Below are 57,671 nucleotides of genomic sequence, written 5' to 3' on the forward strand. Positions count from 1 at the left end.
ATTAACCAATGGCACGTTTGTGTTATCCGAGTCTTCTGCGATTGATGAATATGTCGAAGAGTTGTTCCCTGCGCCCACGTTCCCGGCCATTTACCCGGCTGACCCTGAAAACCGCGCCAAGGCCCGTGAAGTACAGGCATGGCTGCGCAGCGATCTGATGCCTATTCGCGAAGAGCGTTCAACGGAAGTGGTGTTTGCCGGTGCGAAACGTCCGGCGCTCAGTGCAAGCGGACAGCAGGCGGCTGAAAAATTGTATGCCGCCGCCGCGTTTTTACTGGGCGACAAAGAATATTTATTTGGCGAATGGTGTATTGCGGACGTGGATCTGGCGCTGATGCTTAATCGTCTGCATCTGAACGGCGATCCGCTGCCGGAGAAACTGGCCGCTTACGCAGAGGCGCAATGGCAGCGGCCATCGGTGAAGGAATGGCTGGCGCTTTCAGCTTAACGTTTTTGTCAGAAAGAACCGCGTATGCGTCGAGGGCGCATCGTCCGGCGCGCGGGAATCAGGGATGTAATCCTCCAGCGCCATTTGCATGCTATAGCCCATACGTTCGTAGAAAGGCCGCGCCTGGAAACTGAACGTATCAACCAGCGAGTAACGGCAACCCCGGGCTTTGGCTTCCTCTTCCGCTTCCCTGATGAGCTGCGTGCCGACATCTTTGCCGCGCAGCGTTTCATCGACCCACAGCATCTTTATGTACATCCAGTAGCCGACGGTTTCAGCCACGATACCGCCCAGTTTCTTGCCATTTTCATCTTCCACGAAAATGCCTAACTCGCGGAAGGTCGGTTTCGGGATAAAGTTTCTGTTGAAATCCCGCAGTGCCGTTTTGATCTCCTCGAGATCGCTTTCGGTCGGGGCATGGGTGAGACGAGTCTTCATGACATTTTTCCTTTTTCCGTTAACGTTTTGTCGTAGCGAGGCGAACTGCAAAAGCGATAAACACGGTGCCGGTGAGCCGGTCCAGCGTTCTGACCACTGCCGGACGGCGCAACCAGCGCGACAGCGGGCGGGTGGCTGAAATCATGGTGACCGACCATAACGTCCCGATCACCGCATGCATGGCGGCGAGGCCGAAAATGTACGGCCCGACCGGATAGCCGGTGGCGACGAACTGCGGCAGGAAAGAGACATAAAACACACCGACTTTCGGGTTAAGCACGTTGCCAAAAAGGCCTTTAACGAACGGCGAGTTCCCGATGCGTAAGGCGGTGCGGCGGCTTTGCGGCGCATCCATGTTCATTTCGTTGCGGGGTTTGAACAACATCTGCAGGCCGAGCCAGGCCAGATACGCGGCACCGATCCATTTCAAGACATTGAAGGCGATTTCAGAGGCGGCGAGCACGGCACCGAGGCCAAGTGCTACCATCGCGCCCCAGACCAGACAACCGGTGCTGATGCCAAAAGCGGTGGACAGCGCCTTTTTACTGCCCTGACTGGCGGCAGTGCGCAGCACCAGTGCGGTATCGAGACCGGGGGTGAGGGTTAAAATGCCAGCGGCAAGCGCGTAAGAAAGCAGGGATTCGGTAACGGTCATTGGCTTTTCCTGATGAGCGAAAAAACCAGAATAGTGAAGCGGACGGCAGAGATGCAATCGCGAATTTAAATGAAATTCGGCATAAAAATACTGGCAAATAAAAAAGCCTGTGGAAGTCGGGCTTCCACAGGCTTTTCAGAGGGTTTTCGCGCAGACGATTATTTGTAGATTTCAGCGTCAGCGTGCAGTTTGTTGTTCCCGGTCACGGAGATGATGCGGTAAGAAGAGGCACCGGCATCTTTCGCTTGTTGTGAAAGTTTCGCTTCCAGGCCACTGATGGAGGTGGAGTTGGCGGCGGAAATCACCCCAATTTTCTGCATGTCACTTGATGGCTGAGTAATCTGCTGAGCCGCGAAGCTGCCGAAAGAAATCAGGGAAAGGGTTGCAGCTACAGCAAAAATTTTGACGTTTTTCATGATGATTTATCCATTCAGGTTATGAGAGTGAAAGGTGGTTGCCTTTCGATGAATGTATAATAGGCGTGATACCCGGAGATGAAAAACGGATTGATTTGAGTATCTTGTTCAAAATATTTGGCCTACTTTTTACGCAATTTTACGTGCGAATGCGGGTAGCTGACGAAACCGCATTCGTGCTGACACAGCCTGAAACTGCCTTAGGTTTCTCTGCATTTCTTCCCTTCCTGCTGATTTTGGGCGGTTTTGTAGAAAGGGTGCTAGACTTTATCTGCAGTTCAAGAAGAGGGCGTTCGTGCAAAACACACGTTCTGCTCGCAGAGCCTGAAGCGTTCTGCTCTTGTTTGGCTAATTTGGCTGAACAATATTCACGGTAACGGAAATTTATTCGGAGGAGTCGAAAATGGGAATTTTATCCTGGATTATCTTTGGTCTGATTGCAGGTATTCTGGCGAAATGGATCATGCCGGGCAAAGATGGCGGCGGATTCATTCTGACCGTAGTCCTGGGTGTGGTAGGTGCCGTTGTGGGTGGTTATATCAGTACTTTCTTCGGTTTTGGTCGCGTAGACGGATTCAACTTCGGCAGCTTCGTTGTCGCCGTGATTGGTGCGATCGTCGTACTGTTTATCTACCGTAAAGTCAGAAGCTAAGGTGTCGACCTTAGGTTGAGATGTGAAAAGCCGCGCAAGTCGCGGCTTTTTTGTGTCTGTTAATCACTCTACCGGCGACGTCGGCAGTCGTACGATGTCCTGATTTTCATTGCCCATCCAGTAAACGCCTTCCTTCGCCCAGAACGGCCCTTCGATAAAGTCGAGCAGGTCGGAATACTCTTCGTAAAATTGTTTACCGTCGCGGTTGTAGACACGCATATAGCCGGAATAATGCCCGCCGTCGCCCGGCATGGTCATGCGCGGAATAAATTCGAAAGTTTTATACTCGCGCACCACATATTGTTTGTTCGGACTCCATTGCTCGGAGACGAGTTTCCCTTGTTTCCACCACTGATGGCCTGCGGCGATCACCGCCAACAGCACCGCCAGCATGATCCAGCGCTTGCGCTGACGCATCAGGGCTTCCTGACTTTTGATTTTGGGCATTAACGTAACTCTGTATTTTTACGCGGACGTCCGCCTTTTTTACCATTTTCCCGGCTGGCACTGGCTTTAACCGCGCTGCGCATGGCACCGTTAATTGAGGCAACAATTTTCTGTAAGTCGCTGGCATCAAATAGAATTTTTGCAAGTAATCCCGGCAGGTAAATATCCACATTACAGGCCGGAATACGCAGTGCTTTGCTGAAACCATCGACTGCTGCGGTGTTCAGTTGTTCCTGCGTCGCGTGCTGAAGTTCTTCAATCAAATCAATGTTAATAAGATACCCGACGCCGTTGCCGTGCATGATCATAAAGGCATGTTGTTCAGGACGGTATTCGACCGAAACAGGGCGGGAAGGGTCATTAGCCGTTTGCTCCCCGCGTTTTAACGCCGCATCAAATCGTGTCATTGGTGCCATGGATCTTCTCCCATTCAGCATTGAGCGTGACGATATTTGCTTCTAAGTAACGAAACAAAGCTTTGATCTCCGCGTCGTAAATGAACATGGCGCGGCAGGTGATCATGGCTGTAAACCATAATCAACCATCCTGAAAAGCGGAGAATTGTGGGCATGAGTTTATCCATAAACCTAGCAGTTAGGTTTATGGTAGACCTGAAGGGATGAATTAGCGAGCGTTACTTTATCAGGGACTAAATCGCCACCAGCCCGCGCACGCCTTCCGCCTCCATTTCTGTCCCGCGCCCGCGTTTCACAATGCTGCCGCGCGACATCACCAGATAGCTGTCGGCCAGTTCGGCGGCGAAATCGTAGAATTGTTCGACCAGCAGGATCGCCATGTCTCCCCGGGCGGAGAGCTGTTTGATCACCGCACCGATTTCCTTTATCACCGACGGCTGAATGCCTTCGGTCGGTTCGTCGAGGATCAGGAGATTCGGTTTGCAGGCCAGCGCACGGCCAATCGCCAGTTGTTGCTGCTGGCCGCCGGACAAATCACCGCCGCGGCGATGCTTCATTTCCAGCAGGATCGGGAACAGATGATAGATTTCATCCGGCACCTGTTTAGCATTGCTGCCGGAAAAACGCGACAGCCCCATCAGCAGATTTTCTTCCACGGTCAGACGCGGAAAAATTTCGCGTCCCTGCGGGACATAGGCAATTCCCGCCTGTACACGCTGGTGCGGTTTGCGGGAATTGATCACCTGATCCTGCCAGCTGATGGTGCCGGATTTCGCCGGTATCAGCCCCATCAGGCATTTGAGCAGCGTGGTTTTTCCGACGCCATTACGCCCGAGCAGGCACGTCACTTCGCCGATTTTTGCCTCAAAAGACAAGCCGCGCAAAATGTGGCTGCCGCCGTAAAACTGATTCAGTTCATTTACCTGCAACATAATGCGGCTCCTCAGCGCCCTAAATACACGTCGATAACCTGCTCGTTGGCCTGCACTTCACGCAGCGAGCCTTCAGCCAGTACCTGACCCTGATGCAGTACGGTGACGTGGTCAGCGATGGTTTCCACAAACCCCATATCGTGCTCGACCACCATCAGCGAATGCCTGCCAGCCAGTTGTTTGAACAGCTCTGCGGTGTATTCGGTTTCGGCATCGGTCATGCCTGCCGCCGGTTCATCGAGCAGTAACAGATGCGGTTCCTGCACCAGCAACATACCGATTTCCAGAAACTGTTTCTGACCGTGCGAAAGCAGGCCCGCCGGTCGGTGGCGCTCAGCGGCGAGGCGCAGCGTGCCAAGCATTTCATCGATACGGTCACGCTGCTCGCTGTTCATTTTTGCGCGCAGACACGCCCATACCGATTTATTGGTTTTCTGCGCGATTTCCAGATTTTCGAATACCGTCAGCGCTTCAAATACCGTCGGTTTCTGGAATTTCCGCCCGATGCCTGACTGCGCAATCTGCACCGGATCCAGTTTCGTCAGATCGGTACGCTGGTCGTAAAAAACACGGCCACTTTGCGGTCGGGTTTTGCCGGTGATCACGTCCATCAGCGTGGTTTTCCCCGCGCCGTTCGGGCCTATCACGCAGCGTAGTTCGCCGACACCGATGTTCAGCGACAAATTGGTCAGCGCCTTAAAGCCGTCAAAGCTGACGTTGATGTTTTCCAGTTGCAAAATCGGGTCAGTTTGTTCGCGGTGCCGGTCCGCCCGCTGCGGCTGGGTAAACAGGTCTTCGGTCATGGTCATCAGGATTTCCTCTTGCGCAGCAGGCCAATCACACCTTGTGGCAGGAACAGCGTCACCAGAATAAACATGCCGCCGAGCACAAATTGCCAGTATTCGGGAATGGCGACGGTGAACCAGCTTTTCGCGCCGTTGACGATGCCTGCGCCAATAACCGGGCCGATCAGCGTGCCGCGTCCGCCGAGTGCCACCCAGATGGCGGCTTCGATAGAGTTGGTCGGCGACATTTCGCCCGGGTTGATAATGCCGACCTGCGGCACGTAGAGCGCACCCGCCAGACCGCACAGCATGGCGGAAATCGTCCAGACGAACAGCTTGAAACCTCTCGGATCGTAACCGCAGAAAATCAGCCGGTTCTCAGCGTCACGCACTGCCGTCAGCACGCGGCCATATTTACTTCTCGCCAGCGCAAAGCCCAGCGCCAGACTGGCGACCAGTACCAGAACCGTGGCTAAAAACAGTCCCACGCGGGTGCCAGTGGCGGTGACCGGAAAGCCGAGCAGGGTAGTAAAACCGGTGAAACCGTTATTGCCACCAAAACCGGTTTCATTGCGGAAAAACAGCAACATACCGGCGTACGTCAGCGCCTGCGTCATGATCGAAAAATAGACGCCTTTGATTTTAGAGCGGAAGGCGAAATAGCCGAACACAAACGCCAGCGCGCCGGGCACCAGCACGATCAGGCACAGTGCCCAGGCAAAATGCTGCGTACCTGCCCAGAACCATGGCAGCTCGGTCCACGACAGAAACGACATAAAGTCCGGCAATCCGCTGCCTGCGGCCTGCCGCATTAAATACATGCCCATCGCATAACCGCCGAGGGCGAAAAACAGCCCGTGGCCGAGCGACAGCAAACCGGCATAACCCCAGACCAGATCGAGCGCGATCGCCACGATCGCATAACAGAGGATCTTGCCGATCAGTGTCAGCGTGTACGTGGAGATCGCCAGCGGATTACTGGCGGGCAACAGCGCCAGAAACGGCATCGCAATCAGGAAGATGAGCACCAGCGTGCCCACCGAAATCGCAATCTTCGGCGCTTTTTGTACGCCGGTAATCGTCAGAGGCTGGCTCATCAGTCAATCACCCTGCCTTTGAAGGCGAAGAGTCCCTGAGGACGTTTCTGAATAAACAGGATAATCAGCGCAAGGATCAGGATTTTCCCCAGTACTGCGCCGATTTCCGGCTCAAGAATTTTGTTCACGATGCCCAGACCAAAGGCCGCCACCACGGTGCCCGCCAGTTGTCCGACACCGCCAAGCACCACGACTAAGAAGGAGTCGATGATGTAGCCCTGACCGAGTTCCGGGCCGACGTTACTGAGCTGCGATAATGCCACGCCGCCTAAACCGGCAATGCCGGAACCAAGGCCGAACGCCAGCATATCGACGCGCCCGGTGGGCACCCCACAGCAGGCCGCCATGGCGCGGTTCTGGGTGACGGCGCGTACGTTCATGCCCAGCCGGGTTTTATTGAGCAGCAGCCAGGTCAGGCCGAGCACCAGCAACACGAAGATGATCACCGCGATGCGGTTGTACGGCAGCACCAGATTCGGCAGCAACTGAATACCGCCGGAGAGCCAGCCGGGATTCGCCACTTCGACGTTCTGTGCACCAAACAGCATACGTACGCCCTGAATAAGGATCAGGCTGATGCCCCAGGTCGCCAGCAGGGTTTCCAGCGGACGACCGTATAAATGGCGGATGACCGTGCGCTCCAGTGCCATGCCAATCCCCGCCGTAATGAAAAAGGCCACCGGCAGTGCCACCAGCGGATACAGCGCCAGCAGGCCAGGGGCATAATGCTGAAACAGCGACTGCACCATGTAAGTCGAGTAAGAGCCGAGCATTAACATCTCACCGTGTGCCATGTTAATTACACCCAGCAAACCGTATGTGATCGCCAGTCCGAGTGCGGCCAGCAGCAGAATCGAGCCGAGCGATAAGCCGGTAAACGCCTGACCCAGTAAATCGCCAATCATCAGGCGATGCTGCACCGCTTTCAGGCTGGCGAGCGCGGCATTACGCACCGTGGCATCAGGCTCGGTTTTCGGATCCGTCAGGCTTTGCAGGCGGCCCTGAGTATCCGGATCGCCCGACGTGCCGAGCAGTTCAACGGCTTTCAGGCGCACCTGCGGACTGGCATCAGCCAGTTGTAAATTTGCCAGCGCGATGGAAAGGGCGTCGTGAACGGTGCTGTCTTTTTCCTGTTCAAGACGACGGGTCAGCAGCGGCAACTGATCGGCCTGCGCTTCGCGCTGTAAGGCTTTGGCAGCCTGTAAACGGACCGCGCTGTCGGTGCTCACCAGACGGTGTGCGGAAAGCGCATTGGCAATCAGAATACGCAGGCGGTTGTTCAGCCAGACTTTTTTGGTGTCACCCTGCGGTTTAACGTCGCCTTCCAGCGGCGTCAGCTGATCGCCATTTTGCGCAAATGCATGTTTTGCTTCGTCGATGACGACGTTTTCCTGCTTCAGTGCCTCGAGCAGTGGCAGCCTTTCCGGCTGCGGGTCTGCCGCCCATTGCTGTAATAACGTGGCCTGCTGGCTGCGGCTGGCGGCAGCAAAGTCATTCGCCGCACCCGCCTCTGCCAGCAACGGAAGGCAACAAAGCAGGAAAAGCAGTGATCGGATGAGGATTCTCATAATGTTCTCGCCGCATAAAGTTGATGCTGGTTTGCTCCTCCCCCTGCGAAGGGGGAGGCGGGGAGGGGGTTTTGCAAACAACACAGTTGCCATTAATACCCCACCCCAGCCCTCCCCTTCGCAGGGGAGGGAGCCGACCGGTTTACTCTTCAACCCCTTCGCAAGAAGGAGCTAAAACAATCAGTTAGTCGTTTTTACCGGGGTATCTGGCTTTTTATCGTTACCCGCGATGTACGGGCTCCACGGCTGGGCGCGGATTGGTTTGTCGGTCTGCCAGACCACGTTGAACTGACCGTTGGATTCGATTTCGCCGATCATTACCGGTTTGTGCAGGTGATGATTGGTTTTATCCATGGTCAGCGTGAAGCCGGACGGCGCAGCGAAGGTCTGTCCGGCCATCGCGGCGCGGACTTTATCCACATCCGTCGTACCGGCTTTTTCCACCGCCTGCGCCCACATATGGATGCCGACATAGGTCGCCTCCATCGGGTCGTTGGTCACCGCGTTATCGGCGTTTGGCAGTTTGTGCGCCTTCGCGTAAGCCTTCCATTCAGCCACGAATTTCTTGTTGGTCGGGTTATCCACCGACTGGAAGTAGTTCCACGCTGCAAGGTCACCGACCAGCGGTTTGGTGTCGATACCGCGCAGTTCTTCTTCACCGACCGAGAACGCCACCACCGGCACATCCGTCGCTTTCACGCCCTGATTCGCCAGCTCTTTGTAGAACGGCACGTTGGAATCGCCGTTGATGGTGGAGATCACCGCAGTTTTGCCGCCAGCGGAGAATTTCTTAATGTTGGAGACGATGGTCTGATAATCGCTGTAACCGAACGGCGTATAGACTTCTTCGATGTCGCTGTCTTTCACGCCTTTGGAATGCAGGAAGGCGCGCAGAATTTTGTTGGTGGTACGCGGATAGACATAATCGGTGCCGAGCAGGAAGAAGCGTTTGGCCGCACCGCCGTCTTCACTCATCAGGTATTCCACTGCCGGGATTGCCTGTTGGTTAGGCGCGGCACCGGTGTAGAACACGTTTGGCGACATCTCTTCGCCTTCGTACTGCACCGGATAGAACAGCAGGCCGTTCAGTTCTTCAAACACCGGCAGCACAGATTTACGCGACACCGACGTCCAGCAACCAAACACCACCGCGACTTTATCCTGCGTCAGCAACTGGCGGGCTTTCTCCGCGAACAGCGGCCAGTTGGAGGCCGGATCGACCACCACCGGCTCGAGCTTTTTGCCGAGCACGCCACCTTTGGCGTTGATGTCGTCAATGGTCATCAGCGCGATGTCTTTCAGCGGAGTTTCTGAAATGGCCATGGTGCCGGAAAGCGAATGCATGATACCGACTTTGATGGTCTCGGCTGCCTGCGCGCTCCAGGCTAAGCCCATGCTGACTACGGTAGCGGAAAGAGCAAAGGCTTTAATAAAACGTCGACGTTGCATAGATGTACCCTCTGAAGAAAAGTTAAGAGAACGCTGGTATGTAGAAAGTCGAAAAAACATTTAAAAAAGTCATGACGGGTTGCCCTCGTCACTCTCCGCCCTGGCCCGGTGCAACATGTGCAGAGTAATTTTGCGTACCTCGGCCTTACTGACGGCAATATGATCGTGTAACTGGCGCTGTGCCTCCTCGGTTTGTTGTTGGATGATGGCGAGCAAAATGCTCGCGTGTTCTTTATAGGTGGCGTTAACCCGCTCACCTTTGGTGAAATCCAGCCGCCGGATGATGCGGATTTTCTCCGTCAGCTCGCGGTGGATTCGCGCCATTTCGGCATTACCCGCCGCGGCCACCAGCGTCATGTGAAACTCCTCGTCATAACGCGAGACCACCTGACCATCTTGCAGTTGCGGCTGATCGATCCAGAACGCTTTCAGTTCAGCCAGTTGTAAGGGCTGAGCGGCTGGCGGCAACGCACACAGACGTTTCACCGCTTCCAGTTCCAGCACGATACGCAGATCGTACAACTGCTCGAAAAAGTCGAAATCGAACGGGCGAACCTGCCAGCCACTGCGGAAAAACACTTCGACATAGCCTTCATGTTCCAGCCAGAACAGCGCCTGACGGACCGGTGTGCGGCTGACTTCCATGCGGTCAGCGATGTCGTTTTCGCTGAACCGGTCACCGGGCAGCAGGCGGAAGCTGAAAATGTCGTCTTTCAGCTGCTGATAAATGCGTTCCGCCAGCCCTTCCGGGCGGCTTTTACTGCGTGAAGATTTAGGTCCCGTGAGTTGCATGAAATATTCCCTGTTGTTCCCGATAGTTTTAAACGGCTGTGTCCAGCCACAACAACGCATCACCTGGCCCGACCGGACGGCCTTGCTGGCAACTGATTTTCAGCACGGTACCGGCGCACGGCGCGTTCACCGACAGTTCCATTTTCATGGCTTCGACGACGATCAGCGGCTGGCCTTCTTCGACCTGCTGGCCCGGCTGTACCAGGATTTTCCAGACGTTGCCGTTAAGGTCAGCGCTGACTAAATGGCCGTCCTGATCCGCGTCGTCTTCCACTAACTGCACGGCATTGGCTGCCGCTTCCACCGCGGCGCTTTCAGCCTCATGCCAGTGCGCCACTTCGCGGGTAAAAGCGTCGGTTTGCCGGGTGCGGAAATCAGCAATGTCGGCGGCGTTGTCGGCGAGAAATTGCGTATAGTGCGCAAAATCAAATTCCGTCTCTTCGATGCGGATTTGCGCCCGTCCTTCGCGGAAGGCTTCGCGCTGAATGTCCAGCTTGGCTTCGGTGACTTCATAGAACCGCACCTGATCGAAGAAGTGCAGCAGCCACGGCTCGCCGTTTTTGAACTGCTTGTTTTTCAGGAACTTGTTCCAGATCGGCAGCGTGCGCCCGACCAGCTGATAGCCGCCCGGCGAATCCATGCCATAAATGCACATGTACATGCCGCCGATACCGACCGTGCCTTCGGCGGTAAACGTGCGCGCCGGGTTGTATTTGGAGCTCAGCAGGCGATGGCGCGGATCGACCGGCACCGCGCACGGTGCGCCGAGATACACATCCCCCAGCCCGAGGATCAGATAGCTGGCGTCGAAAATGATGTTTTTCACGTCTTCACGGCTCGCCAGTCCGTTGGTGCGCTGGATGAAATCGACGTTATTCGGCAGCCACGGTGCTTCTGCGCGCACGGTTTGCTGATAGCGTTCGACCGCGCCGAGCGTGGCGGAGTCTTCAAACGCCATCGGCATGTGCACGATACGGGTCGGGATTTTGAGCTGGCTGACATCGGCCAGGCTGTTTTCCAGCGTCAGTAAATGCTGAAGCAGCGCCGTCTGATGCAGCACGCGGCTGTCGTAGCGGATTTGCAGCGAACGCACGCCCGGCGACAGTTCCTCAATGCCCTGCTGACCGGCGGCTTTGATGGCGTTCATCAGCAGATAAATGCGCATGCGTACCGCCAGATCCAGCACGTTGTCGCCGTACTCAATCAGCACGTAGCCGTCGCCCGCCTGACGGTATTCCACCGAAGGGCGTTCTGCCGTGGCCGGTAATGCCGCAAGAATGGTGGCGGATGCAGTGGTGTCCGGCAGCAGGGATGGCACCGGCAGCGCCATCGCGTTGACTGGCATCAGCGAATCAAGCGTGCCTTGTTGCGCCCGTTCCAGCGCCTGCGCCTGTTCAAAACTGATCGGATGGAAACGGATTTTATCGCCCGGTTTCACCTGTCCGACTTTCCACAGTTCGGCTTTGGCGATGGTTACCGGACAGACGAAACCGCCGAGGCTTGGCCCGTCGCGGGTCAGAATCACCGGGAAATCGCCGGTGAAATTAATCGCGCCGATGGCGTATTCGCAGTCATGCACATTCGACGGATGCAGACCGGCTTCGCCGCCGTCCTGCCGCGCCCATTGCGGTTTCGGACCGACCAGCCGCACGCCGAGACGGTTGGAGTTGTAGTGCACCTGCCATTCTGCGGCGAAGAACGTGTCGATGGCGTCTTTGGTGAAGAAATCCGGCGCACCGTGCGGCCCGTAAAGCACACCGATATTCCAGATGTCGCCGTAAGGCGGCACGATATTTTCCGCCGCCGCCTGCGGTAAACCGACCGGCGCGGGCGTGGTGCAGGCCGCGAGTTCCGGCTGTGAAACAGTCAGCATATCGGCGACGCGCAGCGTGCGGCCCGCATGGCCGCCAAACTGCCCGAGTGCAAAGGTCGACCGGCTGCCGAGATACACCGGCACGTCGAAACCGTTACGCACGGCGAGATAGGTGCGGCAACCCTGCGTGGCGCGGCCAAGTTTCAGTGTCTGACCGGCTTTCACATCCACCGGCTGCCAGTAAGAAACAGCTTCGTCATCAAGCGTTGCCGGGCAGCGTGCGCCGGTCAGTGCGATAACGGCGTCGCAATGAAAGCGCAGTGTGGGTCCCTGCAACGTGAATTCCAGACCGGCGGCATCCGGATGATTGCCGACAATGCGGTTGGCGAGACGGAAGGCAAAATCGTCCATCGGGCCGGACGGCGGTACGCCGATATCCCAGTAACCGAGGCGTCCCGGATAATCCTGTACGCTGCTGTAAGTGCCGGGTGCGATCACTTCGATGGCGTTGGGCGAGTAGTCAAAACTGTCGAGCATGCGCGTCCACATTTCGCCGTTGCGGAAAACCGGCGTGGCGACGACCTGACGCAGATAATCAATGTTGGTGGCGATACCGTGCAGGCGGGTGGCGGCCAGCGCGACGGACATTTTCGCCAGCGCGTCCTGCCGGTCGGTGCCATGCACAATCAGCTTGGCGATCATCGGGTCGTAAAACGCCGACACTTCACTGCCGGTAGAGACCCAGCCATCGACGCGGACGTCTTCGGGGAAAAACACTTCGGTCAGCACGCCCGGACTTGGCTGGAAATTCTTCAGTGGATCTTCTGCGTAAATACGCACTTCCATCGATGCGCCCTGCGGGGCTTTTTCCATTGTTGGCCAGTCCGTCGATTCACCGGCGGCGACGTTCAGCATGCATTCGATCAAGTCCAGACCGGTGACCATTTCGGTGACCGGATGCTCAACCTGCAAACGGGTGTTTACTTCGAGAAAATAAAATTCGTCGCGCGCGGCGTCATAGATAAATTCAACCGTACCGGCGCTGCGGTAGTTCACCGATTCACCGAGCTGCACGGCGGCGCGATGCAATGCTTCGCGGCTGGCCTGCGGCAGATCCGGCGCAGGGGTTTCTTCCACCACTTTCTGATTGCGGCGTTGCAACGAACAGTCACGCTCGCCGAGGGCCACCACGCGGCCTTTGCCGTCGCCAAAAATCTGCACTTCAACGTGGCGGGCGCGATCGACAAAGCGTTCCAGAAACACACCGGCATCACGGAAAAACTGCTCGCCGAGACGTTTCACGCTGTCCCATGCGGCACGCAATGCCTCTTCGTTATCACAGCGCGTCAGACCAATGCCTCCGCCGCCTGCGGTGCTTTTCAGCATGATGGGATAACCAATTTCGGCGGCAGCTTTCACCGCGTCATCAATGCTGTCGAGTAAACCGGTGCCCGGCGTCATCGGCACATTCGCGGCACCGGCTAATTCGCGGGCGCGGTGCTTGAGGCCAAACTCGCGGATTTGTCCGGCGGTCGGGCCGATAAACGCAATGCCCGCTGCTTCGCAGGCATCGGCGAACTCTGCGCTTTCGGATAAAAATCCGTACCCCGGATAAATTGCCTGCGCGCCGGTTTCTTTCGCGGCGGCCAGAATTTTGTCGATCATCAGGTAGCTTTCGCTGGCCTTTTCGCCGCCCAGCGCGATGGCGATATCCGCCTGTGTGACGTGCGGGGCATTGCGGTCGGCATCGGAATACACGGCGACGCTGGTGACGCCCAGACGTTTCAGCGTGCGGATCGCACGGCAGGCGATTTCGCCACGGTTAGCAATTAAAACGGTGGTAAACATGTGCGTTCCTCAGCTTTTTACCGGTGATGAATTCAGACTCTGGATGTAACTTCTCCAGCCGCCAAACGCGGTGATATCCGTGGCTCCGCCAGTCGCCCATGGCTCACAGATAAAGCCTTTCACGATGCGGCCATCGGCCAGTTCGAGAGAACCGATCCCCAGCGGTGCCGGGATTTCAGCGACGAATTCCCCAAAGCGCGCCAGCGGGATATCCCACAATTCGACGATAATTGCGCTGCCGCTCTCAGCCCGCATCAGCCCCGGCTTCGGCGGTTTAGTGTTGGCGAGGGCGAAGAGTTTGTAGGTGGCAGCAGTGGTGGTTTGTTCGACGCGTACCGCGTGGCGGCTGGTGAGCTGGAAATTCAGCGGCATGCCGGTCAGATGAGCGCCGACCACGGCAACGCGCACGCTGGCGGCACTGACCGGCGCGGATGTCATGAATTCTTCAGGTTTCATCGTAAGCCCGGTCGCGCCAAGCGGCAGGCTCAGGCTGCGCTGCCACTGACGGCCAAAACTGGCCAGTGCGTCGTCATGCCAGGCCGGAGCGATCAGCGTGATCCCGGCGGGCAGGCCGTCGGCGCGCAGGCTGCAAGGCAGCGCCAGCGCCGACAAATCCGCCAGATTAGTGAAGTTGGTGTAAATGCCGAACTGCGAGTTGTAGAGCACCGGTTCCCGAACCAGCTCTTCCTGGGTGCGGATGGTCGGCGACGTCGGCACCACCAGCGCGTCAAACCCTTCCAGTGCCAGATTAATTTTGCGTGCCAGCTCCGCCCGTAAATATTCGGCGCGCCAGGCATCGCAGGCGGTGTAGTTCAGGCCATTGGCGACAATCCCGCGTACGACCGGATCCATTGCTTCCGGGCTTTCTTCAAAAATTTCGCCGACCGCCACGGTGCGTTCCGCCACCCACGCGCCGTAATACAACTGCTCAGCCAGTTCGCGGAACGGCGTGAAATCAATCGTTTCCAGCGTGACGCCATGGTGGCGCAGGCGATCCAGCGCCTCACTGAAAGCGGCCTGTGCCAGATCGTCCCCAAAAAATTCCAGACGGTCAGGTATGGCGATTCGCGGTTGTGCGGAAAAAGCCACCGGCGCGGTATGCGGGTTTTTACGCGAATAGGCATCGGCGGCGTCATATCCGCCTGCGGCATGGGCCACGGTTTGGGCATCGGCGACGGTCAGGGCGAAAATCGAGACGGCATCGTTGAGGCGACAGGCCGGAACCACACCGGTATTCGACAGCCAGCCTTTGGTCGGTTTCAGCCCGACAACATTGTTAAAGCCCGCCGGAACGCGACCGGAACCGGCGGTGTCGGTGCCCAGCGAAAACGCCACCAGACCGCGTGCCAGAACGGAAGCCGAACCCGAGCTTGAGCCGCCACTGACGTAATCAGGATTAAACGTATTACGCACTGCGCCGTACGGCGAGCGGGTGCCGACCAGGCCGGTGGCGAACTGATCGAGATTAGTTTTACCGATCACCACCGCACCTTTGGCTTTCAGATTGGCGATGACGGTGGCATCCGCTTCTGCGGTATAAGCAAACGCAGGGCAGGCCGCCGTGGTCGGCCAACCAGCGATATCCATATTGTCTTTGACGGCAAACGGCACGCCAAACAGCGGCAGGGCGCTCAGGGAGCCTTCAGCCTGATCGCGCAGGGTTTCAAGACGGGTGATTTGTGCTTCAAGCTGTTCTGCCGTGGCGAGATAAATCCAGGCATTGTCTGTGTCACTCAGGCTCCCCAACACCAGGGAAAGCGTAGTGCGCAGGCTGTCGGGCGCACTGCGGTAATGCTGCTGCCATTCCCGCAGGGTAAAACCGCGAAAAGGTGATGCGACTGTTTCTGAAGCTGAAGCCATATTGTGAATCCCATCTGGTATACAAGATTGAATTCATCTAAGCAAAGCCTGTGCCACATCATTATTCATTGATTTTGCTGGGTTTATGTTTCGTTGTATGACCGGTCTGTATATTTGTTGCACCACGGACGGAATGCAACTGAACAAAAATGGGGCGAAAATTTGCGCTTTGTGCAGCCACCGTTCAAGGTAATTGCATTATTATTTTCGCAATAATGCTCAGGAAGGACATATCTTTAAGAGGCTGTCTTTCTGCAAAACTGTTTTTAGGAAACCCCTATTTAATGCAACTTCGTCATCTCTCTGAACGCCTGAAAAAGCTGTTACTGGCGCTGGTTCTGGTGATTATCACGCTTTTGGCTGTGCGTACTTATGACGCCTTACAAGGGCCGCCGCTTGAACCGTGGCACAAACTGGTGCCGGACGAACTGAGTACGGAGCAACTGGATAAAAGCGACTGGCCGGCGTATTTACGCGCGGAGCAGCAGGCGTTTGTTGAAGTGAAGCAGCAGGTGACGGACAAACTCGACAGAGAAGATCGTATTCCGCTTAACCGCTATTACGATCGCAGCCCGATTTATCCCGAGCATTTTGCACAGGACTGGAACCGCTCTTATGAGCTGATGCCCGACGGTAAGCCAGCCGGTGCAGTGGTGCTGTTACACGGTCTGACCGATTCCCCTTACAGCCTGCGGCATATTGCGCAGGATTATCGTCGCCGCGGATTTGTGGTTGTCGGTATCCGCCTGCCCGGTCACGGCACCGTGCCCGGCGGCCTGACGCGGGTGGACTGGGAACAGTGGCTGGCGGCAACGCGGCTGGCGGTACGTGAGGCGCGTCGCGCAGCCGGGACAGATGTACCGCTGCAACTGGTAGGTTTCTCCAACGGCGGGGCGCTGGCGATGAAATACACGCTGGATTCCCTTGATGACCCTGCGCTGGCGAAACCTTCGCGTGTGGTGCTGATTTCCCCGATGATTGGCGTGACCAGTTTTGCGCGCTTTGCCGGATATGCGGGCTGGCCGGCAATTTTCCCGGCCTTTGCCAAAACCGCCTGGCTGAACCTGATGCCGGAATTTAATCCGTTTAAATACAATTCTTTTCCGGTGAAAGCCGCCCGTCAGTCCTATCTGCTCACCCATGTTTTGCAGCAGCAGATCAGCAAGGATGCGCAATCCGGCAAGCTGGCGCAGTTGCCACCGCTGCTGGCGTTTCAGTCGGTTGTTGACTCCACCGTCAGTTCCCGTGCCGTGGTGACGGCGTTGTTTAATCAGCTTCCCGCCAATGGCAGCCAGCTGGTTCTGTTTGATATCAACCGCAGTGCCTATGTCGGCCCGCTGCTGCGTCCTTCCTCTGAAACAGCAGCAGAGCGCCTGTTGCCTGCGCCCCCGCGCGCTTATCAGACGACGGTTATCACCAATGCCTCGCCGGACGATGCCGCCGCTGTCGCGAAAACCACTGCGGCGGGGCAAAACAGCACGTCAGTTACGCCACTCGGCCTGAATTATCCGTCGGAATTCTATTCGCTGTCGCATGTTTCGCTGCCTTTTCCGACGGACGATTCGCTGTACGGGCGCAATCCGCAAGGTCCGGCGCAGTTTGGCATCCGGCTGGGAACACTGGCTGCCCGTGGAGAAAATGGCGCGCTGGTGGTGAGCATGGATCAACTGATGCGGGTTTCATCCAATCCGTTTTATCCGTATATGTTGCAGCGAATTGAAGGTTTCTGATTTCTGCTGATTAAATTCACGGAAATAGCTTGCGATAATATCGTGCACTATATATATTGGCGGCATGAACATGAAAACAGACAGCGACCCAACACAACACCGCATGCTGCATCTGGATCAACAGATGTGTTTCGCGCTTTACTCTGCGAATCTGGCACTGCATAAAGTTTACCGTAAGTTACTCGGGGAACTCGGGCTCACTTATCCGCAATATCTGGTGATGCTGGTGCTGTGGCAACGTGATGAAGTCACGGTGTCTGAAATCGGCGAAAAACTGTTTCTGGATTCGGCGACCTTAACGCCGCTGTTAAAGCGTCTTGAAGCGGCAGGTTTACTGGTGCGTCAGCGCGCCAAAGCAGATGAACGCCAGGTGATTATTTCCCTGACTGATGCGGGTAAGGCACTACGTGAAAAAGCACAGGACATTCCCGAAGCCATTGTGTGTGCGACGGAATGTGATATCGGCGAACTCGTGGCGCTGAAACAGCAGCTCGAAGTATTACGGGCTAAACTTCAGGATAAAGCGTAGCGCTGATTGTCTTAAGAGTGTTAACCAGACGAGTCCGAAGGTGCTTCTGCGGGTCGTCAGGTAAAGTTAATTAAGTAGTGTGCGATTAAATCGTTTGAAACTAATAAGTATTTATCACAGATAAGGAACGAAATATGTCTATTGAAAAAGTTGTGTATCGTGCTCATGCATCCGCTACCGGTGGCCGTGATGGCCGTGCGACTTCCGATGACGGCGTTCTTGACGTCAAACTGGGCGTACCAAAAGAGATGGGCGGCATGGGTGGCGGTACCAACCCTGAGCAACTGTTTGCCGCCGGTTATTCCGCGTGTTTCCTCGGCGCACTGAAAGCCGTGGCCGCGCAGGAAAAAATTAAGATCCCTGCTGACGCTAAAATCGAAGGTGCGGTAGGCATTGGTGCTATCCCGGGCGGCTATGGCATCGAAGTACAGCTGGATATTACCCTGCCGGGCTTTGAGCGCAGCGAAGCCGAAGCGCTGGTGGCAAAAGCGCATCAGGTTTGCCCGTACTCCAACGCGACCCGTGGCAATATCGACGTCACGCTGAACGTTAAATAATGTTCTGATACACAACGCCTTCACCAGGGGAATGTTGTGATGTATAAAAGCAAAAAATCTCAGGAGGCTTCGGCCTCCTTTTTGCATTACCAGCGCCTATCCACAGACCAACAGAAAATATTCGGAAAGAAAATACGACGTCGCTGCGCATGCGGAATAATCCAGAAAGCTGCATAAAACCGCATTCTCAGCATAATCTGTGAACCAGTCCGCCATAAACATGTCACAATGATTCCAAATCTTTCAAAATACGTTAGGAAAGTCACTTTTCATGAATAGAGTGAAGACTCTATCGCAGCAAAATATCTCTTTATTGTTAGCGATTTACATTGGCATTTTTCTGAATGTCTCTGTGTTCCAGCGCCGCTTTGCTGCATTGGTCAATCATTTCACGTCGGCTGAACTGGTTCAGGCCGTCACCGAAGTCTGTGCCATCGTCTTATTTACCTTCTTTGTTCTGCGCTTGCTCTCGCTGGGCGGGAGGCTGTTCTTCCGCATTATCGCCAGTTTGCTGGTGCTGATTTCCGTTGCCGCCAGTTATTATATGGTGATGTTCAATGTGGTGATCGGCTACGGCATCGTGGTGTCGGTGATGACCACCGACATCGATCTGAGCAAAGAGATCATTGGTTATCATCTGTTTATCTGGATGGCGCTGGTCAGCGCGGTACCGCTGTTCCTCATCTGGAAAAATAATCTGCGTCTGACGTTGATCGAACAAATGAAAACGCCGGGGCAGCGTGTGCTGCCTTTAGCGGTGCTGCTGGCGGCGGCATTGCTGGTGTGGTTGCCGCTGCGTTCTCTGGATCACGCGCAGAGTGTGAATGAGAAGAAAACTAACGTCGATTTGCCAAGCTACGGCGGTGTTGTCGCGCACTCCTATCTGCCGTCTAACTGGCTGGCTGCACTGGGTTTGTATGCCTATACGCAGGTGGATGAAAGTCAGGATGCCGGTAATTACTTTGATCCGGCGAAGAACTTCACTTACGTTGCACCTGCTGACATCGACGATACCTACGTGGTGTTTATCATCGGTGAAACCACCCGCTGGGATCACATGGGGATTTTGGGCTACGAGCGGGATACCACACCGCGCCTGTCCAAAGAGAAGAACCTGGTGGCGTTTCGCGGGACATCCTGCGATACGGCCACCAAGTTGTCACTGCGTTGTATGTTCGTGCGTGAAGGCGGTACGGCGGATAATCCGCAGCGTACGCTGAAAGAACAGAATATTTTTGCGGTGATGAAATCACTGGGCTTCACCTCAGAGCTGTTCGCGATGCAAAGCGAGCTGTGGTTCTACAATAATGCTGACACCAATAATTTCTCCTTCCGTGAAATTATCGCCTCGGAAAAACGCAACGATGGCAAACCTGTTGATGACATGTTGCTGGTCAATGAGTTACAGGAGTCGCTGAAGAATCATCCGAAAGGTAAGCATCTGGTGATCCTGCATACCAAAGGCTCGCACTATCTGTATTCCCAGCGTTATCCGCGCAGCTACGCCCGCTATACCCCGGAATGTAAGAGCAACACCTGCACCAAAGCGGAACTGATTAATGCCTTCGATAACAGCGTGTTGTACACCGACACCTTTATTGACAGCGTGATTGATCAGTTGCGTGATAAGAAAGCGCTGGTGTTTTACGCTTCCGATCACGGCGAATCTATCGATGAGAACTCGCATCTGCACGGTACGCCGCGCGAGATGGCACCACCGGAGCAGTTCCGCGTGCCGATGATGGTGTGGGCTTCTGACAGTTTCCTCGAACAACCGGACCACAAGCTGGCGTTTGAGCAGTTGCAGGCGCAGCAGCGGGTCGGTGCGAAGAAACGTCACGTTGAGTTATTCGACTCGATTTTAGGCTGTCTGGGTTATACGTCGCCGGACGGTGGTATTAATCCGGCGAATAACTGGTGTGCAAAACCGCAGACAGAACAGAAGCTGTAGGTTATTTTGGCGGCGTATCGGATAATTTATGGGCAGTCAGTTCGGATGTTATAAAAAGCCGTTGACGCTCTGAGGGGGTCGCAGTAAGATGCGCCCCATTCGGCGAGTAGCGCAGCTTGGTAGCGCAACTGGTTTGGGACCAGTGGGTCGGAGGTTCGAATCCTCTCTCGCCGACCACATTTGAAAAACCTGCTTTTTAAAGCAGGTTTTTTTTCGTCTGTAGTAAAAGAGGATGAGAACCTCCGAAGGAGGTTTGAGCCGAGCGAAGCGAGACCACGTTGCTTTAGCAACGGCCCGCAGGGCAAGCATCGAAGATGCGTGTCATCCTCTCTCGCCGACCACATTTGAAAAACCTGCTTTTTAAAGCAGGTTTTTTTTCGTCTGTAAAAAGCCCGCGGCCTTCTGGTTGCGGGCTTTTTGCTTTGTGGCGTGTATGAGGGAGACTAAGGGAATTCTTCCGCCGCTACCTTCCCTGACGCCTCGCAAAGTGCCTGCCAGTTGTCTGGCGGTTCACCGCTTTTCAACATCTTGCGAAACATCCGGTATGCGTCTGTTTTGCTTTCGTAGGCGCGTAATTCTTTATCATCATTCACCCAGGCGTAAATAATGATCCGGCTTTTCAGGTTGTAGCGGAAAAACAAACGGTACTGCTGGAAGAATTTTGCCCTGAACCAGTGTGAGAATTCCCCGCCTAACGTATCGCCCTGACCGAATTCAACACGCGCCGGATCCTGCGGGATAACGTCAAACATCAGCTTATTGATCGCAGCCAGCCGTTTGGTGGCGTTCTTACTTTTATAGCCCGCCGGATCTTTGCGGCGCAGTAAAACAACCTGATCAGTGAGTGCCTGTATTTGTTGCAGGATCAGAGGATGAGCGAGAAGGGTCCATCCGTTAATCTCCATGGCCTGATTGTGCATAATCCTTTACTCGTCATCGTCAGAAAGCGGGCTCTCAAGATCGATAGCCATCCCGGCGGTCAGTACATTGATTTTTTCATGCAGGGATAATGTTACCGGCTGCATATTTTCCGGGTTATTGAGCATATCTTTTGCCACAAAACCGAGAAAGGCACTGATAACAGGGTCTTCCGCTTCTTCGAGTTGCCTCGAAATAACCACCTGCCCGTCTGGCAAAATCTTGTACTGGATCCGATCATTTTCGGTGAGATTTAATGCCTTACGGATAGTGGCCGGAATGGTGGTCTGGAAGCGGCGGGTGACTTTGGATTCGGCTTCGAATTTTATTCCCCATAGTGCCGAGGCTGACATAATGAGACTCCATAATGATGCTTATTTGAGCAATTTTGTCAGCGTAATGCATTTGCATTGCCAATGCAAATGCATTGCTTTTTACTTCATCATCTTCAAATCGCCTTTGCGGTGATTTTTATGATCCTGATAGAAATTCTCATGCGAATCCAGGCTCAGAAGATACAGTTCAATTTTCTCTTCACGCCAGCAATAACCCAGCAAAGCCTGCTGCTTTTCCAGCGGAAATTTATGCACCCTCAGGTAACTGAGATCGCCTTTCTTAAGTTCCCCGAGCCGCGGGTCATCCTGTATGCGTTCAATTTCATCTTCGACGATAATTTGCTGTGATAAAGGCAATCGTCCAAAAGCTTTGGTAAAGCGATGAGATTCAAATGTATCAATCCTTTGACCGCTCAGTCCTTCTGACATAGCGCGTTACCTTGTTGTTATCTGTCTCGCTTTTGGCCAATAACGTTTCCACAATAAACCGGTACGTCAGATCAGGGTTATCCTCGGCGATCCTGCCGATTTTTGCCCAGTGTTCGATCTGCTTGGGAATGCTCCGGTGGGAGGCTTCCGCATGTATTTTTACATCATTCACAAAATCATCATCTAAGCGAATACTGGTTGCCATGGTTTACCTCTGGTCGTTTTCTATACCCGATAGCAGGGTGCGCCATAAAATTGCGTAATGCAACAAATTGTCGCGAACAACCATTCCGTTTTTTCTTCCCTGAGCCGCGAGAATAGGCGTTGTCACATACGTAAGAAAGGGGCATTTTCGCGGGATTTTCATTCCTGCGAGGCATCACGTAAAAATGTCCGGCACGCCATTTTTCTTGCACTCAACCCTGCGCACCGTCCCGCAAAGATTCACCCAACAACGGGCCTAAAAAACCTAAATCCTCCTGCTCCTCAAGCCGGTTGAGCTGACGAAAAAGGTCGCTGGCATTGCTCATCGTGGTGCAACAATCAGTGAATTTTCGCCGTCTGTCGGCGTCACTGAACGGCTCGCTGTTGCTGCCTTTCGCCAGTTTGCGGCCTGCCTGTAACGTGCGGCCATCGCGCAGGGTAAGTGTCACTTCATGTGCCAGGCGATCGCCCGGCGGTGTTTCTGCCTCCTGTTCCGGCGTATAGCAGCGCAGGGATATGCGCGCCAGACGTGCCGGTTCAGTGAGTTCTGCGACCCGCGCTGGCGTGAAATCAGCGACGCTCAGCGAGCCGTTGCGCAGCCAGGTATCGACGCAGTATTGCATAGAAAAGCGCGCCTGCATTTCATTGACCGGCAGCGGATACGCCAGATTGCGCAGATTGGCGATGCCAACCAGCGTATCAACGGTCAGCACGTCATCATCACTGAAATCATGCTGCGCACGCAGGTCGTCCAGGGCGTCGATAATCATGTGCGTCGAGCCGCAGCACGGGTGACGTTTGGGCATCACGCCGGTGGTTTCTATGACGTGAAAATGGGTGCCCAAAATAGCCGGAATATTCCAGCCCGGCGGCGTCAGGCCGCCAAACATTTCCAGAAAGCCCTGCGGCGCGTCCAGAATATCAATGCGTCCCTGCATGTGTTGTCGGGCAAAATTCGCCGCGTCAACTGCATTACGGGCAGCCCATCCTGCGTGCAGCGGTTTGATCGGCGTGCCGAACTGACCTTTGGTGCCGGAGGCAAAACTGACGGCATTGCTTAACGCTCTGGCGATACCTGCCTGATCTAATCCCATCAGCCAGGCGACACCTGCCGCACTGCCGATGCAGCCGACGGTCGAGGTGCCGTGCCAGCCTGCGGTGTAATGTGATGGCGAGACGCCGGAACCGACAAACGCCTGCGCCTGCAAACCGATCAGATAGGCTTTCACCAGTTGTTCACCACTGGCATGGATATCATCAGCGACCGCCAGTAATGCAGGTACCAGAACGGCGGAGGCATGGCTCATGCCTGGCGCAAAATTATCGTCGTAATCGATGGCGTGCGCAGCCGTACCGTTGACCATCGCGGCGATGGCCGCAGGTGCGCGTCCGCCACCGGCTAAACGGCAACGGGCTTGCGGGGTAAAATAGCTTTCACTGGCGGCACGCACGGCACGACTGGAGAAATCATCCTGTCCGGCGTACAGGCAGGCCAGCGTATCGGTGATCGCTTCCCGGGCTTTGCGGCGCGCGGTGGTGCTGAAATCAGGCTGGCTGCAACACCAGCGGGCAATGGCTTCAATCACATTCATGATGTTTCCTTCAACGGCTTCAGTGGCGGCTGGCAGCAAGAAATTGTTGGGTATACGGCTCGCGGGCCGCGCCGCTGCGGATTTCGGCGGCGGTCAGTTCTTCCAGCAGTTTTCCCTGATGCATGATGGCGACGCGGTCGCACAGGTGCGCGACCACCGCCAGATCATGCGTCACCATCAGGTAAGTCAGGTTGCGTTCGCGGCGCAGTTTTTTCAGCAGATTGAGGATTTCCGCCTGCACTGACACGTCCAGTGCGGATGTAGGTTCGTCGAGCAGCAGCACCTGCGGTTCAATGATCAGCGCCCGTGCCAGCGCCACGCGCTGACGCTGGCCGCCGGAAAGCTGATGCGGATAGCGGTAACGAAAGGCATCGCTCAGGCCAAGCGCATTCAGCACGTCGCTGATGCGTGCTTCCCGCCGGTCCATGCCGTGGATCACCAGCGGTTCCAGCAGCGTGTGGTAGACCATTTTGCGCGGATGCAGCGAGGCATACGGATCCTGAAACACCATCTGCACCTGCCGGTAATAGTCTTTATCGCGCACCGGATGTTGTTCGCGGTTCTGATACAAAATCGCGCCGCTGTAACGGGTGTTCTGGCCGGTCAGCGTGCGCAGAATGGTCGATTTTCCGCAGCCGGACTCGCCAATCAGCCCGTAACTTTCGCCTCTGGCGATGTGCATTGTGACGCTATCGACCACGGTTTTGCTGTGAGTGCCTTTGCCGAAAGCGATGCTCAGATCGACGGTTTCGAGCATCCGGTCAGCGGTCAGCGGCGGCTTGGGATTCATGAAAGTGGTCATCAGCAGGCTTCTCCGTAGCGGTATACCGGGCCGGTCAGCCACGCCGGGTCGCGTGCAGGAATAGCGAGCATGTCCACCGGATGCTGTAAATCCGGCTGACTGGCGAGCAGGGCGCGGGTGTAAGGATGTCTGGCGTTATGCAGTTGATCTGCCGAAATTTCTTCGAGAATACGTCCGGCGTACATCACCAGTGCGCGGTCGCAGAAACTCGACACCAGCCCGAGATCGTGGGTAATAAACAGCAGGCCGGTTTTGCGCCGTGCCAGCAACGCGTCCAGTACGCTCAGCACCTGCTGACGCACCGTGACGTCCAGCGCCGACGTGGGTTCGTCGGCGATAATCAGATCGGGTTCAGGGATCAGCATCATGGCGATCATGATGCGCTGCCCCATGCCGCCGGAAATCTCGTGCGGATACAGGTCAAACACCCGTTCCGGATCGCGGATATTCACCGCTTCCAGCATCGCCAGTGCTTTCACGCGGGCTTCTTTTTCACTGACATGAAAGTGAATGCGGTATGCCTCATTAATCTGATGACCGACGCGCATCAGCGGATTCAGCGAGAATTTCGGGTCCTGCATAATCATGGAAATCCGTTTGCCGCGGATTTTGCGCATCTGGCGCTCGCCGGTACTGAGCAGGTCGATATCGCCAAACTGCATGCGGTCGGCGCTGACGCTGGCACCCTGCGGCGTCAGTTTCAGCAGCGACCGGCCGGTGAGCGATTTACCGGAACCGGATTCGCCGACAATCGCCACTTTTTCACGGCCAACTGTGAAGGAGATACCGCGCACCGCGTGGTTTTCCTGCCGGTGGCCTTTGAACGTAATGTTCAGGTTTTGCACATCAAGCAATGTTTCAGTCATGGCGCAGATCCAGTACGTCGCGCAGGCCGTCACCGAACAGGTTGAACGCCAGGCTGGTGAAAAGAATCGACAGGCCGGGAATGGCGGCAATCGTCCAGTGAGTCATCATGAACTGGCGGCCGGAAGAGAGCATCGCGCCCCATTCCGGACTGGGTGCCTGTGCCCCGAGGCCGAGAAATCCGAGGCCGGAGGCGGTCAGGATAATCCCCGCCATATTCAGCGTCAGGCGCACCACCACCGAAGGCAGACACATCGGAATGATGTGGCGCAGGATGATGCGCATCTGCGACGCACCCTGCAAACGCACGGCGGCGACGTAATCCATTTTGCGGATAGACAAGGCTTCGGCGCGTGCCAGACGGGCAATCGGCGGCCAGGCGGAAAGTGAAATCGCGATAATCGCATTCTCGATACCCGGGCCGAGTGCGGCGACAAATCCCAGCGCCAGAATCAGACTCGGGAACGCCAGAAAGATATCGACGATGCGCATCAGAATGGTGTCCGTCCAGCCGCCAACGGTGCCCGCCAGCGTGCCGACCAGTAATCCGAGCGGACCGACAATCAGCGCCGTCAGGCCGGTGATGTAGAGCGTGATACGCGCGCCATAAATCAGGCGGCTGTAAATATCGCGCCCGAGTTCGTCGGTCCCCAGCCAGTATTCGCGGCTCACCGGCGCCAGACGCAGTTGCAGGTTTTGCGCGTAAATATCGTGTGTCGCCAGCCACGGCGCGAAAATCGCCACTGTGACGATAAACAGGATGACGATCAGCCCGAACAGCGCCGAAGTATTACGGCGAAAGCGCCGCCACTGATTCAGGCTTTGCTGCGCGCGCGCCTGCCACGGTGTGGCCGGAACCGGCGCGTCGAGCCATGCCCGCAGGGAAAACGCCGGGCGCGCCGTGAGATGAGGTTTAGCGGAGTCGGTCATGATTGCTCCTGACGGGTTCGCGGATCAAAGATGCGGTAAAGCAGGTCGCAGATAAGGTTCAGCGCCACAAAAATCACGCCGATCAGTAACGAGCAACCCACCACGGCGTTCATGTCGCCCGCCAGCATGGCGTTGGTGAGATAGCGGCCAAAACCCGGCCAGGCGAATACCGTTTCGGTCAGCACCGCGCCTTCGAGTAAAAAGGCGTAAGAAAGCGCGACGACCGTCACCACCTGCACTGCCACATTACGAAAGGCGTGGATCCACACACTGCGTGCCCATGACAACCCTTTCACCCGGGCGGTGATCACATATTCCTGTCCGAGTTGTTCAATCATAAAGCTGCGGGTCATGCGGCTGATGTACGACAGCCCGCTGAGGCCAAGAATCGATGCCGGTAAAATCAGGTGGCTGAAAACGTTGCGAAACGCCTCCCAGTTTCCGGTCAGTGCGGTGTCGATGAGATAAAATCCGGTGACTTTCTGCACGTCGAATTCATACATAAAGTCGATACGCCCCGGCCCGCCGATCCAGCCGAGTCCGGCGTAAAACAATACCAGCCCCATCAGACCCAGCCAGAAATTCGGCGCAGAATGGCCGAGCAGGCCGATAAAGCGGATGCAGTGATCAAACCAGGTATTGCGGTACATTGCCGATAACACGCCTGCCGGAATGCCCAGACAGGTGGCGATCAGTGCCGCCAGCGTCGCCAGTTCCAGCGTGGCCGGAAACACGCGGGCAATGTCGGTGGTGACCGGATTGCCGGTAGTCAGTGCGTTACCGAAATCCAGCATCGCGACGTTTTTCAGGTAGATCAGAAACTGTTCCCACAGCGGTTTGTCCAGCCCGAGCAGGTGATACATCTTCTGATAGGCTTCCTGACTGGCGTTATCGCCGAGCACTGATACCACCGGGTCAATCGGCAGCAAGCGCCCGATAAAAAAGGTCAGCGCCGCCAGCCCCAGTAACGTGCAGAACACGGAAAACAGCAATTTACTCAGCCGGGCGGCGCTTTCGCGCAGCCGCAGCCAGAGAGGTTCAGCATGCGCTATGCCTGCTGTGGTCGGATCGAGGTGCGACATCGGGCGCTCCTTGGTTTTTTATGGAAGGCTTATTTGGATGCCAGTGCGTAATAAACGCGGAAGCCGTTCCACGTCCAGTCTTTGACCTGTCTGGTCAGCCCGGCGGTGTTGTACATCTGGAACATGATCGCCATCGGGCCTTGCTGCATCTGCTCTTCCTGCAAGGTGTGATAGAGGGCAATACGTTTTTGCTCATCGGGTTCGAGCAGCGCTTCGGTGACTTTTTTATTCATCGCCGGATCGAAATACGAAGCACGCCAGCTCGGATACTGGGTTTTCTTGGCTTCTTTGCTGTTGTCCGGGTTGTAGACCAGACGCGAGGCGTTACCGTGCGCATCCGGCACCGAGGTCTGCCATGCCATCATGGCGCTCTGGAATTCACGCCCGCGCACGCGGCTGAATAACTGGGCATTGGCCATGCTTTCGATGGAGAGTTTTACGCCGATTTTCGAGGCATTTTCCTGCGTGCTCTGGGCGATAGGCGCCGAGTGCGGCAGGGTGCCGATGATCAGTTTGGCGGAGAATCCGTCGGGATAACCGGCTTCGGTCAGCAACTGTTTGGCTTTCGCCAGATCCAGTTTGAACGGCTGTCCGGCATCTTTATCCAGCGCACCAAAGGCGCCGAGCTGGGCGAAACTGGCGCGCGGTACACCGAGATACGGCATCACGGTGGAAGCCAGCCCCTGATAATCAATCAGATAACGCATCGCGAGGCGCACTTTCGGGTTTTTGAAAATCGGGTCTTCGCTGTTAAAGGTCCAGAAGAACAATTGCGGCTTGAGGACTTTCTCCACCTTCACCTGACCGCCTTTGTCCAGATCACGTAAATCGTCCGGCGCCAGGTCACGGGCGATATCCACATCACCCTGCGTCAGCAACAGGCGCTGCGTACCGGTTTCCGCAACGTGGCGGATCAGGATGCGTTGCAGTTTCGGTTTCTCGCCCCAGTAATCTTTATTCGCCTGCAACACCACGCCTTCACCGGCATTCCAGCGCATCAGCTGATAGGCACCGACGCAGGCAGTGTGCGTGGTCAGGTATTTGTTGCCCATGTCGTCGCCAACGGCATTTTTCTCCACCAGCGCCTGATCCAGCGTGGTCGACACGTTATTGGCGGCGATAGCCTGTAAGACCAGATTGGTCGGGTACGGCTGGTCGAATTTCATCACCAGCGTGTCGTCGTCGGGCGCGGTAATGCGTTCTTTGACGTTATCTTTGGTAAAGCCATATTCAGTCAGGGTGGCGGAATTGCCGAAACCGAGCAGCACCACGCGCTGCAACGACCAGGCGACGTCTTTCGCTGTGGCTTTATTGCCGGACGGGAACGTCATGCCGGTATTGAGATGGAAGGTGATTTGTTTGCGATCAGGCGAGATATCCCAGCTTTTTGCCAGGCGCGGAATAACGTGGGATTCGTCTTTCGGATCGAAATCCACCAGCGTGTCGCAGGTGTTTTTGATGATTTCATTAGTGACCACTTCGCCGATCTGCGCCGGGTCAAAGGTGCTGATTGCGTCAATATTCCATGCCATCACCAGCGAATCCGCAGGCGTCGCGGACTGTGCAGCCGTACTTCCCCATGTGAGACCAATCATTGTGGCGAGGATTTTTGTTCTGGTGTTGAGCATAAATCGGGTTCCTTTGATTAAAAAAAAACGAGCGTAAAATAGTGAATCTCTGTCAGCCCCTTTCGCAGAAAGAGAAGGCGTATTCGGTCAACTCCCTCCCCTGCGAAGGGGAGGGTTGGGGTGGGGTATTAATGGCGTCGCCGGAGTTGCCTGCTAAACCCCCTCCCGGCCTCCCCCTTCGCAGGGGGAGGAGCAGACCCACTCCCTGTCATCAGAGAGGGTGCTTCAAACTTTTATTCAGGACGTGGCTGAACCGGTGGTTTCACTTCCGGCGGGATCGGGCACACATAAGGGGTTTCAGCGGTCAGTTCCTGATGCGCCTGTTTGGCGGCTGTCATCAGTGCGCTGTCGGTCAGGGTGTCGATGGCGGTGGCGGCCATGATTTTGGCGACGTAAGCCAGCCCTTTATGTGCGGCAGGCATTTTCCCCTGCGCAGTGAGCTGCCACGAGTGACCCGGTGTCCCGATGGCGTAAGTCGGGACATGCGCCTGCACGGTCGGCATTTTCCAACTGATATCACCGACGTCCGTTGAACCCAGCATCAGTTCGCCGGAGGTTTCCAGCGGGACAATGAATTCGCATAACGGTGAGGCGTCCTGCGGTTTTTTGAGGCCGATGCGGCGGTAGGCGCTTTGCAAATCCTGCGGGCTGAGCGTGGCCTGAATTTCAGCGGCAAAGGCTTTGTCAGCCGCGTCGAATTCCAGCGGACCGAGCAGTTCGAAGTTACGCTGCATGGCTTCTTCCAGCGGGCGGTTGCCCAGCAGGTTGGCCACGGCGCTCATGATGCTGATATCGACGGTGGTTTCGGTCATCAGCGCCGCGCCCTGTGCGACTTTTTTCACGCGCTCGTTGAGTTCAAACATGGCATGTACGTCGCGTGAACGGATGGCATAACGCACGGCGGCACGCGCCTGCACCACGTTCGGCGCGATGCCGCCGGAATCGAGCATCGCATAGTGAATGCGGGAATCCTGCGGTACGTGTTCGCGCAGGTAGTTAACGCCGACGTTCATCAGTTCAACGGCGTCCAGCGCACTGCGTCCAAGATGCGGCGAGGCGGCGGCGTGCGAGGAGCGGCCATGGAAGACGAAATCCATGCGGGTATTGGCCAGCGATTCGGCGCGGGCAACTTCAGTAAAGGCATTCGGGTGCCAGGTGATGGCGATATCCACGCCGTCAAACGCCCCGGCGCGCGCCATAAAGGATTTGGCGGCGCCCCCTTCTTCCGCCGGACAGCCGTAATAGCGCACGCGCCCCGGCGTGCCGGTTTGTGCCAGCCAGTCTTTCAGCGCCGTAGCTGCCAGCATGGCGGCAGAACCCAGCAGATTGTGCCCGCAGCCATGCCCCTGACCGTTGCCCGGCAGCGGCTCAGGACGGGCAATCCCGGCCACCTGACTCAGCCCCGGCAGCGCATCGTATTCGCCGAGAATCGCAATGATCGGGCCGCCTTCACCGGCTTCGCCCATCACGGCCGTCGGAATGTCGGCGACATTTTCAGTGACGCGAAAACCCTGTTCTTTCAGCATCGCCGTGTGTTCGGCAACGGAACGGTATTCGGTATAGCAAATTTCCGGCATACCCCAGACGCGATCGCTCAGGGCGGTGAACAGGGCTTTTTTGGTGTCGACCAGGCTCCAGACGGTTTCTTTATTCTGCGCAGATGCGTTATTCAACGGAGACTCCTTGTGCCAGTGGCTACGGTTTTATGAGGTCAGTGTGTCGGAGGAACCTGTTCAGAATGTGTGCAGAAAAGGCAAAGATCCAATGAGTCTTTCAGCTGACCCATTCCAAAACCGCATAGATATTTTGAGATATGCGAAAACAGAATAGTCAGCGTGACTCTCTGAATAGAAAGGAGAAATTACAGGTCGCGGGGAGCTTCCCGCAGGCTGGCAGGCGTGGAGCAGAACATGTTTTGCCGCCTGAAAACGTCAGGCGACGGCGCGGGTCTGATGCAGCAGGCTGGCTTTATTCCACAGACGTTCGGCCTGCGGGGTACGGAATTTTTCCAGCCGGTAAAGACGGATGCTGGCCTGAATATCCCAGCTTCGTTCTCCGGCGCGGATAAGCGAGCCGTTCGCCAGTTCCTCGCAGATCAGGCTGGTGGGCAACCACGACACGCCGCAGCCGGAAATGGTCATCGCTTTCAGGCCGCTGCACATCGGATTTTCATACACCGGCTTCAGCGGCAGCGGGCGCGACGCAAACAGGGCACTCAGCGCGTGGGCAAAAAAGGACCGATTGCCGTAACTGAGATAAGGAAGCTGGACGCGGGTGCCGCCAAAGGGGCTCAGCGGGAACAGGGGCTTGCCGTCATCGTCTGGTGCACAAACGGCCAGCGCATTCTCTTTTCCCAGTTCAATATAGGGAAAGCGTTCGAGCTGTTTCATCAGCGGGACGGAATCATGGGCGTAGGTCAGCAGAAAATCCGTTTCGCCATCCAGCAGCAGGGAAATATTGCCGCTGAATGACGGCTGCTGATCGCACAAACGAATGTAGCCGTACTGATGCGACGGGTCGATCTGGTTGATCCAGTCGGGGAAAAAGGTCAGGGAGAGCGTATTGAGCGCGGCAAAATGCACGATGGCGTGCTTCTGCGCATGGCGCTCACGCAGGTCGCTGCGCAGTTGTGTCATGGAAAACACCAGATCTGCCGCAGTATGCAGGAAGTCCTGGCCTTCCGGCGTCAGGCGTATCGGGTAGGTTTTGCGGTCAAAAAGCGGCACGCCAAGCCATTCTTCCAGTTGCTTAATTCGTCGGCTCAGCGCGGACTGGGTGATGTTTCTTTCACTGGCGGCTCGCGTAAAGCTATAGCACTGAGACACACTGAGAAAATCTTCAAACCACTTCAGTTCCATCAGAAAACCTCTGGCGGGTAATAAGCCCGTAATAACAAGCAATAAATGCGCCAGAGTTTAAAAACTGCTTAACATATTGGTTTCAATCCATGTCTGCCCGCAACCCGGCTTATGCCGGAAAAACAGACAACATCAGTACGCTAAATCACCTGCACCACCAGCGTGCAATTGCGCTATTTTGGGGTATTTTGCGGGTGCTAGTGCAAACGCTTTCGCTGATGACTCGACGCCGTTTGCTGCACTTGTCAGCATTTTCCGCTGGTTTCCACCCCTATCTCAAAAATAACCGTTCATATATTCATCATTTAGCCAGAAATTTTTAGGGATTTAAAATGGGCGAAACCCCCAGGAATGTTCTTTTACAAAGGGGATTGTCTGGTTATTCACTGCGCAAACTGAACATTCATCCTGATTTGGTTAACAAAATGTTTTTTTATGTTTGTTTGTTGTAACTCACAGTCTGTGTAAATGCCTGATGGTTATATTGACGTCAAGGAAAGGAGTTGCCAAATTGATAGCCCCAAGGAAGACCAGTGATTATTTCCGGTAAGATTTTGTAAAGACAGCTTTACAGATCGAAGGAAAAAAATGGCAGTTCACCATGCTCTGGTTGGACTTATTGCAGCACACGAGCAAACACAGTCACCCGCAAATAAAAATAAAGGGTGACGTGAGCTGTATACACAACACACACATCCACATCACCATTAATCGATGGAGCAGAAGCGATGACAATCTCTTTAGGTAAGTCGGGGCTACTGAAATTCAGTATGGGCCTGATTGCGCTGACCGTTGCGGCCAGTGTCCAGGCAAAAACGTTAGTGTATTGCTCTGAAGGTTCACCTGAAGGCTTCAACCCTCAGTTGTTCACCTCTGGCACCACGTATGACGCAAGCTCCGTGCCTATCTACAACCGTCTGGTTGAGTTCAAGATCGGGACCACTGAAATCCAGCCGGGTCTGGCTGAGAAGTGGGACGTGTCTGCTGATGGCAAAACCTACACTTTCCATCTGCGCAAAGGCGTGAAGTGGCAGGACAACAAGGAATTCAAACCGACCCGTGATTTCAATGCGGACGACGTCGTGTATTCCTTCGAACGTCAGCTGGACAAAAATAACCCATACCACGGCGTTTCCGGCGGCAGCTACGAATACTTCGAAGGCATGGGCATGGGCGATCTGATCAACAAGATCGTGAAAGTGGACGACAACACCGTGCAGTTCGTGCTGAACCGCCCGGAGTCTCCGTTCCTGGCTGACCTCGCGATGGACTTCGCTTCTATCCTGTCTGCGGAATACGCTGACAACATGCTGAAAGCGAAAACCCCTGAGAAAGTCGACCTGGATCCGATCGGTACCGGTCCGTTCCAGCTTCTGCAATACCAGAAAGATTCACGCATTCTCTACAAAGCTTTCCCGGGCTACTGGGGCACCAAGCCGCAGATCGACCGTTTAGTCTTCTCCATCACGCCTGACGCTTCCGTGCGTTACGCGAAACTGCAGAAAAACGAATGCCAGGTGATGCCATACCCGAACCCGGCTGACATCGCGGCGATGAAGAAAGATAAATCCATCAACCTGATGCAACAGCCTGGCCTGAACGTGGGTTATCTGTCCTTCAACGTTGAGAAGAAACCACTGGATGAAGTGAAAGTGCGTCAGGCACTGACCATGGCTGTGAACAAAAAAGCCATCATCGATGCGGTTTATCAGGGTGCTGGCCAGCCGGCTAAAAACCTGATCCCACCAACCATGTGGGGCTATAACAAAGACGTTGTGGATTACGAATACAATCCTGAGAAAGCCAAAGAGCTGCTGAAAGAAGCCGGTCACGCAGACGGTTTCGCTATCGACCTGTGGGCGATGCCGGTACAGCGTCCGTACAACCCGAACGCACGCCGTATGGCTGAAATGATCCAGGCTGACTGGGCAAAAATTGGCGTGAAAGCCAACATCGTGACTTACGAGTGGGGCGAATACCTCAAGCGTGCTAAGAACGGTGAGCACCAGTCTGTGATGATGGGCTGGACCGGCGACAATGGGGACCCGGATAACTTCTTCGCCACCCTGTTCAGCTGTGCAGCGGCGAAAGACGGTTCCAACTACTCCCGCTGGTGTTACAAGCCGTTTGAAGATCTGATCCAGCCAGCCCGTGCTGAATCTGATCACGCCAAACGTGCCGCGCTGTATCAGCAGGCTCAGGTTGTGATGCATGACCAGGCACCTGCGCTGATCATCGCTCACTCCACCGTATACGAACCTGTTCGCAAAGAAGTCAAAGGGTATGTCGTCGATCCGCTCGGCAAACACCACTTCGAAAACGTCTCAATGGAGTGATCGCTTACTGAATAACCCGGGAGCTGCGTTGTGTGGTGCTCGCAATCTTCGCCTGCCTGAAGGTATGTCTTGATTGCTGTGCTCCTCCGCCTTGCTCGCGGGCCATTCAGTACAGCCTTGATTCTCAAGAAAGAAATGTGAGCCACAATAAGCCCGGCGAGCTACGGTTCGCCGGGCATTTTATACAGAGAGTACGGGATATGTTGCAGTTCATACTCCGACGTCTGGGGTTAGTTATCCCAACGTTTATCGGCATTACTTTGCTGACTTTTGCCTTCGTACACATGATACCAGGCGACCCGGTCACCATCATGGCAGGCGAACGCGGTGTTTCCCCCGAACGTCACGCCCAGCTGATGGCAGATATGGGGCTCGACAAGCCTCTTTACCAACAATATTTCCACTACGTGAACGGTGTGCTGCATGGCGACCTGGGCACGTCCTTAAAAAGCCGCACCCCTGTCTGGCAGGAATTCGTACCGCGCTTCAAAGCAACACTGGAACTGGGCATCTGCGCGATGATCTTCGCGATCATTGTCGGTATTCCGGTGGGTGTGCTGGCGGCGGTAAAGCGGGGATCGATATTCGACCACACGGCTGTGGGGATCTCGCTGACCGGCTATTCGATGCCGATATTCTGGTGGGGGATCATGCTGGTGATGCTGGTCTCGGTGCAGCTTAATCTGACGCCCGTATCGGGGCGAATAAGCGATACCGTCTTCCTGGATGACAGCCTGCCGCTGACCGGCTTTATGCTGATCGACACGCTGTTCTGGGGCGAACCGGGTGATTTCGTGGATGCCGTGATGCACATGATTTTACCGGCCATCGTACTGGGCACCATTCCGCTGGCGGTGATTGTGCGTATGACCCGTTCTTCCATGCTGGAAGTGCTGGGCGAAGATTACATCCGTACCGCGCGTGCCAAAGGCGTCAGCCGTATGCGGGTGATCGTCATCCACGCGCTGCGCAATGCGCTGTTGCCGGTGGTGACCATCATTGGTTTGCAGGTCGGTACGCTGCTCGGCGGTGCCATCCTGACCGAAACCATCTTCTCCTGGCCGGGACTCGGCCGGTGGCTGATCGACGCACTCCAGCGCCGCGACTATCCGGTCGTGCAGGGCGGGGTGTTGCTGGTCGCTACTCTGATCATCGTGGTTAACCTGCTGGTAGATGTGCTCTACGGCGTGGTCAACCCGCGTATTCGCCACAAGAAATAAGGGGCGCACAATGTCTCAAACCACTGAGCCGGTCGCTAACGAGTTAGTGACGGCTGCGCCAGTGCCGATGCCGCCTTTGCGCGAATTCTGGCATTACTTCAAGCGTAACAAAGGGGCCGTTGTCGGCCTGGCTTACATCATTATCATGCTGGTCATTGCGATTGGCGCGAACGTGATTGCACCACATCTGCCTGCCGAACAGTTCCGTGACGCGCTGCTGCGTCCGCCGGTCTGGATGGAAGGCGGGAGCTGGAAATTCCTGCTGGGCACCGACGACGTCGGCCGCGATATTCTGTCGCGTCTGATGTACGGCGCGCGTTTATCGCTGCTGGTCGGTTGCCTGGTTGTCGTACTGTCGCTGATCCTCGGCGTGGTGTTCGGTCTGTTTGCCGGTTACTACGGCGGTGTGGTTGACGCCATCATCATGCGTGTGGTCGATATCATGCTGGCCCTGCCAAGCCTGTTGCTGGCACTGGTGCTGGTGGCGATTTTTGGCCCATCGATTGTTAACGCCTCGCTGGCGCTGACCTTCGTCGCCTTACCGCACTATGTCCGTTTAACCCGTGCTGCGGTGCTGGTGGAAGTGAACCGCGACTATGTGACCGCTTCGCGCGTGGCCGGTGCCGGTTCTGCCCGTCAGATGTTCATCAATATTTTACCTAACTGCTTAGCGCCGCTGATCGTTCAGGCATCGCTCGGCTTCTCCAACGCCATCCTTGATATGGCAGCGTTGGGCTTCCTCGGTATGGGCGCACAGCCGCCAACGCCGGAGTGGGGCACCATGCTGTCGGACGTCTTACAGTTTGCTCAAAGTGCCTGGTGGGTCGTGACCTTCCCCGGCGTGATCATTCTGCTGACGGTGCTGGCATTTAACCTGATGGGTGATGGCCTGCGTGATGCCCTCGACCCTAAACTTAAGCAGTAAGGGGTTGGAGATGGAAACAACATTAACGAATGATGTTCAGGTCGGCAAAACGTTGCTGACCGTGGATAAACTCTCCGTTCACTTTGGTGACGAAGGGACGCCGTTCCGCGCCGTAGACCGTATCAGTTACAGCGTGAAGCAGGGCGAAGTGGTCGGGATTGTCGGTGAATCCGGCTCCGGTAAATCGGTCAGTTCACTGGCGCTGATGGGGCTGATCGACTTCCCCGGTAAAGTGATGGCTGAAAAACTCGAGTTTGGTGGCCGTAATCTGCAGGGCATCAGCGAAAAAGAACGCCGCCAGATTGTCGGTGCCGAAGTCGCGATGATTTTCCAGGATCCGATGACCAGCCTGAACCCGTGTTACACCGTCGGTTTCCAGATTATGGAAGCCATCAAGGTGCATCAGGGCGGCAACAAAAAGACCCGTCGTCAGCGAACCATCGATTTGCTGAATCTGGTCGGTATTCCGGATCCGGCTTCGCGTCTCGACGTCTATCCGCATCAGCTTTCCGGCGGGATGAGTCAGCGCGTGATGATCGCAATGGCGATTGCCTGTCGCCCGAAATTACTGATCGCCGATGAGCCAACTACCGCGCTCGACGTGACCATTCAGGCGCAGATTATTGAACTGCTGCTCGATCTGCAACAACGCGAAAACATGGCGCTGATGCTGATCACCCATGACCTGGCACTGGTGGCCGAAGCCGCGCAGCACATTATTGTGATGTATGCCGGACAGGTAGTGGAATCGGCAAAAGCCACGGAAATCTTCCGTGCGCCACGCCATCCGTATACGCAGGCGCTGCTGCGCTCACTGCCGGAATTCGCCGCAGATAAAGCGCGTCTGCAATCCTTGCCGGGTGTGGTGCCGGGTAAATATGACCGTCCTAACGGCTGTCTGCTGAATCCGCGTTGCCCGTATGCAACCGATCTTTGCCGTAAAGAAGAACCTGCGCTGCGTGACCTCGCGAACGGGCGTCAGTCGAAGTGCCATTATCCGCTGGATGATGCCGGGAGACCTACTTATGAGTCCTGATAACACCCAACCGCAGCCGCTGTTGCACGCGATTGACCTGAAAAAACATTACCCGGTGAAGAAGGGCATCTTCGGCCAGGAACGCACGGTGAAAGCGCTCGACGGCGTGTCGTTTACCCTCGAACGCGGTAAAACGCTGGCGGTGGTGGGGGAGTCCGGTTGTGGTAAATCCACGCTGGGCCGCCTGCTGACCATGATTGAAGTGCCGACCGGCGGTGAGCTGTATTACCGCGGGCAGGATTTGCTGAAACCTGATGCGACGGCGGAAAAGCTGCGCCGTCAGAAGATCCAAATCGTGTTCCAGAATCCTTACGGATCGCTCAACCCGCGTAAGAAAGTCGGGCAGATCCTCGAAGAACCTTTGCTGATCAACACCAAACTTAGCCGCGAAGAACGTCGCGAAAAAGCCCTGGCGATGATGGCGAAAGTCGGCCTGAAAACTGAGCATTACGACCGCTATCCGCACATGTTCTCCGGCGGCCAGCGTCAGCGTATTGCTATCGCCCGTGGTCTGATGCTGGATCCGGACGTGGTGATCGCTGATGAACCGGTCTCCGCGCTCGACGTTTCCGTGCGTGCGCAGGTACTGAACCTGATGATGGATTTGCAGCAGGATTTAGGGCTGTCGTACGTCTTCATCTCCCACGACTTGTCAGTGGTGGAACACATCGCTGACGAAGTGATGGTGATGTATCTGGGACGCTGCGTGGAGAAGGGGCCGAAAGACGCCATCTTCAGCAATCCGCGTCATCCGTACACACAGGCGCTGTTGTCCGCGACACCGCGTCTGAACCCGGACGAACGCCGTGAACGCATCAAACTGACCGGCGAGCTGCCAAGCCCGCTGAATCCGCCAGCCGGTTGCGCGTTCAACGCCCGCTGCCGCCGTGCGTTCGGCACCTGCAAACAGTTCCAGCCGCAGCTGAAACAGTACGGCGATCAGCTCGTCGCCTGCTTCGCTGTCGATCAGGATGAAACCGGTACGACGCAGACCGTTGCGTAATACCGGCTGAACAGCTGATATGAGAAAGCCCGCGAAAGCGGGCTTTTTTGTGTCTGTATTAAACGCCTTTACTCAGTGGATGTGCAGGCAGATATACACAGTGCTATATATTTGGTTATGGCGTACTATTTTTAATACACCCTTTCATCCCAAATGCTATACCCCGTCGTACCCGCAGTATGATGAGTTGCGATGATAGACTGGTAATTAAATGAGATCACTTCAAAAGATTGCGTGTCATGACCTGGAATATTCTCCGGGTCATAAGATGAAATATGGCATAGGGTCGCTTGGGTTAATCTGACAGTATAATATTTTTCTTGTTTCCCGGTATTGGAGGTTCTGTATTTATCCAGAATCACTTCCATTTCTTCATTGGTAGAAACACCAATCATCAGTAATGGTGATGATTTATCTATTGGTTTCTTAATAATCAATGGGTGATGATTAACGTTTTGTTCCCGACTAATATCATGATCAGCAGAGTAGACAAGTATCTGATCCTCATGACCTGCCTGATATCGGTTGCCAATAGAATCATAGGCTGAACAACCCGCTGAAATGAGCCCCTGATTCTTTCCTTTTATCGTTAAGTATAAGTTGTTAGCCATATTAAACATCCCATGTTTTCCTTTGATGTTCTATTCAAAACCTTTCTGTTGATCTCCGCAACAAAACATACGGCTCCGGACTTTCCCTGAAAATACCCCTTTCGTTTACTTTAACCGATAATAATACCCACCATGGTGCCGCGTAATGCATTAATTAACAGGGTGTTTTTTATTATTATCTGTGCCACGTAACCTGATATATGCTTTTGTGGTTCTTTCATAATTTTTAGAATTTTACAATTCAGATCAATATATTGTTATAAATTCGTATTAGTGTAAGGGTCAGGCATGATTACATGAGTGAATCATTACCGAAGTTTAATTTATTTTTATATGGATAGCTCTTATGCATTCTTGTTATGAATTGCTCATTGAGCTGCATGCTTTCATGAAAAAGGAATTTACATGTCGCCGATCAGATTACCCGCTGTTATTTACGCTACGCAACCAGGTCATAAGACTCGGGATGATTTGAATTATGGTGATATGACCGAGCACGAACTTAAGACCGTTTACGGTCTTGATGATGTATCAGCTAAAGTGAATCCCTATAATTTTACCCGGAAGAGCGAAATATCGCTTACTCCTTTCATGGATTACAGCGCGTTTAATTTCCCGACTTCCTCTGTTACTGACCCCTTCGACCATGATCCAGCTTTGTTCCGGCGTTTACACGACGAAATGTTGAATACCCTTAACCGGCAGCAATGTTCCGATATTCTGTTTGATGAAATGATGGCGTTGTCTAAGCCCTTTGCTTTATATGGTGCTTATAGCGAACTTATTGTGAAAATGATAAATCATTTACAAGGTAACAGTGGCACCGTTTTCAGGAATTATCTTTTGAATAAGGCATTGAAAGATCAGATTGACCATGATTTTTCTGCTAGTAGCAGTTTGAGAAGAATTAAATTTTTTCTGATTAAAAATATTGATTGGAAGGAAAAAGTATTACATGAAGAATCTAGATCGTTGTTAACCTCTGAGATAGGTTTCGGGAAAGTTCCAAAATTTAACAGAATGAAGGACAAAATTAATGGAATGGGAATTACAGTTCATGATACCTATGCCACTCAGATAACATTAAAGTCACTTTCTATCAATGATAGCGAATTCAAAGCATGTATTAATTATAAATCTCAGGATCATTTTGGTCTGGATAAAGATGATATCCTTAAAATGAAATTTCACTCTCTCCGATTTTTCAGGATTTGGTTTGTTTTGCAACGTTACGAAAAGTTTGCATTCCGACCTTTTGTGACTGAAATGGAAGCGGAAATTTGTCTGTCAGGAGGGAAACCATGAGAATGAAGAAGTTGATATTATGTGCTCTGTGTATTTTAATATCATCTTGCTTACTTTTTTTCAGAGAACCAGAAATTATATTTGTGCTAAATAAAGAAGGGGTAACCGATATAGTCGTTAAAAAATTCCCAATAACCAAAATTGGAAGAATATCGTGGTGGAAAGATAATAAGCTTGTTCTTAAAGATAAATACGGCATACCTAAGCGTGATAAAAATGGTGTGTACTTTATTGCGATTTGGGATGGAAGTGAGGGATTTAAAAAAACAGCTGAGGCTGATAATCCATCCTGGTATTCTTTCTCCGGAAATGATCTCTTCTGTTTCGATGAGATTAAGTCAGAAAATAGATGTGTGGAGCATATTATCCTGATGAAAATCATCAGGATAAAAGAGGGGGAAGTTGATTGCATTATAGACGGTGATTATATTAAGTAGTGAAAGGGATAAGCATCTTTTAGTAACGTGGCCCTTTAGTCCTTACTCTAACTGACTAAAATGGAAATGGAAATGGAAATGGATCTTCAGAAAAGCAGACACATGAAAAAAATCATACTCACCATCACCATTTTGGGTGTTCTAATAGCTACTTACTTAAATTTTTTTAGAAAACCTGAGGTTGTTTTAGTACATAATGTAAAAGAAATGACTGTAATAGTGGTAAAAGATTTTCCGTTTACGCAAACAGGTAGGCTCAGATGGTGGAAAGAAAATGAGAGAGTTGTAAAAGAAAAGTATCATATCCCAAAGCGTGCTGATGGCGGCGTTTACTATATCGCTATTCTGGATGTAAATCATGGGTTTAAAAAAGTATCAGAGGCGGATTATACATCGTGGTATTCACTGTCTAAAGATGATCTTTTCTGTTTCGATGAAATAAAATCAGAAAGAAGATGTATTGAAAAAAATGTTCTTATGGAGATAACGGTCGGACTAGATGGAAGTATAGGGTATATTTTTGAAGGAGGGTATGTTGATTAATGCGGCGTTTAGGTATACCTACACACCATCATACTTTAACTCTTTTCTTGAGTGATTTATTAAATGAAAATAGATATATCTGTCATTTTAAATTCAATGAAAAAGAAGGTAATTCTAGTCTCTGTTCTGTGTGTTGTAATATCAGCGTGCTTTTTTATATTTAGAAAAACAGAAATAATATTTGTACACCATGTCAAAGGGGATACGGACATTGTCGTCAGAAATTTCCCACTGACTCAGGTAGGTAAAATAATTTGGTGGGAAAATAATAAAGATAACCCTCTAATAAAAAATGAGATATCTGATGTTGATGAATACGGTAATTATTTTGTAGGGATAGAAGATATTGGTGTGGGTTTTATAAGAGTGTCAGAGGCAAGATTTTCATCATGGTATTCGTTTGCAAAGAATGATCTAATTTGCTTTGATGAAATAAAATCTGAAAGGAGATGCATAGTGAAAAATAATTTAATGATGATCCACAACAGTAGGGATAATAAAACAGACTACTATATAGACGGGGATTCAATAAAAAAATGATAAGGATATTTTTACGCCATTGTATTCAAGGGATTGGAAAATTAGTGATGAGCAAAAAAACATGACAGTGTGCGTTCTACTTGCAGTACTTTATCTGTTCCAATTTTCCACCAGAAATCCTGAAATTATTCATGTAGTTCAAAATGTAGCCACAATGGATATTGTGGTTAAACAACCTCCTCTGAGCCAGAAAGGTAAAATCATATGGTGGGAAGCTCACGAAGCGGCTATTGAAAAAAAATATGGATCCCCCAGGCGTGGTGAAAATGGTTTTTATTACGTCAGTATTTTAGATGGCGGAAATGGCTTCAAGAAATTATCAGAAAATAATTCAAATTGGTTTTCTTTTTCTCACAAAAATCTTTATTGTTTTGATGACATAAAATCAGAAGAAAGGTGTTTTGAGAATGAAATCCTAATGACGGTGATTTACGATGAAAGTAACAAAGTCTCATATTTAATAGATAATGATGAAATATTGAAAAAGTAAAGAAATGAATAATAAAAATTTATTTGGTGGCAATGATTTTAAGAAGAGCAAGATGCTTACCCTAATAGTGAAGCTTAATATCGAACCATGGTAACTCCAAAAAGAAAGCGATTAAATTCACGACAATGCATATCAGGAAAATGGACTTAATGGATATTATTCTCTTAGATAAGGCAGATGTTTCTTTTTCTGGAGGTATTGGATGAAACAAAAGTACGCCTTCATCATTATATTCATGATGATTTTATTCATTTACTTCTTTTTTATGAGAAAAACGAGAGTTATCTATGTTCATGAAGATGAATATAATACCGTTATCGTTGTTAGAAATTTCCCAATTACCCAATGGGGCAAAATCTTCTGGTGGGAAAATAACAAGGAATTTATTAAAGAAAAATATGGTGTCCCAAGAAATTATAATAAGGGTGATTACTCCATAGCTATATTGAATGAAAGTGATGGGTTTAAAAAGGACACTGAAGCTAATTTCTATTGGTTTAGCTTTGAACATACCGATCTCTATTGTTTTGATGAAATTAAGTCAGAAAAAAGATGTGTGGAAAAAAATATTTTAATGAATATTCAAAATGGAATGGATAAGAAAATATTCTATTATATAGACGGGAAGTTAATAGTAAAATGATAAGGATATTTTCGAAGATGGATCTGTTGATTAGCAATGCACCATTATTTTCTTCTTTGATGCGCTGAGATTTTTATCCTATCACCCTGACGTGATTTTTTGTCGGCATCCGTTGATAAGGAAATGCAATTTTGACAATGTAGATCAATAATTAATTTAATAGTCGTATTAATGTGGTGAGCAATCATCGCATGCGTTGATTTACCTCTGTAATTAACAATGTTTTTATATGGTTAGATTTTTTATATATGCGCTATGAATAACTATACCACTGCGTTCTTTTAGAGGAGATGACTATGTCTCAGATATCATTACCGTCCCTTATTTATTCGACTCCGCCCGGAAAGAAATCCCTGGATGATTTAAATTATGGTGACCTGACAGAGCAAGAACTCAAATCCATTTATGGTCTTGATGATGTATCATCGAAAGTGAACCCTTATAACTTTACTAAGAAAAGTGAAATATCGTTTACACCGTTCACGGATTACAGCGCGTTTAATCTTCCGTCTACCTCTATCATTAACCCGTTTGATCATGATCCTGCTTTGTTTCGTCGCATGCATGAAGAAATGCTGAATACACTTAACCGGCAGCAATGCTCCGATATTCTGTTTGATGAGATGAGAAGCTTGTCACGTCCTTTTGCGTTCTATGGAATTTATAGTGAGCTTATTGTGAAAATGATAAATCATATGCAAATGAACAGTGGCATGCCATTTAGAAATTGGCTTTTAAATAGGGCGCTTAAAGATCAAATTAGCTATGCCATGTCAGGATCCAGCAGTTTAGACGCTATACGTTTAGCACTAAGAAAGTGGATTGATTGGGAGAATGAATCATATCCTCAGATAATGAAATATGAATTAAATAAATCAATTGAAAGAAGTACACTTCCAAAGTTTAACAGATTAAAAGATAATTTTAATGGAATGGGAATAACAGTTCACGACACTTTCGCTACGCAAATAACCTTGAAATCCCTCTCCATTTCAGACAGTGCTTTTAAAGCGGTTATCAATTATAAAGTTCAGGATCATTTTGGGTTAGATAAGATTGATATATCGAAACCAACATTCAAAGCTTTGCGTTTTTTTAGAATTTGGTTTGTCTTGCAACGGTGGGAAAAATTTGGGTTTAGACCATTCGTGACAGAAATGGAAACAGATGTGGATATTTCAGGAAGTAGAGAATGAGCAAGCATAAATTGGGTTTAATAATTTTTTTAACAGTGCTGATCGTTTTTTTGAGTGTTATAAGAAAACCTGAGATTATGCTTGTTCAGCAAGATGATAACTTTACGGATATCGTCGTTAAAAACTTCCCGCTTACACAGTTTGGAAAAATGATGTGGTGGAAAAATAACAGGGCTATCATAAAGGAAAACTACAACTCACCACGGCCTGATAAATACGGGAACTATCATATAGTCATTTGGGATGGAAATGATGGGTTTAGGAAGATGCCTGTCGGTTCGACATTCCTTAGTTCGGGTACTCATGATCTCTATTGTTTTTCGGTGCCAGACTCCCGGGAAAGCTGCATTGAAAAAAATATAGTGATGGAAATACAAAACTGGAGAAATGGTAAAACAATGATCCGTATCGGTAATGATGAAATAATACAGTCACCACAGAACGAATGATGCATTCCATTCTGTGGTGATGAGTATTGCTCCCTTACCCTTTATGACTTGCCCACCAGCTCAGCAGTTGCAGGGTGGAAGAGTAGTAATCGTCTTTCGGTGCCAGGTTCGGGCTGATGGCGCCAGCGTTGGCCATGGTGAAATCGCGCACGGCTAATAATCCCGGTGACATGTTGTAGCCCGCTTTGGTGCCGGTCATGACATCAATCCAGGCGGGTGTCGCGTCACGCGGTGATTTTTGCCACCACAGAATAAACGGTGCCAGTTGCGGGCTGCCGGGATGCGCCCAGCCGAGATACAGCGGGATACGCACGGCATCGTAACTGAAACGCGTTGGCCAGCGGCTGGCCGGTTTCAGGGTGCCATCGGCCTGCATATCGACCCAGTCCGTCGGTAAGCGGAATTCACCAAACGCCATTTTACTGAGCATCGCGGTGCTGCTTTCATCCAGATCTTTCCACACTTTCAAATGGCTGTGCGCATAAAATGCCTGCCAGGCCGGGAAGATGAAATAGGACGGATTGACGGTCACGTTGCTGGTCTGATTGAAACCCTTCACGCCCGGCAGCATCACTTTGTAACCGGCGTAATCAATCACATTGTATTTGATCAGCGCCGTCTGCAATTTTTCAGAGGCTTTGGTGTAACGGCTGTCGTTCCACTTATCACCCGCCAGCAACAGCGCCCAGGCCATCAGCGTATCGCCATCAGAGGCGTTGTTGATATCTGCCACATGCGGGGTGCTGTTCGGGTCATACCGCCATGAATACAGGCCGATATCTTTGCGATAGAGCGTCGTGTTTGCCCACTGCCACAGCTTGTCGAACGTCGCCTGATCGTCATTGAACACCGCCAGCAGCATACTGAAACCCTGACCTTCGGTGTGACTGACGTTTTTATTGGCGGTATCAATGATTCGTCCATCTGGCATCAGAAAGCGACTTTTATACGCAGACCAGCCAGCATCCTGAGCCATTACAGCGGAACTGAAAAACGCGAAAATAAGGCCGAACCACAGCACCAGGCTGTAGCGCCGAAATAACGACATAGAGATTCCTTACAAACCATTTTGATAACGGAAAACGAATGCGCCTTCCTGTGTGCTTTCCTGCCAGCGCAGCGGAACATAGGGTTGCCCGCCTTGTGATAACAACCACTCAGCATACAGTCCTTCAAACAGGGCGATGAGCGCAATAGGCCACAACGCATCATCCTGCCCTTGCGGTGATGCCGGCCAGGCAATGTGCACCAGCGCCAGTTGTTGCGAAGTCGCTTCCAGCTTCACGACACCCCAGTCAAAACGGCTGAGAATATGGTTGATATTGTCTTCCAGTTCGCCAAGGGTCGCAGAGGCGGGAAGCGGATGCTGGCGTGCCAGGTTATTGCCCATCAGGGTCAGAAAGCGGCGACCGTCTTCGTCATCGGCGGACGCCAGAATACCTGAAAATAGCACCTGCACCAGGCTTTGCCAGCCGGGTGTGGTGTGGCGCTGGCGGTAATATTCCTGCGCGACCTGAGTATAGTTATGTTCTTGCATGGTTTTATTTCACCGCGATTAATTTTGGCCCATCAGATAACGGAAGTAGACCTGCGCTTTACTTTCGTTGTAATCGCCGAAAGTATCGTAGCCAACCTGCCCGCCAATCTGCATGCTTTTGTTCAGATGATAGTTGCCGCCGACGCCCGCATTCCAGCCGATGCCATTTTGCGTTTTACCGCTGTAATAAGCTTCTGTGCCGTAGCCCTCAGCCACCAGATCTTCCAGTTGTTTCTGCAGGTCCGGGTTATTCGGGAAGTAGGCGCTCTTATCCTGCGAATAAGACTGATAGCCCACCGCGCCGGACAGTTTCAGATCCCAGTCGTCATATTTCTGGGTGTATTCCACCGGGAAGGAGACGCTGACATAGTTTTGCGGGCTGAAGTAACCGCCCTGACCGAAGCTGTAATAGCTGAGGTTTTTGTCGAAATCCATGTAACCGACGTTGATGCCGGTTTTCAGTTCACGATCGTCATAACGGAACGGACGTACATACAGACCGGCATTGGCGTTCACCGATTTGTTGCTCTTCACGTTGTTACCCAGATAGCTGTAATAACCCGCTTCGGCGTAAAAACCAGCGTCGCCATCGTCGTACGACAGATTGACACTGCCGCCGTTTTTAGTGACCTGACCCCATTCCTTGCCGCTGTAATTATCTTTGGTGCCGACGTAGGACAGAATACTGTCAGTGACGGCACGACGCTCAGCCGTCACGCGCAGGGTGGTGAAGTCAGTCAGTTTCGGTGCCCATTGCACGCCACCGACCAGCGAGTTCAGATCCTGCCCGAGCGGCGTACTGCCGATATCGGCTTTATAGCTGTCACCGGTCAGCGCAGCGTTCACTTCTACGCCGGTTGCGCTTTGATTGCCTGCGGCTGGCGCTGCGTAAGTCGTTGGATCCGTACCCGTAATGGTGTTGTAGGCCACGCATTGATCGGAGGTTGCGTTAGCTGACGTACAGTTGGTGCTGGAATTCGCCGCTGCAGCCGCCTGCAATTTGGCAAAGGTGCTGTAGCTGGCGATATCCAGACCCGCCGCTGCGGCTGCGGCGGCGACATCTTTCTGCGCCGACTGTGCTGCAGCCAGTGCGCCCTGACCGAAGCGGGAATTGCCGGTACCGGACGGACTGCCTGCGCTGAGGGAAACCGGCGTGACGCCAATACTCAGACGGGACGTATCAAACGGCACGAAGGCAAAGGTCATCGGTGCTTTGGCTTCGGTCAGCTGGCTGAGACCGCTTTCGCCGTCACGGCCACGGATCGACATATCACCCTGCGCCCAGGTCGCGGTCTTGCCCTGCAACTCGTCGAGCATGTCGTCGATCTGTTTTTCCGTGGCATTACGCTGTGTGACCGCTGTCGGTTCGGTCGTTGCCGCCGGAATATTTCCCGGCGTGGAAACCTGGTCTGATACCTGCCACGGCAATACGGCACCGTAAGAAGATTGTGTCGCCGGTCGTGAGGCGGAGGTGCGTGTTGAGCGGTTGATGAACGGGTTGTCGCTGATCTGCAATCCGGCCACCTGCGCCTGACTGTCTGTGCCTTCCAGCCCGATCATCTTGCCCTTCGCAGAACGCAGTAACGCCAGCGCCTGCTGATGATCGCCCTGTGCTTCGGCGACGCGCGCTTCGAGTAACAGACGGTCCGGCGTACGCGGTCCGCGCAGGCCTTCCATCAGCGTTTTAGCACGCTGGTTATCGCCTTCGCCCAGCGCAACGTTAATCGCACCGACGCGTGCATCCTGTGTCGGTGTGTCGTTGCTCATCAGGTAGTTATAGACCTGACCGGCTTGTTTATTGAGTTTTCCGGACTGATACAGGCGCGCCATCGCCAGCATCAGGTCACGGTTCTGCGGGTCAGCCTGCAACGCGACGACCAGTTTGTCGTAGGCCGCTGCGTACTGACCCTGTTCGCGCAACTGATCAGCCTGGGTGATCACGAAACCGTTACGCAGGCTCGCCAGCGCTGTCGGTGAAGTGCCGGACTGGATTTGTGGATTTTGCAGGAAGGCTTGCGCCTCATTGCTCAGACCGGCCTGATTCAGCACGCTGACCTGATCGGCGTAATCCCCGGCATTGCCGGTGACGCCCTGACGCATATTCTGGCGAACCAGTTGCACCGCCAGCGGAAGCTGACCGGCCGCCGCCAGGTTTTTCGCCAGCGCGCCGACATCCGCAGGCGCGGCTGGCGGATTCTGTGCCAGCGCACGCAAGGTGTTGGACGCGGCGGCGGCATTGCCCTGTTGCAGATAGCTTTCGGCATCGGCCATTTGCGCATTGAAGTTGGCGCGCTGCGCCAGTTCACGCATCCCCTGATTCTGACTGCTGCGCGGAATACGCGAGAGCAGGGCGTTGGCGGTTGACCAGTTTTTGGTTTCTGACGCGAACAGGGCCGCGGCGTACAGATCGGCAGAAGAGGCACCCGGACGCGCAGACGGCGCCATGATTGACTGTGCCTGCGCGGTCTGTCCCTGCGATTGCAGGATGCGCGCCATATCCAGTTTCACCCAGACATTTGACGGCTGACGTTCCCGTGCCTGCTGAAGAATATTCAGTGCGCGCTGCGGATCGTTGTTCGCTACGGCCTGGGCGGCCTGACGGCGCATTGGCTCGATAACATCTGCCACGGTCGGCGGGTTCATTTTGGCCTGAATCCCGGCTGGCAGCGTTTTCAGCACCTGACTGGCTTCGGCGGTTTTGTTCTGCTGACGCAGCACGTAATACAACCCGGCGCGGGCATCGGCATTATCGCCCAGCGCGCTGTATTGCTGCTCAGCCCCGGCCAGATCGCCTTTGCGGCGCAGAATATCCGCACGCAACAGGCTGGCCGACTGACCTTTCTCACCACCGACCTGCGTCAGCGGAGTGACGGCCGCCAGTGCGGCGTCGTAACTGCCGGAACCGGCGGCGTCTTTGGCTTTCGCCAGCTGGGCGTAAAACGCGGAATCCTGTGCCTGATTGCTCAGCTGGGCGCTGTTCGGGCCGCCCTGTGCGGCAGCTTTGCTCAGATACTGTGACGCCTGCTCAAAGTTACCGCTGCGCTGCGCGATATAACCGAGACCGGCCAGTGCATCGGCGTCATTCGGGTTATCGGCCAGTACGCTTTCAAACTTAGCTTTCGCGCTGTTGACGTCGCCGCTGTTCAGTGCCGTGAAGCCCTGACCTTTCGCCGCGCCGCCGATGTTTTTCTGGAAGTAAGTCATCACGCCGGTGTCGTTCGGGTGACGCGCCTGATAGCCCTGATAAAAATCACGGTCAGCTTCCTGCGGCGTCATCCACAATAATGCCTGACGTAATGAGCGGTCGGCTTCGGTGCTGGAACCGGCCATCGTGCTCAGTAATTTTATACCGTCGCGGCGGGTGGATTCCTGATACGTCAGCACCTTACCCAGACCAAGGCGCGCCTGCGTATCGTCAGGACGCGAGGCGACACGCTGTTGTAACCCGGCAATGGCCTGCGGCTGGAGCGACTTGTCGCCCGCCATCGTCAGATAGTATTCGGTCGCCAGGCTGTCGAGTGGCTGGTTGCCGTTAAAGATCGTGCGGTACGCCGAAAGCGCACCGCTGACGTTGCCCTGCGCGGCCATCTGGCGGGCAGAAGCCAGCTGAGCCGGCGGGATTGACTGCATGGCTTTGGCGCTGTTGAGCGATGTCAGACGCGGATCGTCCGGCGAGGCAGCGGCCAGTTTTTCGCGCCACTGACTGGCTGCGGTTTTATCGCCACTTTGCATGGAATACAGCGACATCAGGTACAGCGCCTGCGCATTGTCTGGCTCAACCAGCAGCACTTTCTGTAAGGCGTCTTTCGCCAGATCGTCATGGGCGCGTTCATGCCAGTAAGCGGCCTGATCAAACAACGCTTTCATGGCAGGATTGGTGGTATCCGCTGCAAAGGTGGCGGCACTAAAACTCGCTACTCCGGCGATCCCTACCAGATAAATAGCCCTGATCACCGCCAGGGACAGTTTATGTTTCTTCATTTTCCAGCTCCGGTAATCGCCAGAGAGTCGCCGCCCGAAATCGGGGCGATCTTCATTGTTTTTGTTTTAAAGCCGATGCTTTTCATTTCTGACCCAGACGTTTGGCCGCGTGACGACGCAGGACAACGAACAGGCTCAGGCCAACCACCAGCGAAAGCAGGGTCGCAATCAACGACAGGATCACGATGTGTTTGCTGGCATACCAGAGCACCATCATGTACCACGGCATTTGCCCGGTCGGGAATTGCTGACCCACTGAGAAGCTGCGGATGCCATTTTCATCGGTAATAATCGCCAGATCGCCGCGCACGTTGGCGTTGATTTTGGGTGATTTCAAATCGTTATGGATTTTCAGCAACTGCTGATCGTCTGTACCGGTTGCCAGCACGACCACATGGTCGGCAGACCAGCGCGAACGGTAGCTGACGAAGCCACGCCATGCGCCGGTTGAGGACAGATAACGGTCTGCATCGACCGGCTGGCGGTACCAGTCGCCGGTCAGCCAGGCGACAACGCGCTGCATTTCGGTCGGCGTTTTTACGCCCATTGAGCCACCGTTGATGCTGAAAGGAGAATCCGCGAGTAACTGCTGGTTGAATGGCGTGTCGCCCAGCGTGGTGACGGCCAGAATATCGCGGTCAAACAGCGGGTTATTTTGTTCATCACCGTTCAGGCCGAAGGCCACCTGCACATGATTCACCGGCATGCCTGTGGCTTTACCGGCGCGTGAGGCCAGGTTCAGCAGGGTGTGGATTTCATCCGCCGTCGGCGTTTGCGGCAACAGCATCAAGGTGTCGGAGAAATCAGCCAGTTTGGAGTACGGATAAGACGCGCCGACGAAATACGACAGGTTCGGCAATTGGGCGAAGTGGTAGCTTCCGCTCAGATCGATGAAAGATTTTGGATCGATACGGCTCTTAATATTGTCGCTGGTCAGAATGCTGCACGGCGCATCTTTTTTCGGCTTGATGTCGAAATAGAATTGCAACTGGTTGTCGCCGTAAATCAGGTAGGGCGCGAGTTGCAGCGTGTAGCGTTCCTGACGGCTGTCACCGCCCAGGCGACGCCAGATATTTTCCACCAGACCCACTTTGTTGACGGTCAGGCTGCGCAGGAAGTTGCTGTTGATGGAGACGTTGAGTCTTGAACTGTCTTCATCAATCCAGTTTTCGGTGGGGAAACGGTAATCAATGCGCACCGGAATATTGTGTCCGTCCCACATGAACAGATCTGGCGCAGCGCGGAAGGCGACCTGAATGCCGTCGTGATAAATGCCGTTTGAAATCAGCGAATCTTGATCTTTACCCGCCAGTTCACCCAGCGTCACCGGCCGTGAGGTGTCAATCCAGCGCGGCGCGTCATACGGTTTGCTGGACGGAATGGTTTGCTGGGCCACATCCAGATGGTCGGTATTGTTCGGCATCCCGCCACTGATCAGGCGATACGCTGCCTGACGCAGTTGGTTATCGTCATTACCGAGTACCAGCAGCAGCTTGTAAACAGGATTGATCGGGTTATCGATAATCTGAATCGATGCGCCGTTGCTCGCCGGCAACGTCAGTGAACCGATTTTATCTCCCGGCTTGCCGAACAGAATGCCATTCTGATCCGGCAAATCATTCAGGATGACCGGGAAATCGACGCTGCGATAATCGGACAACATGCCGAGGTAAGAAGAGACCATCGCCGCAGCGCTGATATCGCCCGGTTTCATGGCAGCAGAGAAGCCCATGGTGATTTTGGACTCCTGCATCTGCAGGCCATCAAAGAACGGACGCGGGAAGTTACCCAGATTACGGCCAATATTCAGTTGCTGACCTTCCAGCCCGATGCTGGTGGTGGGCAAAATAGTGACCCAATATTTATCCGACTGATCTTTCTCGCAGGTCATGGTGTTGCTGTCATGCACGCGGAAGCTCAGGTTGTTGTTGGATACCACCATGGCTGCCGGAATATCGAGATCGTAAACATCGCCGCCGTTGCTGCTCTGATTCAGCGGCAGGTTACCCAGCGGCTGGCCGTTGAGCATCAGTTCGAGTGTGGTATCGCGGGCAATCAGCGCCGGAGAAATTTTCAGTGCCAGCGACAGGTGCGCGTTGGTCACCACTTCATCGGCAGGCAGGGTGAAAATGATACCGGACTGCAACTGGCCGCCGCTGAGCGTCAGCCCGTTCGGCTGGCCCATTTCGGCAACGGTGACGTTGCTGGTCACCGGCTGAACCAGCGGCATTACCGGCGCAGGGGCAGCGGAAGGATCGGCAGTTACATCAGGCATCGCCGGGCTGTTATTCACCGGCGTGGTATCCGTCTGTGGTGCATCTGCGGCCGGGGCTGGCGTTGTGTCACCGGCTGGCGCCGTTTCACCCGGCATCGGCATGACCGGCGGTAGCCATGACGGCGCGGCTGGCAGGCTGGTTGCCGGATCAACGGCCGGTGCCGGCGCGTCTTCCGCCTGTGACAACGGCAGACTGCTGAACGTCAGCAACAAACCGGTGGTGATTTTTCTGAACAGGGATGTGCCCCGCGCAGCCAATAAACGGCGCTTACTCATGAGGTTATAAGGTCGGTTCATGCTGCTTCACTCTTGCTGGTGGCGTCAGCGGGTTTATTTTTAGCACGGCGTTCCTTCCACGTGTTATAGAACAACTCGAACACGCAACGGATGATGCTTACCAGCGATCTGAACGGGCTATCCGGCGGGTATTCTTCGCCAATCCAGGCGTCAGCACGGCATAAGACCACGCGAACCAGCTCGCGGCGTTTCGATAACGGCAGGTTTTCAAATTGCAGACGCAACCGCTCTTTGTCTCCGCTGATTTGCGTCACCGGGAAACTTTCCGCGCCGGAAGACAGCTGAATTTCTACTTCTTCAATTTCTTCATCCAGATAGCGCACGTCCGGCGTCACCAGCTGCACACCGCCCATCGACATATCGATAGTGGTGGTGCGCAGTGAAATACCATTGGCGTAATGAATAATCGCCGGGATGGCCACATCGATACGGATAGTTTTACGCACCTGACGGGTTTCTTTCGCTACTGCAATCGCTGCCAGCAAAATCAGCACACTGAAACTGCCCCACGCGATATTCAGCGCAATAACGTTTGGGTCGATGGCAAAGTAATTGTGGAAAATGGCGCGCACGATGCCGTAACCGATGCCGATAATCATCAGGATGGCGACAATCAGGTGAGGTTTGACGATGTTGAAGTCGAAGAACCCGACGTCCAGCAAACCGCCTTTATCCGTCACGTTAAACTTGCCGCGTTTGGGTGCGAACATCGTTACCAGCGTGGGCAGGATCAGGTGGAAGGCCATCACGGTCTCGTAAATCTCACCCCAGAAGGTGTAGCGGAAACGCCCGTTCATGCGGGAGTTGATGTACAACGACATCACCAGGTGCGGCAGCGCGTAAGCAAAAATCAGGCTGGCGGACGAGGAAATAATGTTCAGGTTGAACAGCAGAAACGCCAGCGGTGCGGTCAGGAACACCACACGCGGCAGACCAAACTGGAAGTGCAGCATGGCGTTCAGGTAACACAGGCGTTGCTGCCATTTCAGACCGCGGCCGAGCAGCGGATTATCCACCCGGAAAATCTGCGTCATGCCGCGCGCCCAGCGGGTACGCTGAATGACGTGCAGACCCAGACGTTCGGTCGCCAGACCGGCTGCCAGCGGGATATCCAGAAACGCGGTATTCCAGCCACGACGCTGCATTTTCAGCGCGGAGTGTGCATCTTCGGTAACCGTTTCAACCGCAAAACCCCCCACTTCTTCCAGGGCCACACGGCGGATAACCGCACAGGAGCCGCAGAAGAACGTCGCATTCCAGTTGTCGTTACCTTGCTGAACCGGGCCGTAGAAAAGGGCACCTTCGTTGGGCATGGTGCGGCCCGCAGACAAGTTACGTTCAAACGGGTCAGGTGAATAGAAGTAGTGCGGTGTCTGGATCAGCGCCAGACGCGGGTCTTTCAGGAAGCTGCCGACCGTCGCCTGCAGGAACGCGCGGGTGGCCACGTGGTCACAGTCGAATACGCAAATCAGCTCGCCTTTGGTGAGTTTCATTGCATGGTTCAGGTTGCCGGCTTTGGCATGGGAGTTGTCGTTACGGGTGATATATCCCACGCCGGCGTCAGCGGAGAACACCGCAAATTCGTCCCGTTTACCGTCATCCAGAACATAAATTTTGATTTTGTCTTTCGGATAATCGATGCACTGCGCCGCCAGCACGGTGTCACGTACTACGTCGAGACTTTCGTTATAAGACGGAATATACACATCGACGGTTGGCCACAGCGTGGTGTCATCCGGCAAAGGTTCGATGGTGCGTTTTAATGGCCAGGTGGTTTGCAGATAACCCAGCAACAAAATTAGCCAGACATACAGTTCGGCAAGGAATAAGCCGATCCCTAAAATAGCTTCTATTGTTGAATTAAAATGCAGCGTTTCCGTCGCACGCCAGTAAATATAACGCGTCGACATCATGACGGACATGATGACCATCACCACGCTAATCCGTCGGCTTTTACTGATGCCAAGCAGGAATAACAGACCGATGCTGATCAGGCCAAAAATGTACTGCTTCTGGCTGTCCATCGGGGTAATGATGATGACTGCTGCCACCGGCAGCAGCAGAAGTACAAGGAGAGAAAACAGGAATTTATTCATCGCTTTTGGGGTCGCTGTTAACAGTGATAGCTAATAACTGCCAGATTTAGGCGCGGCGTGTAATTCACCATCACCGACTTTAATCCCTAAAATGGCGGCGACTTTTTTGCTGATCAGTTCAATATCAAATGCCGAAGCCGATACCGGACTGAAATCAATAATAGAGCGCTGCGAGGCATTGGCCTCTGGCACGCATTCATCCCTGTGGATTGTGCCTAATAATCTTTCATTTAAACGCTGTTCGAAAAATTGGGTGACGTCGCGGCTTAATGTCCGGCGGGTGTCACTTTGGTTAACAACATAATATTCACCCAACTTGTTATTCAAAGGGGTGCCAATTAATTTGTTTTTTTCCATTAAGGGTAATAAAGATAATGATGCGGTGTCGGCCAGCATCACCACCACATGTAAATCAGCAATGGCCTGAACGGCTTTTAATGCCGGACTCGGGCCGGGAGGAAAATCCGCGATAATAATTAATCCCGGATAATTCAGGACGGTATTTAATCCGCGCTGTAAAAAATGCGGATCGCTGGCAAGCTGATGTTCGAATTCCAGCCGCTGATCTTCCGTCACTTCGCCATAAGGTAAGACAAACGTATTGGAACCCGCTTTCAGGATGAACTGGCTCCAGTCGGATTCATTACCTGAACCGGCGACAAAACCGCGGGTATCGGCAATAGGCACACCGAAATGAAGGCGAAGGGCGTTCTGCACATCAAAATCGATGACCAGCACTTTACTGCCACTGCGGGCAAGCGAATAGGCCAGGTTGGAGGCCACCGTGGTTTTTCCTACCCCACCTTTCGGTGAACAAACGCAAACTAACGGCATGAGGCAATCATCTCTAACAGGGGTTGAAGCGGTGTGTCGCGATGTAAATAAGCGCTGGCAGGCTGCGGCGCTCGCTGTTTAAACATTTGTTTAAAGCGCTGGTTAACCTCAGCAGACGCCGGGGATGCGGGCACCACTGGCACTGGATTTTGTACCGGCGGCTGGTGGTAAACCGGCGCGGCGGGGTGTTGTTCTGGCTGAGGCGTCTGAACCTGCGCAGGTGCAGGCTTTGAAGGCGCTTCGGGCATTGCTTTACGCAATGAATCGAGTAAACCTGAGCCGCTGTCAGGAATGACTGACTGGGCGTGCAATGTCGGTGCTGTATGAACAGGCTGATGTTGCGCGGGCTGCACGGACACGGGGGCTGGCTGAACGGGTGCGGACGGCAGCGTTTCGCGCAGGGCATCAAGCAGACCAAAACCGGCTGGCGGAGGAGTAACCTCCGAAGACATCGGCGTGGCTGGTGTATGCATAACAGGCTGTGCGGCAGAAGCATGCGGTTTCTGCTGCTCATTGACAGACTGAGAAGCAGAAAGCGAAAACTCGTCCGCAGAAATAGATTGTGGCGTTGGCTGCGTGGTACGGCCGTTATCAAGTGGACCGGCAGGCTCTTCGCTGGCTGAGACTTGTTTAATCAACGTCCACTGATTCATTGAACCTGTTATGGATTCTCCCGTTGATTTTTCATTAAGCTCTTTATAATCAAGATTTTCCAACTTCGTCTTATCCATAAAACGTTTAATGTCATCATATTTATTCATAAATCCCGCCCGATAGGATTATATATTTCGGTGTTTTCTGGACGTCAAAACGACTGTGATTGGCCGTTAACAAAGAGTGTAAAAAGATGAATATTTTTAAAGTTTTATGTGGGAATAGGACTCGTCTTAATATATCAGTTCTTTTACAGCATAGAGCAGTTTTTACAAAAAATAGGATTAACCCGCATAAAAAACAACACGGGCATAACTGGCTGGCGCAAAAGGTTTTTGATGTTGTTTTGCGATGCGTTTTTGTTAAATTAGTATAATGTTTGGTTTTTTATGTGATGAATAGCACATAATATTCATCAGGTGCGCCGGGCTCAGGATGTTCTTATGCTGTGAATTATTCGATTAACCTGAGTAATGTATGTTTTCTCTAAGTTGAACAACATAAAGAATATTCATTGTAGGTGTGTACCGGCAAACATGTTGTTTTTTATAGCCAAAACTTCGTCTTTAACCTCGAAATAACACGTTATAAGGTATACTGCGCACAAGTACCGTTTATGCCCGGATGGGCGCGGAAAATCATGTCGGTGGTTGATGGAGAATTAAGTTGCGGGTCAGGCGTTCATTAACGATTAAACAGATGGCGGCCGTGTCGAGCATTGCGGCCATCACCATTTGTATTTTTATCGTCATCCAGCTGTTCCACTTTGTACAGCAACGGAGGGACGATTACGCCCAGCAACTTGAGAATATTGCGCATTCTGTTCGGGTTCCGCTCTCGCAAGCCGTGCTGGATGTTGATCTGGAAGAAACGCAGGACATTCTGAATACGCTGCAACCGGTGGGCATTCTGAGCCGTGCCGACGTCGTGTTACCCAATCAGATCGCCGCACTGCATACGCATTTCCCACCAGGCCGCCCGGTGCCGCAATGGGTGACCCGCGGTTTCAATCTGCCGGTGACAATCTCCGTACCTCTCTATTCTGCGGCTGCCAGCCCTAAAGCCCCCAAACCCCTGGCTTATCTGGTCCTTCAGGCTGATTCCTACCGCATGTATCAGTTCATCATCAGCGCGCTCTCGACCATGCTGACAACATATCTGTTGCTGGCGCTGATCCTGACCATTTCCGTGAGCTGGGTTATCAACCGTTTGATCGTGAAACCGCTTCGCGCGATTGC

At 53.3% G+C, this 57,671-nt stretch carries 54 protein-coding genes, 1 tRNA gene and 1 other RNA gene (2 of these 56 cut by a window edge); 23 read left to right on the forward strand and 33 right to left on the reverse strand.

What is annotated here, in order from left to right; all coding sequences use genetic code 11:
- Positions 1–448: the 3' portion of a glutathione transferase gene (yfcF, locus tag AACU55_RS00550; protein ID WP_013573413.1), read on the forward strand. Its footprint begins 182 nt before the window's first position; 448 of the gene's 630 nt are visible here — the last part of the coding sequence; the start codon falls outside the window, past its left edge; its stop codon occupies positions 446–448.
- Here the strand turns inward: yfcF and AACU55_RS00555 are convergent.
- The 3 genes from AACU55_RS00555 to bhsA form a co-directional block, all read right to left on the reverse strand.
- Positions 440–886: a GNAT family N-acetyltransferase gene (locus AACU55_RS00555; RefSeq protein WP_037033837.1), complete on the reverse strand. Its 447-nt coding sequence runs from the start codon at positions 884–886 to the stop codon at positions 440–442. The genes yfcF and AACU55_RS00555 overlap by 9 nt on opposite strands.
- A gap of 19 nt (positions 887–905) precedes the next feature.
- Positions 906–1,541: a LysE family translocator gene (locus tag AACU55_RS00560; protein ID WP_013573415.1), complete on the reverse strand. Its 636-nt coding sequence runs from the start codon at positions 1,539–1,541 to the stop codon at positions 906–908.
- A gap of 158 nt (positions 1,542–1,699) precedes the next feature.
- Entirely contained in the window at positions 1,700–1,957 is a 258-nt protein-coding gene (gene bhsA, locus AACU55_RS00565; RefSeq protein WP_013573416.1) for a multiple stress resistance protein BhsA, read from the reverse strand.
- 403 nt (positions 1,958–2,360) lie between these two features.
- Here bhsA and AACU55_RS00570 point away from each other — a divergent pair, with 403 nt between their 5' ends.
- Positions 2,361–2,609 carry a GlsB/YeaQ/YmgE family stress response membrane protein gene (locus AACU55_RS00570; RefSeq protein ID WP_013573417.1) on the forward strand — a complete coding sequence of 83 codons (249 nt, stop codon included), beginning with the start codon at positions 2,361–2,363 and terminating at the stop codon, positions 2,607–2,609.
- 63 nt (positions 2,610–2,672) lie between these two features.
- Here AACU55_RS00570 and AACU55_RS00575 read toward each other — a convergent pair whose 3' ends face one another.
- The 10 genes from AACU55_RS00575 to atzF all read right to left on the reverse strand — a co-directional run bounded on the left by AACU55_RS00575 (position 2,673) and on the right by atzF (position 15,616).
- Positions 2,673–3,056 carry a hypothetical protein gene (locus tag AACU55_RS00575; protein WP_037033836.1) on the reverse strand — a complete coding sequence of 128 codons (384 nt, stop codon included), beginning with the start codon at positions 3,054–3,056 and terminating at the stop codon, positions 2,673–2,675.
- Positions 3,056–3,472, reverse strand: a complete 417-nt coding sequence (locus AACU55_RS00580) for a DUF2442 domain-containing protein (protein ID WP_013573419.1) — start codon at positions 3,470–3,472, stop codon at positions 3,056–3,058. Before AACU55_RS00580 ends, AACU55_RS00575 begins: the two co-directional genes overlap by 1 nt.
- Before the next feature lie 233 nt (positions 3,473–3,705).
- Positions 3,706–4,404, reverse strand: coding sequence for an urea ABC transporter ATP-binding subunit UrtE (gene urtE / locus AACU55_RS00585; protein WP_134706476.1), 699 nt, complete (start codon positions 4,402–4,404; stop codon positions 3,706–3,708).
- 11 nt (positions 4,405–4,415) lie between these two features.
- Positions 4,416–5,213 (reverse strand): urea ABC transporter ATP-binding protein UrtD, encoded by a 798-nt coding sequence (gene urtD / locus AACU55_RS00590; RefSeq protein WP_013573421.1) that lies wholly within the window; start codon positions 5,211–5,213, stop codon positions 4,416–4,418.
- Positions 5,213–6,286 carry an urea ABC transporter permease subunit UrtC gene (gene urtC, locus AACU55_RS00595; protein ID WP_134706477.1) on the reverse strand — a complete coding sequence of 358 codons (1,074 nt, stop codon included), beginning with the start codon at positions 6,284–6,286 and terminating at the stop codon, positions 5,213–5,215. Before urtC ends, urtD begins: the two co-directional genes overlap by 1 nt.
- A complete protein-coding gene (gene urtB, locus AACU55_RS00600; protein ID WP_037033832.1) occupies positions 6,286–7,854 on the reverse strand; it encodes an urea ABC transporter permease subunit UrtB in 1,569 nt (522 codons plus the stop codon). Before urtB ends, urtC begins: the two co-directional genes overlap by 1 nt.
- Before the next feature lie 180 nt (positions 7,855–8,034).
- Positions 8,035–9,303: an urea ABC transporter substrate-binding protein gene (gene urtA / locus AACU55_RS00605; RefSeq protein ID WP_013573424.1), complete on the reverse strand. Its 1,269-nt coding sequence runs from the start codon at positions 9,301–9,303 to the stop codon at positions 8,035–8,037.
- Between the two features lie 69 nt (positions 9,304–9,372).
- Positions 9,373–10,095 carry a GntR family transcriptional regulator gene (locus tag AACU55_RS00610; RefSeq protein ID WP_013573425.1) on the reverse strand — a complete coding sequence of 241 codons (723 nt, stop codon included), beginning with the start codon at positions 10,093–10,095 and terminating at the stop codon, positions 9,373–9,375.
- 28 nt (positions 10,096–10,123) lie between these two features.
- Positions 10,124–13,756 carry an urea carboxylase gene (gene uca, locus AACU55_RS00615; RefSeq protein ID WP_134706478.1) on the reverse strand — a complete coding sequence of 1,211 codons (3,633 nt, stop codon included), beginning with the start codon at positions 13,754–13,756 and terminating at the stop codon, positions 10,124–10,126.
- A 9-nt stretch (positions 13,757–13,765) separates the two neighbouring features.
- Positions 13,766–15,616, reverse strand: a complete 1,851-nt coding sequence (atzF, locus tag AACU55_RS00620) for an allophanate hydrolase (RefSeq protein ID WP_134706479.1) — start codon at positions 15,614–15,616, stop codon at positions 13,766–13,768.
- Positions 15,617–15,900: 284 nt separating this feature from the next.
- Here atzF and AACU55_RS00625 point away from each other — a divergent pair, with 284 nt between their 5' ends.
- The 6 genes from AACU55_RS00625 to AACU55_RS00650 all read left to right on the forward strand — a co-directional run bounded on the left by AACU55_RS00625 (position 15,901) and on the right by AACU55_RS00650 (position 20,724).
- The gene (locus AACU55_RS00625) at positions 15,901–17,346 is read left to right on the forward strand and encodes an alpha/beta hydrolase (RefSeq protein WP_112151980.1); all 1,446 of its coding nucleotides are present in this window, start codon (positions 15,901–15,903) and stop codon (positions 17,344–17,346) included.
- 70 nt (positions 17,347–17,416) lie between these two features.
- On the forward strand, positions 17,417–17,875 hold the full coding sequence (locus AACU55_RS00630; protein WP_013573431.1) for a MarR family winged helix-turn-helix transcriptional regulator: 459 nt from the start codon (positions 17,417–17,419) through the stop codon (positions 17,873–17,875).
- Positions 17,876–18,009: 134 nt separating this feature from the next.
- Positions 18,010–18,432 (forward strand): organic hydroperoxide resistance protein, encoded by a 423-nt coding sequence (locus AACU55_RS00635; protein ID WP_013573432.1) that lies wholly within the window; start codon positions 18,010–18,012, stop codon positions 18,430–18,432.
- 271 nt (positions 18,433–18,703) lie between these two features.
- Positions 18,704–20,383, forward strand: coding sequence for a kdo(2)-lipid A phosphoethanolamine 7''-transferase (eptB, locus tag AACU55_RS00640; protein WP_037033825.1), 1,680 nt, complete (start codon positions 18,704–18,706; stop codon positions 20,381–20,383).
- Between the two features lie 100 nt (positions 20,384–20,483).
- Positions 20,484–20,560 (forward strand) — tRNA-Pro (locus AACU55_RS00645).
- Between the two features lie 34 nt (positions 20,561–20,594).
- A non-coding RNA gene (locus AACU55_RS00650) (RtT sRNA) lies at positions 20,595–20,724 on the forward strand.
- A gap of 102 nt (positions 20,725–20,826) precedes the next feature.
- Here the strand turns inward: AACU55_RS00650 and AACU55_RS00655 are convergent.
- The 12 genes from AACU55_RS00655 to AACU55_RS00710 form a co-directional block, all read right to left on the reverse strand.
- Positions 20,827–21,303: a type II toxin-antitoxin system YhaV family toxin gene (locus AACU55_RS00655; RefSeq protein ID WP_134706480.1), complete on the reverse strand. Its 477-nt coding sequence runs from the start codon at positions 21,301–21,303 to the stop codon at positions 20,827–20,829.
- A gap of 6 nt (positions 21,304–21,309) precedes the next feature.
- On the reverse strand, positions 21,310–21,654 hold the full coding sequence (locus AACU55_RS00660) for a type II toxin-antitoxin system PrlF family antitoxin (RefSeq protein WP_013573435.1): 345 nt from the start codon (positions 21,652–21,654) through the stop codon (positions 21,310–21,312).
- Positions 21,655–21,735: 81 nt separating this feature from the next.
- Positions 21,736–22,065 carry a type II toxin-antitoxin system RelE/ParE family toxin gene (locus tag AACU55_RS00665; protein WP_037033821.1) on the reverse strand — a complete coding sequence of 110 codons (330 nt, stop codon included), beginning with the start codon at positions 22,063–22,065 and terminating at the stop codon, positions 21,736–21,738.
- The gene (locus tag AACU55_RS00670) at positions 22,034–22,270 is read right to left on the reverse strand and encodes a ParD-like family protein (protein WP_037033819.1); all 237 of its coding nucleotides are present in this window, start codon (positions 22,268–22,270) and stop codon (positions 22,034–22,036) included. The genes AACU55_RS00665 and AACU55_RS00670 overlap by 32 nt, the downstream gene beginning before the upstream one ends.
- Positions 22,271–22,481: 211 nt before the next feature.
- The gene (locus AACU55_RS00675) at positions 22,482–23,861 is read right to left on the reverse strand and encodes an MmgE/PrpD family protein (protein ID WP_134706481.1); all 1,380 of its coding nucleotides are present in this window, start codon (positions 23,859–23,861) and stop codon (positions 22,482–22,484) included.
- Positions 23,862–23,880: 19 nt separating this feature from the next.
- The gene (locus AACU55_RS00680) at positions 23,881–24,663 is read right to left on the reverse strand and encodes an ABC transporter ATP-binding protein (RefSeq protein ID WP_134706482.1); all 783 of its coding nucleotides are present in this window, start codon (positions 24,661–24,663) and stop codon (positions 23,881–23,883) included.
- On the reverse strand, positions 24,663–25,529 hold the full coding sequence (locus tag AACU55_RS00685; RefSeq protein ID WP_134706483.1) for an ABC transporter ATP-binding protein: 867 nt from the start codon (positions 25,527–25,529) through the stop codon (positions 24,663–24,665). The genes AACU55_RS00680 and AACU55_RS00685 overlap by 1 nt, the downstream gene beginning before the upstream one ends.
- On the reverse strand, positions 25,522–26,457 hold the full coding sequence (locus AACU55_RS00690) for an ABC transporter permease (protein ID WP_134706484.1): 936 nt from the start codon (positions 26,455–26,457) through the stop codon (positions 25,522–25,524). The genes AACU55_RS00685 and AACU55_RS00690 overlap by 8 nt, the downstream gene beginning before the upstream one ends.
- Entirely contained in the window at positions 26,454–27,539 is a 1,086-nt protein-coding gene (locus tag AACU55_RS00695; RefSeq protein WP_134706485.1) for an ABC transporter permease, read from the reverse strand. The genes AACU55_RS00690 and AACU55_RS00695 overlap by 4 nt, the downstream gene beginning before the upstream one ends.
- Before the next feature lie 29 nt (positions 27,540–27,568).
- Complete coding sequence (locus tag AACU55_RS00700; protein ID WP_134706486.1) at positions 27,569–29,167, reverse strand: ABC transporter substrate-binding protein; 1,599 nt, start codon at positions 29,165–29,167, stop codon at positions 27,569–27,571.
- 233 nt (positions 29,168–29,400) lie between these two features.
- Positions 29,401–30,840, reverse strand: coding sequence for a M20 family metallopeptidase (locus AACU55_RS00705; RefSeq protein ID WP_134706487.1), 1,440 nt, complete (start codon positions 30,838–30,840; stop codon positions 29,401–29,403).
- A gap of 258 nt (positions 30,841–31,098) precedes the next feature.
- Positions 31,099–32,025, reverse strand: coding sequence for a LysR family transcriptional regulator (locus AACU55_RS00710; protein ID WP_134706488.1), 927 nt, complete (start codon positions 32,023–32,025; stop codon positions 31,099–31,101).
- An 89-nt stretch (positions 32,026–32,114) separates the two neighbouring features.
- On the opposite strand from AACU55_RS00710, the gene AACU55_RS00715 reads away from it, so the two are divergent.
- The 6 genes from AACU55_RS00715 to dppF all read left to right on the forward strand — a co-directional run bounded on the left by AACU55_RS00715 (position 32,115) and on the right by dppF (position 38,545).
- Positions 32,115–32,348: a hypothetical protein gene (locus AACU55_RS00715; protein WP_134706489.1), complete on the forward strand. Its 234-nt coding sequence runs from the start codon at positions 32,115–32,117 to the stop codon at positions 32,346–32,348.
- Between the two features lie 405 nt (positions 32,349–32,753).
- On the forward strand, positions 32,754–34,361 hold the full coding sequence (gene dppA, locus AACU55_RS00720; protein WP_037033811.1) for a dipeptide ABC transporter periplasmic-binding protein DppA: 1,608 nt from the start codon (positions 32,754–32,756) through the stop codon (positions 34,359–34,361).
- Positions 34,362–34,561: 200 nt separating this feature from the next.
- Positions 34,562–35,581: a dipeptide ABC transporter permease DppB gene (dppB, locus tag AACU55_RS00725; protein WP_013573445.1), complete on the forward strand. Its 1,020-nt coding sequence runs from the start codon at positions 34,562–34,564 to the stop codon at positions 35,579–35,581.
- A 10-nt stretch (positions 35,582–35,591) separates the two neighbouring features.
- Positions 35,592–36,506, forward strand: coding sequence for a dipeptide ABC transporter permease DppC (gene dppC / locus AACU55_RS00730; protein ID WP_013573446.1), 915 nt, complete (start codon positions 35,592–35,594; stop codon positions 36,504–36,506).
- Between the two features lie 10 nt (positions 36,507–36,516).
- Positions 36,517–37,542 carry a dipeptide ABC transporter ATP-binding protein gene (dppD, locus tag AACU55_RS00735; RefSeq protein WP_013573447.1) on the forward strand — a complete coding sequence of 342 codons (1,026 nt, stop codon included), beginning with the start codon at positions 36,517–36,519 and terminating at the stop codon, positions 37,540–37,542.
- Positions 37,532–38,545 (forward strand): dipeptide ABC transporter ATP-binding subunit DppF, encoded by a 1,014-nt coding sequence (dppF, locus tag AACU55_RS00740; RefSeq protein ID WP_037033810.1) that lies wholly within the window; start codon positions 37,532–37,534, stop codon positions 38,543–38,545. Before dppD ends, dppF begins: the two co-directional genes overlap by 11 nt.
- 131 nt (positions 38,546–38,676) lie before the next feature.
- Here the strand turns inward: dppF and AACU55_RS00745 are convergent, their stop codons facing one another.
- Positions 38,677–39,156: an Hcp family type VI secretion system effector gene (locus AACU55_RS00745; RefSeq protein WP_134706490.1), complete on the reverse strand. Its 480-nt coding sequence runs from the start codon at positions 39,154–39,156 to the stop codon at positions 38,677–38,679.
- 405 nt (positions 39,157–39,561) lie between these two features.
- Here AACU55_RS00745 and AACU55_RS00750 point away from each other — a divergent pair, with 405 nt between their 5' ends.
- The 8 genes from AACU55_RS00750 to AACU55_RS00785 all read left to right on the forward strand — a co-directional run bounded on the left by AACU55_RS00750 (position 39,562) and on the right by AACU55_RS00785 (position 44,759).
- Complete coding sequence (locus AACU55_RS00750; protein WP_134706491.1) at positions 39,562–40,461, forward strand: DUF3289 family protein; 900 nt, start codon at positions 39,562–39,564, stop codon at positions 40,459–40,461.
- Positions 40,458–40,898: a DUF943 family protein gene (locus AACU55_RS00755; protein ID WP_134706492.1), complete on the forward strand. Its 441-nt coding sequence runs from the start codon at positions 40,458–40,460 to the stop codon at positions 40,896–40,898. Before AACU55_RS00750 ends, AACU55_RS00755 begins: the two co-directional genes overlap by 4 nt.
- A gap of 72 nt (positions 40,899–40,970) precedes the next feature.
- A complete protein-coding gene (locus AACU55_RS00760; protein WP_167686161.1) occupies positions 40,971–41,441 on the forward strand; it encodes a DUF943 family protein in 471 nt (156 codons plus the stop codon).
- A gap of 63 nt (positions 41,442–41,504) precedes the next feature.
- Positions 41,505–41,981: a DUF943 family protein gene (locus AACU55_RS00765; RefSeq protein WP_134706494.1), complete on the forward strand. Its 477-nt coding sequence runs from the start codon at positions 41,505–41,507 to the stop codon at positions 41,979–41,981.
- A 61-nt stretch (positions 41,982–42,042) separates the two neighbouring features.
- A complete protein-coding gene (locus tag AACU55_RS00770) occupies positions 42,043–42,471 on the forward strand; it encodes a DUF943 family protein (RefSeq protein ID WP_240785669.1) in 429 nt (142 codons plus the stop codon).
- Positions 42,472–42,673: 202 nt separating this feature from the next.
- Entirely contained in the window at positions 42,674–43,114 is a 441-nt protein-coding gene (locus AACU55_RS00775) for a DUF943 family protein (RefSeq protein ID WP_134706496.1), read from the forward strand.
- Between the two features lie 296 nt (positions 43,115–43,410).
- The gene (locus AACU55_RS00780) at positions 43,411–44,310 is read left to right on the forward strand and encodes a DUF3289 family protein (protein ID WP_134706497.1); all 900 of its coding nucleotides are present in this window, start codon (positions 43,411–43,413) and stop codon (positions 44,308–44,310) included.
- The gene (locus AACU55_RS00785; protein WP_134706498.1) at positions 44,307–44,759 is read left to right on the forward strand and encodes a DUF943 family protein; all 453 of its coding nucleotides are present in this window, start codon (positions 44,307–44,309) and stop codon (positions 44,757–44,759) included. The genes AACU55_RS00780 and AACU55_RS00785 overlap by 4 nt, the downstream gene beginning before the upstream one ends.
- Positions 44,760–44,793: 34 nt before the next feature.
- On the opposite strand, the gene AACU55_RS00790 is transcribed toward AACU55_RS00785, so the two are convergent.
- The 7 genes from AACU55_RS00790 to AACU55_RS00820 all read right to left on the reverse strand — a co-directional run bounded on the left by AACU55_RS00790 (position 44,794) and on the right by AACU55_RS00820 (position 56,540).
- The gene (locus AACU55_RS00790; protein WP_037033808.1) at positions 44,794–45,807 is read right to left on the reverse strand and encodes a glycosyl hydrolase family 8; all 1,014 of its coding nucleotides are present in this window, start codon (positions 45,805–45,807) and stop codon (positions 44,794–44,796) included.
- Between the two features lie 9 nt (positions 45,808–45,816).
- Positions 45,817–46,296: a cellulose biosynthesis protein BcsD gene (bcsD, locus tag AACU55_RS00795; protein WP_134706499.1), complete on the reverse strand. Its 480-nt coding sequence runs from the start codon at positions 46,294–46,296 to the stop codon at positions 45,817–45,819.
- A gap of 18 nt (positions 46,297–46,314) precedes the next feature.
- Entirely contained in the window at positions 46,315–50,277 is a 3,963-nt protein-coding gene (locus AACU55_RS00800; protein ID WP_037033804.1) for a cellulose biosynthesis protein BcsC, read from the reverse strand.
- A gap of 82 nt (positions 50,278–50,359) precedes the next feature.
- On the reverse strand, positions 50,360–52,849 hold the full coding sequence (gene bcsB / locus AACU55_RS00805; RefSeq protein ID WP_013573455.1) for a cellulose biosynthesis cyclic di-GMP-binding regulatory protein BcsB: 2,490 nt from the start codon (positions 52,847–52,849) through the stop codon (positions 50,360–50,362).
- A complete protein-coding gene (bcsA, locus tag AACU55_RS00810; protein ID WP_134706500.1) occupies positions 52,846–54,945 on the reverse strand; it encodes a UDP-forming cellulose synthase catalytic subunit in 2,100 nt (699 codons plus the stop codon). Before bcsA ends, bcsB begins: the two co-directional genes overlap by 4 nt.
- 30 nt (positions 54,946–54,975) lie before the next feature.
- Complete coding sequence (gene bcsQ / locus AACU55_RS00815) at positions 54,976–55,779, reverse strand: cellulose biosynthesis protein BcsQ (protein ID WP_013573457.1); 804 nt, start codon at positions 55,777–55,779, stop codon at positions 54,976–54,978.
- Entirely contained in the window at positions 55,770–56,540 is a 771-nt protein-coding gene (locus tag AACU55_RS00820) for a hypothetical protein (RefSeq protein WP_134706501.1), read from the reverse strand. The genes bcsQ and AACU55_RS00820 overlap by 10 nt, the downstream gene beginning before the upstream one ends.
- Positions 56,541–57,099: 559 nt before the next feature.
- Between AACU55_RS00820 and hmsP the strand changes: the two genes are divergently transcribed.
- On the forward strand, positions 57,100–57,671 hold the start of the coding sequence (gene hmsP / locus AACU55_RS00825; RefSeq protein ID WP_134706502.1) for a biofilm formation regulator HmsP. It continues 1,411 nt past the right edge of the window; 572 of the gene's 1,983 nt are visible here — the first part of the coding sequence; its start codon is at positions 57,100–57,102; its stop codon lies beyond the right edge, outside the window.

This window comes from Rahnella sp. CJA17(1/100), from assembly GCF_963881615.1.
Classification (GTDB): Bacteria; Pseudomonadota; Gammaproteobacteria; order Enterobacterales; family Enterobacteriaceae; genus Rahnella; species Rahnella aceris.

Coding starts and splice junctions, on each gene's coding strand:
- atzF (WP_134706479.1), bottom strand. CDS start 15,616: ATGGCTTCAGCTTCAGAAACAGTCGCATCACCTTTTCGCGGTTTTACC.
- AACU55_RS00675 (WP_134706481.1), bottom strand. CDS start 23,861: ATGAATGTGATTGAAGCCATTGCCCGCTGGTGTTGCAGCCAGCCTGAT.
- dppD (WP_013573447.1), top strand. CDS start 36,517: ATGGAAACAACATTAACGAATGATGTTCAGGTCGGCAAAACGTTGCTG.
- urtC (WP_134706477.1), bottom strand. CDS start 6,286: ATGAGCCAGCCTCTGACGATTACCGGCGTACAAAAAGCGCCGAAGATT.
- AACU55_RS00575 (WP_037033836.1), bottom strand. CDS start 3,056: ATGCCCAAAATCAAAAGTCAGGAAGCCCTGATGCGTCAGCGCAAGCGC.
- AACU55_RS00635 (WP_013573432.1), top strand. CDS start 18,010: ATGTCTATTGAAAAAGTTGTGTATCGTGCTCATGCATCCGCTACCGGT.
- AACU55_RS00695 (WP_134706485.1), bottom strand. CDS start 27,539: ATGTCGCACCTCGATCCGACCACAGCAGGCATAGCGCATGCTGAACCT.
- AACU55_RS00700 (WP_134706486.1), bottom strand. CDS start 29,167: ATGCTCAACACCAGAACAAAAATCCTCGCCACAATGATTGGTCTCACA.
- dppB (WP_013573445.1), top strand. CDS start 34,562: ATGTTGCAGTTCATACTCCGACGTCTGGGGTTAGTTATCCCAACGTTT.
- AACU55_RS00625 (WP_112151980.1), top strand. CDS start 15,901: ATGCAACTTCGTCATCTCTCTGAACGCCTGAAAAAGCTGTTACTGGCG.
- eptB (WP_037033825.1), top strand. CDS start 18,704: ATGAATAGAGTGAAGACTCTATCGCAGCAAAATATCTCTTTATTGTTA.
- AACU55_RS00610 (WP_013573425.1), bottom strand. CDS start 10,095: ATGCAACTCACGGGACCTAAATCTTCACGCAGTAAAAGCCGCCCGGAA.
- bcsB (WP_013573455.1), bottom strand. CDS start 52,849: ATGAACCGACCTTATAACCTCATGAGTAAGCGCCGTTTATTGGCTGCG.
- bhsA (WP_013573416.1), bottom strand. CDS start 1,957: ATGAAAAACGTCAAAATTTTTGCTGTAGCTGCAACCCTTTCCCTGATT.
- AACU55_RS00670 (WP_037033819.1), bottom strand. CDS start 22,270: ATGGCAACCAGTATTCGCTTAGATGATGATTTTGTGAATGATGTAAAA.
- AACU55_RS00580 (WP_013573419.1), bottom strand. CDS start 3,472: ATGGCACCAATGACACGATTTGATGCGGCGTTAAAACGCGGGGAGCAA.
- AACU55_RS00680 (WP_134706482.1), bottom strand. CDS start 24,663: ATGACCACTTTCATGAATCCCAAGCCGCCGCTGACCGCTGACCGGATG.
- AACU55_RS00775 (WP_134706496.1), top strand. CDS start 42,674: ATGAAACAAAAGTACGCCTTCATCATTATATTCATGATGATTTTATTC.
- urtB (WP_037033832.1), bottom strand. CDS start 7,854: ATGAGAATCCTCATCCGATCACTGCTTTTCCTGCTTTGTTGCCTTCCG.
- AACU55_RS00745 (WP_134706490.1), bottom strand. CDS start 39,156: ATGGCTAACAACTTATACTTAACGATAAAAGGAAAGAATCAGGGGCTC.
- AACU55_RS00750 (WP_134706491.1), top strand. CDS start 39,562: ATGTCGCCGATCAGATTACCCGCTGTTATTTACGCTACGCAACCAGGT.
- AACU55_RS00710 (WP_134706488.1), bottom strand. CDS start 32,025: ATGGAACTGAAGTGGTTTGAAGATTTTCTCAGTGTGTCTCAGTGCTAT.
- AACU55_RS00685 (WP_134706483.1), bottom strand. CDS start 25,529: ATGACTGAAACATTGCTTGATGTGCAAAACCTGAACATTACGTTCAAA.
- AACU55_RS00780 (WP_134706497.1), top strand. CDS start 43,411: ATGTCTCAGATATCATTACCGTCCCTTATTTATTCGACTCCGCCCGGA.
- AACU55_RS00570 (WP_013573417.1), top strand. CDS start 2,361: ATGGGAATTTTATCCTGGATTATCTTTGGTCTGATTGCAGGTATTCTG.
- bcsD (WP_134706499.1), bottom strand. CDS start 46,296: ATGCAAGAACATAACTATACTCAGGTCGCGCAGGAATATTACCGCCAG.
- AACU55_RS00660 (WP_013573435.1), bottom strand. CDS start 21,654: ATGTCAGCCTCGGCACTATGGGGAATAAAATTCGAAGCCGAATCCAAA.
- AACU55_RS00785 (WP_134706498.1), top strand. CDS start 44,307: ATGAGCAAGCATAAATTGGGTTTAATAATTTTTTTAACAGTGCTGATC.
- uca (WP_134706478.1), bottom strand. CDS start 13,756: ATGTTTACCACCGTTTTAATTGCTAACCGTGGCGAAATCGCCTGCCGT.
- AACU55_RS00755 (WP_134706492.1), top strand. CDS start 40,458: ATGAGAATGAAGAAGTTGATATTATGTGCTCTGTGTATTTTAATATCA.
- AACU55_RS00630 (WP_013573431.1), top strand. CDS start 17,417: ATGAAAACAGACAGCGACCCAACACAACACCGCATGCTGCATCTGGAT.
- AACU55_RS00765 (WP_134706494.1), top strand. CDS start 41,505: ATGAAAATAGATATATCTGTCATTTTAAATTCAATGAAAAAGAAGGTA.
- AACU55_RS00560 (WP_013573415.1), bottom strand. CDS start 1,541: ATGACCGTTACCGAATCCCTGCTTTCTTACGCGCTTGCCGCTGGCATT.
- AACU55_RS00800 (WP_037033804.1), bottom strand. CDS start 50,277: ATGAAGAAACATAAACTGTCCCTGGCGGTGATCAGGGCTATTTATCTG.
- dppA (WP_037033811.1), top strand. CDS start 32,754: ATGACAATCTCTTTAGGTAAGTCGGGGCTACTGAAATTCAGTATGGGC.
- AACU55_RS00770 (WP_240785669.1), top strand. CDS start 42,043: ATGACAGTGTGCGTTCTACTTGCAGTACTTTATCTGTTCCAATTTTCC.
- AACU55_RS00820 (WP_134706501.1), bottom strand. CDS start 56,540: ATGAATAAATATGATGACATTAAACGTTTTATGGATAAGACGAAGTTG.
- AACU55_RS00690 (WP_134706484.1), bottom strand. CDS start 26,457: ATGACCGACTCCGCTAAACCTCATCTCACGGCGCGCCCGGCGTTTTCC.
- AACU55_RS00655 (WP_134706480.1), bottom strand. CDS start 21,303: ATGCACAATCAGGCCATGGAGATTAACGGATGGACCCTTCTCGCTCAT.
- AACU55_RS00555 (WP_037033837.1), bottom strand. CDS start 886: ATGAAGACTCGTCTCACCCATGCCCCGACCGAAAGCGATCTCGAGGAG.
- urtD (WP_013573421.1), bottom strand. CDS start 5,213: ATGACCATGACCGAAGACCTGTTTACCCAGCCGCAGCGGGCGGACCGG.
- AACU55_RS00665 (WP_037033821.1), bottom strand. CDS start 22,065: ATGTCAGAAGGACTGAGCGGTCAAAGGATTGATACATTTGAATCTCAT.
- AACU55_RS00760 (WP_167686161.1), top strand. CDS start 40,971: ATGGAAATGGATCTTCAGAAAAGCAGACACATGAAAAAAATCATACTC.
- urtE (WP_134706476.1), bottom strand. CDS start 4,404: ATGTTGCAGGTAAATGAACTGAATCAGTTTTACGGCGGCAGCCACATT.
- bcsQ (WP_013573457.1), bottom strand. CDS start 55,779: ATGCCGTTAGTTTGCGTTTGTTCACCGAAAGGTGGGGTAGGAAAAACC.
- bcsA (WP_134706500.1), bottom strand. CDS start 54,945: ATGAATAAATTCCTGTTTTCTCTCCTTGTACTTCTGCTGCTGCCGGTG.
- AACU55_RS00790 (WP_037033808.1), bottom strand. CDS start 45,807: ATGTCGTTATTTCGGCGCTACAGCCTGGTGCTGTGGTTCGGCCTTATT.
- dppF (WP_037033810.1), top strand. CDS start 37,532: ATGAGTCCTGATAACACCCAACCGCAGCCGCTGTTGCACGCGATTGAC.
- AACU55_RS00715 (WP_134706489.1), top strand. CDS start 32,115: ATGTCTGCCCGCAACCCGGCTTATGCCGGAAAAACAGACAACATCAGT.
- dppC (WP_013573446.1), top strand. CDS start 35,592: ATGTCTCAAACCACTGAGCCGGTCGCTAACGAGTTAGTGACGGCTGCG.
- urtA (WP_013573424.1), bottom strand. CDS start 9,303: ATGCAACGTCGACGTTTTATTAAAGCCTTTGCTCTTTCCGCTACCGTA.